General features: G+C 72.1%; 38 protein-coding genes, 2 pseudogenes and 1 riboswitch. Of the genes and pseudogenes, 27 read left to right on the top strand and 13 right to left on the bottom strand.

What is annotated here, in order from left to right:
- Positions 1-1,004 precede the first annotated feature (1,004 nt).
- Entirely contained in the window at positions 1,005-1,658 is a 654-nt protein-coding gene (locus ACIBQZ_RS20790; protein ID WP_396090368.1) for a helix-turn-helix domain-containing protein, read from the bottom strand.
- A gap of 1,075 nt (positions 1,659-2,733) precedes the next feature.
- On the opposite strand from ACIBQZ_RS20790, the gene ACIBQZ_RS20785 reads away from it, so the two are divergent.
- The 3 genes from ACIBQZ_RS20785 to ACIBQZ_RS20775 all read left to right on the top strand — a co-directional run bounded on the left by ACIBQZ_RS20785 (position 2,734) and on the right by ACIBQZ_RS20775 (position 6,440).
- Positions 2,734-3,708, top strand: coding sequence for a LacI family DNA-binding transcriptional regulator (locus ACIBQZ_RS20785; protein WP_396090367.1), 975 nt, complete (start codon positions 2,734-2,736; stop codon positions 3,706-3,708).
- A gap of 147 nt (positions 3,709-3,855) precedes the next feature.
- The gene (locus tag ACIBQZ_RS20780; protein ID WP_396090366.1) at positions 3,856-5,421 is read left to right on the top strand and encodes an alpha-amylase family glycosyl hydrolase; all 1,566 of its coding nucleotides are present in this window, start codon (positions 3,856-3,858) and stop codon (positions 5,419-5,421) included.
- Positions 5,418-6,440, top strand: coding sequence for a LacI family DNA-binding transcriptional regulator (locus ACIBQZ_RS20775; protein ID WP_396090365.1), 1,023 nt, complete (start codon positions 5,418-5,420; stop codon positions 6,438-6,440). The genes ACIBQZ_RS20780 and ACIBQZ_RS20775 overlap by 4 nt, the downstream gene beginning before the upstream one ends.
- Here ACIBQZ_RS20775 and ACIBQZ_RS20770 read toward each other — a convergent pair.
- Entirely contained in the window at positions 6,437-7,306 is an 870-nt protein-coding gene (locus ACIBQZ_RS20770; protein ID WP_396090364.1) for a hypothetical protein, read from the bottom strand. The genes ACIBQZ_RS20775 and ACIBQZ_RS20770 overlap by 4 nt on opposite strands.
- A gap of 122 nt (positions 7,307-7,428) precedes the next feature.
- Here ACIBQZ_RS20770 and ACIBQZ_RS20765 point away from each other — a divergent pair, with 122 nt between their 5' ends.
- From ACIBQZ_RS20765 to ACIBQZ_RS20745, 5 genes are read left to right on the top strand one after another with little or no spacing between them, the layout of a single operon-like run.
- The gene (locus tag ACIBQZ_RS20765; protein ID WP_396090363.1) at positions 7,429-8,889 is read left to right on the top strand and encodes a menaquinone biosynthesis decarboxylase; all 1,461 of its coding nucleotides are present in this window, start codon (positions 7,429-7,431) and stop codon (positions 8,887-8,889) included.
- A complete protein-coding gene (mqnP, locus tag ACIBQZ_RS20760) occupies positions 8,868-9,758 on the top strand; it encodes a menaquinone biosynthesis prenyltransferase MqnP (protein WP_396090362.1) in 891 nt (296 codons plus the stop codon). Before ACIBQZ_RS20765 ends, mqnP begins: the two co-directional genes overlap by 22 nt.
- Positions 9,759-9,789: 31 nt before the next feature.
- On the top strand, positions 9,790-10,317 hold the full coding sequence (locus tag ACIBQZ_RS20755) for a SigE family RNA polymerase sigma factor (RefSeq protein WP_396090361.1): 528 nt from the start codon (positions 9,790-9,792) through the stop codon (positions 10,315-10,317).
- Positions 10,298-11,293: a hypothetical protein gene (locus ACIBQZ_RS20750; protein WP_396090360.1), complete on the top strand. Its 996-nt coding sequence runs from the start codon at positions 10,298-10,300 to the stop codon at positions 11,291-11,293. The genes ACIBQZ_RS20755 and ACIBQZ_RS20750 overlap by 20 nt, the downstream gene beginning before the upstream one ends.
- A gap of 16 nt (positions 11,294-11,309) precedes the next feature.
- Entirely contained in the window at positions 11,310-11,930 is a 621-nt protein-coding gene (locus ACIBQZ_RS20745; RefSeq protein WP_396090359.1) for a UbiX family flavin prenyltransferase, read from the top strand.
- A 24-nt stretch (positions 11,931-11,954) separates the two neighbouring features.
- Here ACIBQZ_RS20745 and ACIBQZ_RS20740 read toward each other — a convergent pair whose 3' ends face one another.
- Positions 11,955-12,230, bottom strand: coding sequence for a BldC family transcriptional regulator (locus ACIBQZ_RS20740; protein WP_125808202.1), 276 nt, complete (start codon positions 12,228-12,230; stop codon positions 11,955-11,957).
- Between the two features lie 221 nt (positions 12,231-12,451).
- Between ACIBQZ_RS20740 and ACIBQZ_RS20735 the strand changes: the two genes are divergently transcribed.
- The 3 genes from ACIBQZ_RS20735 to ACIBQZ_RS20725 all read left to right on the top strand — a co-directional run bounded on the left by ACIBQZ_RS20735 (position 12,452) and on the right by ACIBQZ_RS20725 (position 15,600).
- Positions 12,452-12,913 carry an Lrp/AsnC family transcriptional regulator gene (locus ACIBQZ_RS20735; protein WP_396090358.1) on the top strand — a complete coding sequence of 154 codons (462 nt, stop codon included), beginning with the start codon at positions 12,452-12,454 and terminating at the stop codon, positions 12,911-12,913.
- Between the two features lie 3 nt (positions 12,914-12,916).
- Positions 12,917-14,011, top strand: coding sequence for a PLP-dependent cysteine synthase family protein (locus ACIBQZ_RS20730; protein ID WP_396090357.1), 1,095 nt, complete (start codon positions 12,917-12,919; stop codon positions 14,009-14,011).
- Positions 14,012-14,085: 74 nt separating this feature from the next.
- Positions 14,086-15,600, top strand: coding sequence for a hypothetical protein (locus tag ACIBQZ_RS20725; protein ID WP_396090356.1), 1,515 nt, complete (start codon positions 14,086-14,088; stop codon positions 15,598-15,600).
- Here the strand turns inward: ACIBQZ_RS20725 and ACIBQZ_RS20720 are convergent.
- The 3 genes from ACIBQZ_RS20720 to ACIBQZ_RS20710 form a co-directional block, all read right to left on the bottom strand.
- On the bottom strand, positions 15,597-16,217 hold the full coding sequence (locus ACIBQZ_RS20720) for a putative glycolipid-binding domain-containing protein (protein ID WP_396090355.1): 621 nt from the start codon (positions 16,215-16,217) through the stop codon (positions 15,597-15,599). The genes ACIBQZ_RS20725 and ACIBQZ_RS20720 overlap by 4 nt on opposite strands.
- 84 nt (positions 16,218-16,301) lie before the next feature.
- Positions 16,302-18,143 carry a DEAD/DEAH box helicase gene (locus tag ACIBQZ_RS20715; RefSeq protein WP_396090354.1) on the bottom strand — a complete coding sequence of 614 codons (1,842 nt, stop codon included), beginning with the start codon at positions 18,141-18,143 and terminating at the stop codon, positions 16,302-16,304.
- 239 nt (positions 18,144-18,382) lie between these two features.
- Entirely contained in the window at positions 18,383-18,883 is a 501-nt protein-coding gene (locus ACIBQZ_RS20710) for a hypothetical protein (RefSeq protein WP_396090353.1), read from the bottom strand.
- Between the two features lie 1,276 nt (positions 18,884-20,159).
- Here ACIBQZ_RS20710 and ACIBQZ_RS20705 point away from each other — a divergent pair.
- Complete coding sequence (locus ACIBQZ_RS20705; protein ID WP_396090352.1) at positions 20,160-20,483, top strand: hypothetical protein; 324 nt, start codon at positions 20,160-20,162, stop codon at positions 20,481-20,483.
- A gap of 352 nt (positions 20,484-20,835) precedes the next feature.
- On the opposite strand, the gene ACIBQZ_RS20700 is transcribed toward ACIBQZ_RS20705, so the two are convergent.
- Complete coding sequence (locus tag ACIBQZ_RS20700; protein ID WP_396090351.1) at positions 20,836-22,458, bottom strand: C40 family peptidase; 1,623 nt, start codon at positions 22,456-22,458, stop codon at positions 20,836-20,838.
- A gap of 232 nt (positions 22,459-22,690) precedes the next feature.
- Between ACIBQZ_RS20700 and mqnE the strand changes: the two genes are divergently transcribed.
- From mqnE to ACIBQZ_RS20650, 10 genes and pseudogenes are all read left to right on the top strand, one after another.
- Positions 22,691-23,860 (top strand): aminofutalosine synthase MqnE, encoded by a 1,170-nt coding sequence (mqnE, locus tag ACIBQZ_RS20695; protein WP_396090515.1) that lies wholly within the window; start codon positions 22,691-22,693, stop codon positions 23,858-23,860.
- A 27-nt stretch (positions 23,861-23,887) separates the two neighbouring features.
- Positions 23,888-24,316, top strand: coding sequence for a hypothetical protein (locus ACIBQZ_RS20690; RefSeq protein ID WP_396090350.1), 429 nt, complete (start codon positions 23,888-23,890; stop codon positions 24,314-24,316).
- 12 nt (positions 24,317-24,328) lie between these two features.
- Positions 24,329-24,637, top strand: a pseudogene (locus ACIBQZ_RS20685) (DUF4229 domain-containing protein); the annotation flags it as partial.
- Positions 24,638-24,981: 344 nt separating this feature from the next.
- A pseudogene (locus ACIBQZ_RS20680) lies at positions 24,982-26,280 on the top strand (M14 family metallopeptidase); the annotation flags it as partial.
- 60 nt (positions 26,281-26,340) lie between these two features.
- On the top strand, positions 26,341-26,907 hold the full coding sequence (locus ACIBQZ_RS20675) for a TetR/AcrR family transcriptional regulator (RefSeq protein WP_396090349.1): 567 nt from the start codon (positions 26,341-26,343) through the stop codon (positions 26,905-26,907).
- Between the two features lie 24 nt (positions 26,908-26,931).
- Complete coding sequence (locus ACIBQZ_RS20670; protein WP_396090348.1) at positions 26,932-27,252, top strand: PadR family transcriptional regulator; 321 nt, start codon at positions 26,932-26,934, stop codon at positions 27,250-27,252.
- Positions 27,252-27,938: a signal peptidase I gene (gene lepB / locus ACIBQZ_RS20665; protein ID WP_396090347.1), complete on the top strand. Its 687-nt coding sequence runs from the start codon at positions 27,252-27,254 to the stop codon at positions 27,936-27,938. Before ACIBQZ_RS20670 ends, lepB begins: the two co-directional genes overlap by 1 nt.
- 249 nt (positions 27,939-28,187) lie before the next feature.
- Positions 28,188-28,255, top strand: a riboswitch (cobalamin riboswitch).
- A gap of 110 nt (positions 28,256-28,365) precedes the next feature.
- Positions 28,366-29,280 (top strand): ABC transporter substrate-binding protein, encoded by a 915-nt coding sequence (locus ACIBQZ_RS20660; protein ID WP_396090346.1) that lies wholly within the window; start codon positions 28,366-28,368, stop codon positions 29,278-29,280.
- 299 nt (positions 29,281-29,579) lie between these two features.
- Positions 29,580-30,668 carry a FecCD family ABC transporter permease gene (locus ACIBQZ_RS20655; protein ID WP_396090514.1) on the top strand — a complete coding sequence of 363 codons (1,089 nt, stop codon included), beginning with the start codon at positions 29,580-29,582 and terminating at the stop codon, positions 30,666-30,668.
- On the top strand, positions 30,668-31,429 hold the full coding sequence (locus tag ACIBQZ_RS20650) for an ABC transporter ATP-binding protein (protein WP_396090513.1): 762 nt from the start codon (positions 30,668-30,670) through the stop codon (positions 31,427-31,429). Before ACIBQZ_RS20655 ends, ACIBQZ_RS20650 begins: the two co-directional genes overlap by 1 nt.
- Here the strand turns inward: ACIBQZ_RS20650 and ACIBQZ_RS20645 are convergent.
- The 5 genes from ACIBQZ_RS20645 to ACIBQZ_RS20625 all read right to left on the bottom strand — a co-directional run bounded on the left by ACIBQZ_RS20645 (position 31,419) and on the right by ACIBQZ_RS20625 (position 34,839).
- Complete coding sequence (locus ACIBQZ_RS20645; RefSeq protein ID WP_396090345.1) at positions 31,419-32,177, bottom strand: VOC family protein; 759 nt, start codon at positions 32,175-32,177, stop codon at positions 31,419-31,421. The genes ACIBQZ_RS20650 and ACIBQZ_RS20645 overlap by 11 nt on opposite strands.
- An 81-nt stretch (positions 32,178-32,258) precedes the next feature.
- A complete protein-coding gene (locus tag ACIBQZ_RS20640; RefSeq protein ID WP_396090344.1) occupies positions 32,259-32,999 on the bottom strand; it encodes an ABC transporter permease in 741 nt (246 codons plus the stop codon).
- A gap of 18 nt (positions 33,000-33,017) precedes the next feature.
- The gene (locus ACIBQZ_RS20635; protein ID WP_396090343.1) at positions 33,018-33,884 is read right to left on the bottom strand and encodes an ABC transporter ATP-binding protein; all 867 of its coding nucleotides are present in this window, start codon (positions 33,882-33,884) and stop codon (positions 33,018-33,020) included.
- Positions 33,881-34,207 (bottom strand): winged helix-turn-helix domain-containing protein, encoded by a 327-nt coding sequence (locus ACIBQZ_RS20630; protein WP_396090342.1) that lies wholly within the window; start codon positions 34,205-34,207, stop codon positions 33,881-33,883. Before ACIBQZ_RS20630 ends, ACIBQZ_RS20635 begins: the two co-directional genes overlap by 4 nt.
- Complete coding sequence (locus ACIBQZ_RS20625; protein ID WP_396090341.1) at positions 34,204-34,839, bottom strand: transporter; 636 nt, start codon at positions 34,837-34,839, stop codon at positions 34,204-34,206. The genes ACIBQZ_RS20630 and ACIBQZ_RS20625 overlap by 4 nt, the downstream gene beginning before the upstream one ends.
- An 85-nt stretch (positions 34,840-34,924) precedes the next feature.
- Here ACIBQZ_RS20625 and ACIBQZ_RS20620 point away from each other — a divergent pair, with 85 nt between their 5' ends.
- Positions 34,925-35,347: a GNAT family N-acetyltransferase gene (locus ACIBQZ_RS20620; RefSeq protein WP_396090340.1), complete on the top strand. Its 423-nt coding sequence runs from the start codon at positions 34,925-34,927 to the stop codon at positions 35,345-35,347.
- Here the strand turns inward: ACIBQZ_RS20620 and ACIBQZ_RS20615 are convergent.
- Positions 35,334-37,358: a HelD family protein gene (locus ACIBQZ_RS20615; RefSeq protein WP_396090339.1), complete on the bottom strand. Its 2,025-nt coding sequence runs from the start codon at positions 37,356-37,358 to the stop codon at positions 35,334-35,336. The two genes, ACIBQZ_RS20620 and ACIBQZ_RS20615, sit on opposite strands and share 14 nt — an antisense overlap.
- 720 nt (positions 37,359-38,078) lie before the next feature.
- Between ACIBQZ_RS20615 and ACIBQZ_RS20610 the strand changes: the two genes are divergently transcribed.
- Genes ACIBQZ_RS20610 through ACIBQZ_RS20595 form a run of 4 tightly spaced genes read left to right on the top strand, consistent with a single transcriptional unit; the run spans position 38,079 to position 42,363 of the window.
- Positions 38,079-38,651: an ArsR/SmtB family transcription factor gene (locus ACIBQZ_RS20610; protein ID WP_396090338.1), complete on the top strand. Its 573-nt coding sequence runs from the start codon at positions 38,079-38,081 to the stop codon at positions 38,649-38,651.
- A 39-nt stretch (positions 38,652-38,690) separates the two neighbouring features.
- Entirely contained in the window at positions 38,691-39,941 is a 1,251-nt protein-coding gene (locus tag ACIBQZ_RS20605) for an MFS transporter (protein WP_396090337.1), read from the top strand.
- Positions 39,938-40,789 (top strand): menaquinone biosynthetic enzyme MqnA/MqnD family protein, encoded by an 852-nt coding sequence (locus ACIBQZ_RS20600; protein ID WP_396090336.1) that lies wholly within the window; start codon positions 39,938-39,940, stop codon positions 40,787-40,789. The genes ACIBQZ_RS20605 and ACIBQZ_RS20600 overlap by 4 nt, the downstream gene beginning before the upstream one ends.
- A 56-nt stretch (positions 40,790-40,845) precedes the next feature.
- Positions 40,846-42,363, top strand: a complete 1,518-nt coding sequence (locus tag ACIBQZ_RS20595) for a hypothetical protein (RefSeq protein WP_396090335.1) — start codon at positions 40,846-40,848, stop codon at positions 42,361-42,363.
- Positions 42,364-42,454 lie beyond the last annotated feature (91 nt).

The raw sequence follows: 42,454 nt of genomic DNA, 5'->3' as shown, positions 1-42,454 counted from the left end.
GTGCCCGTCTCGCGCGTGCCCGTCTCGCGCGTGCCCGTCTCGCGCGTCCCCGTCTCGCGCGGCCTCGGGCCTCCCGTGCCCCCGCCACCCATAGTCCGGCGTCCTGGGGCCCCGCCTCCCGCGTTCGTTTTGTGGCAAAACTCCCGCGTTTGCACGTGGCCCGCCGCCTCCCGCGTTCGCGTCGTGATCTGCCTTCCGAGTGGGGATTTGTCTTATCGTTATGTATTTCTGGGGTTGTCTACTTCGGGGGTGGGGATCGATAGCTGCCGAATCGCGGGGTGTTTCGTTGCGGGCGAACATTGCTGCGCGGTCCGGTCGTCCGGCTCGTGCCTCGGGCCGGGTGCGCTCGCCGGCTTCCTCGTGTTTCTGCAGCTTGGGCGGGCCGTCGTGCCGACCGCTCGGGCGGTGTCGGCTGGCTGACTGCTGTGCTTGGCGCCGGTGGGCTTGACCGGTGGGCGTGGATTTCTGCGGGGCTGCTTGCTGGACTTTCTTGTGGATCAGTTGTTCTGGCGTGCTGTATCCGGCATGTCCGGGACCGGGCGGCGGTCACCGCAGCCGTAGACAGGGCCGGCGCGGCCGAGTTGCTGACCCGGCTGACCCGGCTGACCCGGCTGACCCGGCTGACCCGGCTGCCCGGCTGCCCGGCTGCCCGGGCTGACCCGGCTGCCCGGCGGGCTGGACGCTCAGCTCGGCGCGGCCTTCGGTGGGGTGGAGTCGTCGCTGGGCCAGTGGCAGCCGCCGGCCCTGGCGCGCTCGTTTGATGCGGGAGGTGACGGCGGAACGGCCACCTCTGTGCGTGTTGCTGGACGAGCCGACCGCGGCACTGGACCCGCCACTTCGTGTCCCAGGTGCGGCCAGCCACCCGGCAGGGCGCGGTGACGGTGCTGGGCTTCCACCGCTTCACCACCGTACGGATGGCCGACGGCAGGGGCACCGAGCAGGGCACCCACGCCGAGCTGTACGCCCTGAGATGTCCCCCGCCCGGCACGGGCGGGGGACCCTCCTCACCTGCCGAGCATCCGGTGGTCCAGGCTGATCGACCGGGCCTGCAGGGCCCACCCGCCGATCGGCCCGGCGGTGGGCCCGCCCGGGCCTGGCTCCCCGACCTGCCGGTGCCATCCGGTGTGCAGCGCCGGGTCGACCACCCAGGTGCCGCACTCCGGGCAGGTGTAGCCCGGCCCGGCGGCAGCCGCCTTCACGCTCGCGCCCGTGCCCGGCGCCGCCTGCACCGCGACTTGTTCCCGGCCCGTGCCCGGCCTGCGACGCAACGTGTTGGCCGCGGTCCAGAGGTGGAACCACTCCCGCACCACGGTCTCGGTCGGCACCCGCAGCTCGACGGCGAGCTTCTCGACCAGCGGCCAGGAGGGCATCATCTTGCCGGCGAACACCTTGGACAGAGTGCCCTTGCTGTAGTGGACGGCTTCGCTCAGCACGCTCAGCGCCGGCTTGCCCGCGTTCACGTGGGCGAAGGTCAGGCGCTCGGCCAGTTCCCGGACGGCGGTCTCCGGGTCCATCAGCTTGGCCCGCCGCCGGGCCACCTCGTGCTCCCGCGCGAGGGCCTCGCTGGTCGGCCGTCCGGCCGCGCCGGTGGGCTCCCCGAACACCGCGCGGTGCCGGCCCTCGTTCGGCCCATCCGATCCCTGCGTCGGAACGGTCATCACGCCCGTCCTCCGCGCCGATCGTTGTAACTAAGTGTCACTTCCATTGCTCCTAGGGTGATGTTGCGCTGAACGGAATGGTCTCGGGCCGGAGCTCAAGAGAAGGGACGCGACCCGTTCGTGGGCGGACCGCATCGCCGGGTTGATTGTGCACCAGCCAACGGCCGTATTCCACCACGCTGTGTCGTGCTTGTTCGGCCCGTGGAAAGGTCGTTGCCCGATGCAACTTGCGCGGCGGCACCAGTCGAGGGTTTGTTTACCGTCGGGTAGGGCGGGCCGATATGTGAAAAAGGGGCCGGGCCCGTGCCGCGTGGGCACCGAACCGACCCCTTGATCACTTCCGGAAGACTGCCACGACAGCCGCTTCCGGGTCTTGCTGAATCGACGCCGGCCCGAGACCAATCAGACGCAACATCGAGCGGAAATTCAACGACTTCCGCGATGCCCACCCTACCGTTCGGCGGGTCCGATCTCCAGGCCGGCTGACGAAGGTGCAGGCAAGGCCCGCGATGATCGTCGGGCGCGCACCCGGCGGCCCGGCCCGCGGGTGCCATTTAACAGGCCCACCAGGCGATTCATAAATATGATGATCGTCCGGTTGCGGGCGGCGAGGTGTGCCCGCCGGAAATGATCATACCCTCGGCGAGGGCCGTCCGGGTAAAACGATTGTCTTTTCGAAGGATCAAGACGGCCGATCGGCCGGGGTGCGCGAAAATCTCCGGGGAGCGCTCTCCGGTCCTCGATCGTTTTCTCGTTGTTATCGGTAATGGATCTCTGCCCGGTGTTTTATTCCGTGTCGGGTCAGGTTTCGAACCGGGTATTAGGCATTCGGTGCGGCTTCATTTGTGGGCGCTGCGGCCGGACCGATTCACGATTTCCGGGCCGCGGCGCTATGTCCGCTTGGTGGCATGACTCAGGACAAGTCGTACCAGAGGCTTATCGACCGATCCTCGATTACCGTCGGTGACATTCCCGGTTCGAGGTGAGACCGTTGCGGATTTTTTCCAGACGGCACGCATCCGCGTGTCGTTTGCACGACTTTTGCAGGCGTTTGCACGACGCGTAGCCTGATCGCGTGACGAGCAGGCTCCTGGCGGTGGCGCAGTACGCGGGTGTTTCCGAGGCGACCGTCAGCCGGGTGCTGCACGACCGGCCCGGGGTGGCGCAGGCGACCCGGGAGGCCGTGCTGACCGCGCTCGACGTCTTCGGCTATCCCCGTCCCCGGCCGGTCCGCGCCGAGCGGGCCCGGCTCATCGGCCTGGTGCTGCCCGACCTGGCCAACCCGATCTTCCCGGCCTTCGCCGACGTGCTCGGGGTCTCGCTGATCCGGCTCGGCCTGGTGCCGGTGCTGTGCACCCGCACCTCCGACGGGGTGTCCGAGGCGCACTACATCCAGATGCTGCTGGCCAACCAGGTCGGCGGCATCGTCTTCGTCGGCGGCAGCTTCGCCGACGCGGGCGCCGAGCAGGGCCGCCGGCTCACCGAGCGGCGGCTGCCGATGGTGCTGATCAACGCGGCCGACGAGAAGCTCGGGGTGCCACAGGTGAGCATCGACGACGCGGCCGCGGTCGAGCAGGCGACCGCGCACCTGACCGGGCTGGGGCACGAGCGGATCGGGCTCATCCTGGGTCCGGCCGGGCACGTGCCGTCGATGCGCAAGCTGGCCGGCTTCCGCGGCGACCGGGAGCTGGTGGAGCACACCGTGTTCGCGATGGAGGGCGGCCGGGCCGCGGCGAGCCGGCTGCTGGAGAAGGGCGCCACCGGGCTGGTCTGCGGCAGTGACGCGCTGGCGCTGGGCGCGATCCGGGGCGTGCGCAAGGCCGGGCTGGACGTGCCGGATGACGTGTCGGTGGTGGGCTTCGACGACTCGACGTTCATGGGCGTGACCGATCCGCCGCTCACCACGATGCGCCAGCCCGTCCGCGAGATGGCCGCCGCGGCGGTGTCCGCCCTGCTCGCCCAGCTCGAGGGCCGTCCGCCGGTGGGCGACGTGATCACCTTCGACCCGGAACTGGTGGTCCGGGGCACGACCGCGCCGCGGAAGTCGTGACTTTGCATCACAGTGCAAACGCGGGACCGCGAACACGGCCTGAAATTGCGCAATTCTATGGACTCCGCTCATCGGCAGTCGTATCCTCGGGCTACGCCGATGCCACCGCTCCCATGGAGGGACATCCAGCGGCTTCCAGGGGGATTCGTGTCTCACCAGTGGTGGCGTCAGGCCGCGATCTACCAGGTCTACCCGCGGTCGTTCGCGGATGCGGACGGCGACGGGATCGGCGACCTGGCGGGGGTCCGCGCCCGCCTCGGTCACCTGCGTGACCTGGGCATCGACGCCATCTGGTTCAGCCCGTGGTACCCGTCTCCGATGGCCGACGCCGGGTACGACGTGGCCGACTACCGCGACATCGACCCGACGTTCGGCACGCTCGACGAGGCGCGGGAACTCATCACCGAAGCGCACCAGCTCGGCATCCGTTCCATCGTGGATGTCGTGCCGAACCACTGCTCGGATCAGCACGAGTGGTTCAAAGAGGCCCTGGGTGCGCGCCCGGGGGACCCCGTCCGGGACCGGTTCTGGTTCCGGACGGGGCGGGGCCCGCTGCCGCCCAACGACTGGCAGTCCACCTTCGGTGGCCCGGCCTGGACGCAGGTGCCCGACGGCGAGTGGTATCTGCACCTGTTCGCCCCGGAACAACCCGACTTCAACTGGGACAATCCCGAGGTCCGGTCCGAGTTCGAGGACATTCTGCGGTTCTGGTTCGACCTCGGCGTGGACGGCATCCGGATCGACTCGGCGGCCATGTGCGTCAAGGACCCGGAGCTGGGCGAGATCCGCGAGGGCGAGCCGCACCCGTACGTCGACCGGGACGGCACCCACGAGATCTACCGGGCCTGGCGCCGGATCGCCGAGGAGTACGCCGAGCCGCGGGCGCTGATCGGCGAGGTGTGGCTGGCCGACGCCGAACGCTTCGCCCGCTACCTGCGGCCCGACGAGATGCACACCGCGTTCAACTTCGACTTCCTCGGCTGCCCCTGGGACGCCAAGGCGCTCCGGAAGGTCATCGATGACACCCTCGCCTCGCACGCCGTGGTCGGCGCGCCGAGCACCTGGGTGCTGTCCAATCACGACGTCACCCGGCACGTCACCCGGTACGGCCGCGCCGACACGGCGTTCGACTTCGCGCTGCGCGGCGCCCGGCACGGCAGGCCCACCGACCTCGCGCTCGGCACCCGCCGGGCCCGCGCGGCCGCGCTGCTGACCACGTCCCTGCCCGGCTCGGTCTACGTCTACCAGGGCGAGGAGCTGGGCCTGCCCGAGGTTGAGGACCTCAGCGACGAGGTACGCGACGACCCGATGTACACCCGCAGCGGCGGCGCGGACCCGGGCCGCGACGGCTGCCGCGTCCCGCTGCCCTGGTCGGCCGACCTCACCGGGCCCAGCTGGCTGCCGCAGCCGCCGTCCTGGGCCGCGCTGAGCGTGGCGGCCCAGCAGGACCACCCCGGCTCGATGCTCACCCTGTACCGGGCCGCGCTGGCCGGCCGCCGTGCCCTCGCCGGGCCGATGACGTGGCTGGAGGCGCCGGCGGACGTGCTCGCGTTCGCGCGGCCGGGCGGCTTCGTCTGCGTGATCAACCTGTCCGCGGCCGCCGTCCCGCTGCCACCGCACGAGCAGGTGCTGCTGAGCAGCGGTTCCCTGGCGGAGGGGCAGCTGCCGCCGGACACGGCCGTCTGGCTGCGGACCATAGACTCGCCCGCATGACCCGCCGACTCGCCGATGTGGCCCAGCACGTCGGGGTCAGTCAGGCCACCGTCTCCCGGGTGCTCAACGACAAGCCGGGCATCTCCCAGGCCACCCGCGACGCGGTGCTCACCGCGCTGGACGTGCTCGGCTACGAGCGGCCCAACAAGCTGCGCGGCGAACGGGCCCGGCTGGTCGGCATCATCCTGCCGGAGCTGACCAACCCGGTCTTCCCGGCGCTGGCCGAGGCGATGGCGGGCGCGCTGGCCAAGCGCGGCTTCAGCCCGGTGCTCTGCACCCGTACGGTCGACGGCGTCGCGGAGGCCGACTACGTCTCGATCCTGCTGGAGCAGCAGGTGTCCGGCGTGCTCTTCGGCGGCGGCCTCTACCAGCAGGCGGACGCCGACCACAGCCACTACGCGGCGCTGCGCGAGCGGTCGCTGCCCACGGTGCTGGTCAACGCGGCCGTCGAGGGGCTGGGCTTCCCGCAGGTCTGCACCGACGACGGCCACGGTGTCGACCAGGCGTACGGGCACCTGGCCGCGCTCGGGCACGACCGGATCGCGCTGCTGCTCGGCCCGGCCGACCACGTGCCGAGCGCGCGCAAGCTGGCGGCGTACCTGGCCGCCCGCGAGCGGCACGGGCACGACGGCCCGGCGCTGATCGGCCGGTCCCCGTTCGCGATGGCGGAGGCCCAGGTCGCGGCGTCCCGCCTGATCGGCGCGGGCGCGGGCGCGCTGATCTGCGCCGGCGACGTGACGGCGATCGGCGCCATCCGCGCGGCGCACAAGCTGGGCCGCTCGGTGCCGGGCGACGTCTCGATCATCGGATACGACGACTCACCCGTGATGGCCTGCACCGACCCGCCGCTGACCACGATCCGCCAGCCGGTGGACGCGATGGGCCACGCGGCGGTGTCCCTGCTGCTGCACCAGATCGACGGCCACCCGGGCCGCGGCGAGGAGTTCCTCTTCGAACCGGAACTGGTGGTCCGCAACACCACCGGCGCCGCCCGCCGCCCGGACCCGGCGCTCGCCTAGCGAGGGCAGTCGCCGGCGGTCCAGGTGTCGTAGCGGGTGACCCAGTTCAAGCAGAAGCCGCCGGCTCGCTGCTGGGCCAGGTCGCCGATCTGGGTGTCGACGTCGTCACGCCAGTAGCGGGCAGTGCCGCCGTCCGGGGGCCGCAGCCGCACGTTGTCCACGGTCACCGGCGGGACCACGAGCCGGGCCGGCTTGCTCGAGTCGACGTGGACCTCGACGTACTGCTCGACGTACGCGCGGGAGCCGACCGGCAGTTGCTGCGCGGTCAGCAGGTTCCACCGGTTGTTCCACCAGAGCCAGGCCTGCCAGACGTTGTCCGCGTCGGTGCGCAGGTCCAGCCAGACCTTGTCGCCCGGCTTGAGCTGGTACTGGTCGTAGAACTGCCAGGTCTTGGTGTTGGTGTTGAACGTGTAGATGTGCTGGCGGCCCGCCCCGGCCCAGCCGGTCTCCGCCCAGCCGGCCTCCAGCCAGGCGATGGAGCCGGCGCCCAGGTCGCGCTTGACCATGAAGCGGGCCGCCACGAAGTCGTACGTGTTGCGCCGGACCGCGCCGTCCACGATCGCGACCCGGCCGGAGACGCCGCCCCACTCGCCGCCGGTGCCCGCACCCAGGTGGTGGTAGCCGCTCGGGGTGGCGCGCTCGCGCATCCGGTCGAGCCGGACGCCGGATTCCAGCACCGGTCCGGCGGCCCGGCAGGCCCGGCGGCTGTACCGGCCGGCCGGTTCGGTCGGTGCTGTGACAGACGCCTCACCGCGGGGGCACTTGGGCAGCCGATCGCGGTGGTGCGAGACCGCCGGATCGGCCGGACCCAGCACCGTGACCAGGCCTGCCAGGGCACACCAACGCGCCACGGACCGGAACTTCAAGCCACCCACCTCGCCCCTGACCAGCGCGGAAACCACATCTCTGACCCAACGCGGCACGAGATCCCCCGGTGACGGTTCCCGCCCGCTGATCACCGGCCGTCCCGTGGTGCGAGACTGGGTGCATGGCTGCGAAGGGCTTCCCGTACCACGATCTGCAGAGCTTCATCTCGGCCCTGGAGGCAGCCGGTGAGCTGCGCCGGGTCCGGGTCCCCGTCGATCCCACGCTGGAGATCAGCGAGATCGTCACCCGGACCGTGCGGGCCGGCGGGCCGGCCCTGCTCTTCGAGCGGCCGACCCGCGGTGACATGCCGATCGTGGTCAACCTCTTCGGCACCGAGAAGCGGATGGCGATGGCGCTCGGGGTGGACACCCTGGACGAGGTCGGCAACCGGATCGGCTCGCTGATCCAGCCCGAGCTGCCGGTCGGCTGGTCCGGCATCCGCGAGGGCATCGGCAAGGTGCTGCAGCTCAAGTCGGTGCCGCCGAAGAAGGTCAAGAGCGCACCCTGCCAGGAGGTGGTGCTCAAGGGCGACGAGGTCGACCTGGGCAAGCTGCCCGGCCTGCAGGTCTGGCCCGGCGACGGCGGCATCTTCCACAACTACGGGCTGACCCACACCAAGCACCCGGAGACCGGCAAGCGCAACCTCGGCCTGTACCGGCTCCAGCAGCACTCGAAGAACACGCTGGGCATGCACTGGCAGATCCACAAGGACTCGACCGCGCACCACGCGGTCGCCGAGCGGCGCGGCGAGCGGCTGCCGGTGGCCGTCGCGATCGGCTGCGACCCGGTGGTCAGCTACGCGGCCAGCGCCCCGCTGCCCGGCGACATCGACGAGTACCTGTTCGCCGGCTTCCTGCGCGGCGAGCGGGTCGAGATGGTCGACTGCCTGACCGTGCCGCTCCAGGTGCCCGCGCAGGCGCAGATCATCCTCGAGGGCTACCTGGAGCCGGGGGAGCGGGCGCCCGAGGGGCCGTTCGGCGACCACACCGGCTTCTACACGCCGGTCGAGCCGTTCCCGGTGCTGCACATCGAGTGCATGACCATGCGCAAGCAGCCGGTCTACCAGTCGATCGTCACCAGCAAGCCGCCGCAGGAGGACCACGGCCTGGGCAAGGCCACCGAGCGGATCTTCCTGCCGCTGCTCAAGATGCTGATCCCGGACATCGTCGACTACGACATGCCGGCGGCGGGCGTCTTCCACAACTGCGTGATCGTGTCGATCCGCAAGCGCTACCCGAAGCACGCGCAGAAGATCATGAACGCGGTCTGGGGCGCGCACCTGATGTCGCTGTCCAAGCTCATCGTGGTCGTCGACGAGGACTGCGACGTGCACGACTACCACGAGGTGGCGTTCCGGGCGTTCGGCAACGTCGACTACAACCACGACCTGCTCATCACCCAGGGCCCGGTGGACCACCTCGACCACGCCTCCTACCAGCAGTTCTGGGGTGGCAAGGCGGGCCTCGACGCGACCCGTAAGCTGCCCGCCGAGGGCTACACCCGGGGCTGGCCGGAAGAGATGACCATGGCGGACGAGGTGGTCGCGCTGGTCGACAAGCGGTGGAAGGAGTACGGGCTGTGACGGTGGCCGCCCCGAGCCGGGTGCGTTCGTTCCTGCGCCTGGTGGCGATCGAGCACTCGGTCTTCGCGCTGCCGTTCGCGTACCTGTCGGCGTTTGTCGCGATGGACGGCGACTACCGGTGGCTGGACCTGCTGCTGATCACCATCGCCATGGTGGCGGGCCGGACCTTCGCCATGGCGGCCAACCGGATCCTGGACCGGAAGATCGACGCGCTGAACCCGCGCACCCAGAACCGCGAGCTGGTCACCGGCGCGGTGAGCGTGCGCACGGCCTGGACCGGCGCGGCCGTCTCCCTGGTGGTGCTCTTCCTGGCCGCCGGCCTGCTCAACCCGCTCTGCCTGCTGCTGTCACCGCTCGCGGTGGTCCCGCTCGTGATCTACCCGTACGCGAAGAGGTTCACGAACTTCCCGCACTACGTGTTGGCGCTGGCGCAGGCTGTCGCACCGGTCGGCGCGTGGCTGGCGATCACCGGCACGTTCGACGGCTCGGGCCCGGCCTGGGTGCTCGGCGTCGCGGTCGGGCTGTGGATCGGCGGCTTCGACATCATCTACGCGTGCCAGGACGTGGAGGTCGACCGGCGGATCGGGGTGCACTCCACGCCGGCCCGCTTCGGTGTCCGGACGGCGCTGCGCATCTCCACCGCCACGCACGTGCTGACCTTCGCGCTGTTCGTCTGGTTCGGCCAGCTCGTCGGCCTCGGCTGGCTGTGGTGGGTGGGCCTGGGGCTGACCGCGGTGGCGTTCGTCTACCAGCACATCGTGGTCACCGAGCACGACCTGTCGAAGGTCAACCGGGCGTTCTTCACCGCGAACGGCTTCGTGGGCATAGCCCTGTTCGTCTTCGCGCTCCTCGACCTGATCCTGCTGTAACCCCGCGGCGTACCGGCTCCGTCCAACAGTCGTGACCGACAGAGAGACGGAGTTCCGGGACTTCGTCGCCACGAGCCAGGAGCGCCTGCGCGGGCTCGCGTACCTGACCTGTGGCGACTGGCAGGCCGCGGAGGACGCCGTCCTCACCGTGCTGGCCAGGATGTACGTCAAGTGGCCGCGTATCGAGAACCCGGACAGGTACTCGCGGACCGCGGTGGTCCGGGCGGCGATCGACGAGACCCGCAGGCCGTGGTGGCGCCGGGAGCAGCCGCTCAGTCACGCCCTGCCCGAGCCGGCCCTGGCCGACGGCACCGCCGCGGTCGACGACCGCCTGCAGTTGCGCGCGGCGCTGCGGCACCTGCCGGTCAAGCAGCGGGCGGTGCTCGTGCTGCGCTTCCTGGAAGGGCTGAGCGTCCAGCAGACCGCGGAGATCGTCGGTAGCCCGGAGGGCACCGTCAAGGTCTACACGTCCCGGGGACTGGCAACCCTGCGGAAGGTCCTCGGCGCCGACCTCGCCGCGGACTGTGAGGAGGGGAACCGTGCAGCGAAGACTGTCTGACCTGCTGGAGGCCGCGAAGGCCGACGCCCCGGCGCCGCGGTACGGCGTCGAGGACGCGGTGCGGGCCGGCCGCCGCCTGCGCCGCCGCCGCGCCGCCTGGGCCACCGCAGCGGTGGCCGCGGTGGTCGCGGTGGCCGCGGTGATCGCCCTGCCCCGCCTGCTGCCGGGCCCCGACTTCGACTACGCCGGCGGCGATCTCACCGCCACCATCCAGAGCTACGAGGCCGGTCCGCTCACCGTCACCGAGGCGGTCCAGGTCTCACCCGGCTACCAGATCGCCCAGGTCATCGGCCCGACCACCAAGAAGGGGGCGAAGCCGGCCGTGCGCGGCACGGTCACCGTCTTCCGCCCCGGCGTCTTCGACCCGGCCGGTTTCGCCACCGGTACGGCCGTGCCCGTCGGTGGGGTCACCGGCCGGTCCCGGCCGGACGCGGTCGCCTGGGAGTACGCCGAGGATGCCTGGGCTGTCGTACGGACCTGGCAGGCCCGGCTCACCCGGGCGCAGCTGATCGCGGTCGCGGCCGGTCTGCGGTCCACCGCGCCGCGAACGCCGACGGTGGGGTTCAAGCTCACCACGGTGCCGGCCGGCTTCACCCTCGACAGCGGGGGACGGGCGAACGACGCGACGGGCCGCAGCGCCCTGCCCAACGGCTCCTACCTGCGCCTGGTGAAGGGCGACGTGTCGTACCGGAACCTGCCGGACGTCCTGGCCGACCCCGGACCGGGCGTCCAGGCCGTGGAGGTCCGGGTCTACCCCCGCGAGTACGGCCAGGAGGTCCCGCCCGCGGTGCAGCCCGCCGGTTACTGCCGGGGCGACCGCTGCTACCGCGACTCCGCCGACGGCAAGGTGCAGATCGAGGCGGCCGGCGGCCCCGGCACGTCCACCGCCGACCTGCTCGCGCTGGTCAAGGGCGCGACCTTCGCGGTCCCGGACGACCCCGGCACCTGGTACCCGCTGACCTCGGCGGCCGGCTGAGAGGCATGCTTGGGGAATGCGCAGGCCATGGATCGTCGGTGTCTCAGGAGCTTCCGGTACGCCCTACGCCCGGGCCGTGCTGACCGCACTGCTGGACGCCGGCGAGTCCGTGGACCTGGTGATCTCCCGGGCCGCCCGGCTCACCCTGCTGGACGAGACCGGGGCGACCGTACGGGACGCGCACTGGAAGGACGACGTGGCGACCTGGCTGGGCCGTGAGCTCGGCGACCTGAGCTACTGGCCCACGGGCGACCTGGCGGCCGGGCCGAGCAGTGGCTCGTACCCGGCCCAGGGGATGGCGGTCGTGCCGGCCAGCACGGCCGCCTGCGCGGGCATCGCGATCGGGCTGTCCAAGGACCTGCTCCAGCGGGCCGCCGAGGTCAACCTCAAGGAGCGCCGCCGTACGGTCGTGGTGCCCCGGGAGACGCCGGTGACCCGCAGTCACCTGGAGCACCTGATCGCCCTGCACGACGCCGGCGCGGTGGTCCTGCCCGCCAGCCCCGGCTTCTACGGTTCCGGCGCGCAGGCGACCGCGGCCCAACTGGTCGACTTCGTGGCGGGCAAGGTGCTGGACGCGCTCGGCGTACCCCATGAGCTCTTCACCCGGTGGGCCGGGGAATTGGGATCGGGGCGATAGCCGCGGAATGTCTTTTACGCGGGCTCAGCGCAATCCGTTGGGCGGGCCGTAACTCTGCCCCGGATTGGTCGGACCGCCGTTCCGCGGGCGATTGGCGGCATCGTCCTCGCGCATCTCCTCGACCACGCCGTCGCCCTCGAGCAACGCGCGCACCTCGGACTCGCGGAACCGGCGGTGGCCACCCGGAGTGCGGATACTGCCGATACGTCCGGCGGCCGCCCAGCGGGTGACCGTCTTCGGGTCCACCCGGAACAGCGCGGCCACCTCCCCGGGCGTCAGCAGTCGATCTCCTGTGTCCACGGCCCTCTCCTCGCGTCGTGTTGGAGCGCCGTTGGTCACAGTGAGTGTCGGCGTGCTCGATCGGGACGTAGTGCCATTAGAGCATCGCCAAAAACAGCAAGTCGCTGAAATGCGGAAAAAGCCCCGATTGCGACGTTGACCATTATCCTTGCTCCGTCTGGCGATCCGCGATCGCTACCGGGCGTGAGGTACCAGGATGTGTCGCACTAACCTCTGATGCCATGGACGCCATCGACCTGCGCCTGATCGACCTCCTGCGGGAGAACGCCCGCTCCTCGTACGCGGAACTCGCCCGGCAGGTGGGTCTCTCCGCGCCCGCGGTGCACGAGCGGGTGGGCAAGCTGGAAGCCGCCGGCACGATCCGGGCGTACCGCGCCGAGGTCGACCACGACGCCATCGGGCTGGGCGTGACCGCCCTGATCGGCATCGTGGAGGACTCCGGCGCCGACACCGACGACGTCCTGTCCGCGTTGCGGGTGATGCCGGAGATCGAATCCTGCTACTTCATGGCGGGCGTGGAGTCATACCAGCTCACCGTCCGGGTGGGCACGATCGCCGAGCTGGAGCAGCTGATCGTGCGGATCAACCGGACCCGGGGGGTCGCCTCCACCCGGACGGCCATCGCGCTGAGCACCAAATGGGAGAACCGCCCCCAGTCCGGGCTCGACCCGGCGGTAGGTTGAGCCATGGAGCAGCACAACCGCTGTGACGACGCCGCGCGCGACTGGGCGCGCGAGGCGATCAGGCTCGTGGAGGCCGACGCGAACCGTTCGGCCGACACCCACCTGCTGCCGTTCCCGCTGCCCCGCGCCTGGGGCATCGACCTCTACCTCAAGGACGAGTCCTCGCACCCGACCGGTTCGCTCAAGCACCGGCTCGCCCGCTCGCTCTTCCTGTACGCCCTCTGCAACGGCTGGATCGGCCCGCACACCCCGGTGGTCGAGGCGTCCTCCGGCTCGACCGCGGTCAGCGAGGCGTACTTCGCCCGGATGCTCGGGCTGGAGTTCATCGCGGTGATGCCGGCGAGCACGTCGCCGGAGAAGATCTCGCTCATCGAGTTCCAGGGCGGCAAGTGTCATCTGGTCGCCGACCCGACGGCGGTGGTCGCGGCGGCCCGGGCGCTGGCGGCCGACCTCGGCGGTCACTTCATGGACCAGTTCACCCACGCCGAGCGCGCCACCGACTGGCGGGGCAACAACAACATCGCCGAGTCGATCTACCTGCAGCTCGCGTTGGAGCGGCATCCCGTACCGGCGTGGGTCGTGGTCGGCGCCGGCACCGGCGGCACCAGCGCGACCATCGGCCGGTACGCCCGCTACCGGCAGCTGCGCACCAAGCTGTGCGTGGTCGACCCGGAGGGCTCGGCGTTCTGGCCGGCCTACGTCTCGGGCGACTGGACGGTGTCCACCGGCCGCGGCTCGCGCATCGAGGGCATCGGCCGACCTCGCGTCGAGGCGTCCTTCCAGCCGGCCGTGGTCGACCGGATGGTGCAGGTGCCGGACGCGGCGTCGCTGGCCGCGATGCGGGCCGGCTCGGCGGTGCTCGGCCGCCACGTCGGCGGCTCCACCGGTACGAACCTGTGCGGCGCCTTCGGGCTGATCGCGGAGATGCTGGCGGCCGGGCAGCAAGGCTCGGTGGTCACGCTGATCTGCGACGGCGGCGAGCGGTACGCGGACACGTACTACTCGGATGCCTGGGTCGAGGCGCAGGGCATCACGCTGGCACCACACCTGGCGGCGATTGACATGTTCCTGGCCACCGGGGTGTGGCAGCCTGCCTGAAACGGGGGCAGCGCCGCGGCCGCGGACCTGGGAGGATCTGAGTTCTGTCACGGGTTTCGGGTTCGAGGAGCGCAGTGCACGACGCCGAGGAAGTCCCCGCAGCACCGGATCCCCGAGCCGCGCCGCCCGTGCCACCCTCGATCCCGTCCCAGCGTGCCGTGCCACCCGGCCCGTGGTCCGCGCCACCCAATGCGTGGATCCCCGGCCAGCGGACGCCGCCGCCCGGTGAATACTTCCCGCCGACCTATCCGCTGCCCGTCGCGCCGCTGCCGCTGCCGCTGCCGCAGCCGTCCCGCCGGGGCCGTGGCCTGCTCATCGGCGGCGCGCTCACCCTGGTCGCGGCGCTCGCGGTCGGCGCCGGATTCGTGTACGTGAACCGGACGCCGCTGTCCCTCAACGACCGGGCCGCGGCGGCCGGGCCGGAGCCCACCGCCGCGCACAGCTCGCTGACGCCCTCCGACGCCGCCGACGCGGCGCTGGAGGCCCAGGCGACAGCGCTGCTGGCCGGTGACGAGAAGGGCTGGCTGGCCGCCGTCGACCCCGGGCAGGCCAAGCTCCGCTCGCGCTACCGCGCCATGTTCCGCTCGCTGCGCGGGCTGGGCGTCAGCCACTTCGTCTACCACACCTCCGTCGACCCGGTGGACGCCAAGCGCGGCACGGTCGACGTGACCACCGAGGTCGAATACTGCTTCGCCACCGACAAGTGCCCGGAGGAGAAGGACAACGCCTCGGACGGCCCGCCCACGATCACCCAGCAGCTGACCCTCAAGAAGGTCGGCAACCGCTACCTGATCGCCAAGCTGACCGCGCAGAAGGACCGCGACCGCCAGCAGCCCACCCCCTGGGAGACCGGCGACCTGGCCTTCCTGTCCGGCAAGCGGGTCACCGTGGCAGGCGCCCGCAGCGAGCGCAAATACTTCCGGCAGGTGCTCGCGGCGGCCGAGAAGGCCGCGGTCGTCAACGACCGCTTCGCCGGCCTGGTGGCCAACCCGCAGCAGAAATACCGGGTGTACGTGGCCGGCGCCAAGCAGTGGAAGACCTGGTACGGCGGCATCACCGACAAGTGGGTGATCGGCTACGCGATGCCGCTCAGCGACTCCGGCAGCGACGTCGTGCTCAACATCTCCGCGGTACGCACCGACAGCGAGGTGCTCGCCACCACCATGCAGCACGAGCTGGGCCACGTGGTGACCCTGGGCGGGGCGTACCGGACCAGCGGCGGCACCGGCGACATGTGGCTGGAGGAGGGCATCGCCGAGTACATCGGCTGGTATCCGCGCCCGGCCACGGCCAGCTGGCGACGCTCGGCGGTCCGTGCCCTGCTCAGCAGCAGCAAGCGCCCCAAGTCGATCGCCGCCCGCGCCCCCGGGGAGGACGCCGGCCCGGACGCGAGCGACGCGTTCTACGGCCTCGGCCACTTCACCGCCGACTGCCTGGCCCGCAAGTACGGCCAGGGCGCGCTCTTCACCTTCGTCCGGCTCTACCTGCGGGAGAACCGCGACCTCGACCCGGCCTCGCGGGAGGCGTTCGGCAAGCCCTTCGCGAGCGTCGACAAGACCTGCATGGCCTGGATCCGCGACCGGGTCTAGGCCCGCTCGGCCAGCCCCGGATATTCCACGACGAAGCCCTCGTCGTCCACGGTCAGGTCCGCGCTGAACGTCTCGCTGGCGAACCGCACCCGCCCGTCGCCCAGCGACGTGTAGATCTGGTCCGCCTGCACGACCTCCAGGCTGGGCAGCAGCACCCAGGCGACGCTGACCCGGTGGGCCACTCCCGGTTCGGCCTTGAGCAGCTTCAGCCGCCGGATCGGCAGCGTGTTGGTCAGCGGCGAGCCGGTCAGGTCGACGTCGAAGGCGCCGTACAGCAGGTCGGGGTCCGCGCTGCCGGGCAGGCCGGTGCCGGCGTGACCGGAGGCGGTCAGCGCCGCATCGAGATCACCCCGCTCGGCGGTGTGCAGCCGCCAGCGCCCGTCCTCGGACTCCAGCCGCAGCGTCCGGCTCCAGCCCGCGCCTTCGGTGCTCACCTCGAGCGTGGTGGTGACCCAGTCCGCGCCGGTGCGCAGCTCGTAGCGGGCGGTGTAGGGAATCGGGTCGACGGCGAGCGCGGTGCCGCGAGCGTGCAGGCCGGCATGCGCCTCCACCAGCGCATGCTCGGCGCCGGAGGTGTCGCGACGAACCCAGAACAGAGAACCCGGTAGTACGGCCATGTCCCATGTCTACCCGTTCCGCTGCCCCGACACGCCGAAGGCCCCGACGCGGAGCGCCGAGGCCTTCAGGGGAAGTGCGGTGGATCAGTGGGTGTGCGCCGGACGGCCGGTCGAGAGGCGGCCGTTGCCGGTCTCCCGCCGGTCGTTGCGGCTCGGCTCGCGCCGGAAGGCAGCGGGCCGCTCACCCAGGTTGCGCGCCGTGCGGTCGCCGTAGCCCCGCTGGCGGTCACCGAAGGTGCGGTCACCGGTCGGACGGTCGCCGGCAGCAGCCGGACGGTCGGTCGCCGGACGGTCGGCGTAGGTGCGCTCGCCCGCCGGGCGGTCGCCGTAGGTGCGCTGCTCGCCACGGGGGCGGTCACCGAACGAACGGTCCCGGTCGCCGAACGAGCGCTGCTCGCCACCGCGCGGGCGGTCGCCGTAGCTGCGCTCGCCGCCACCGGTGCCGCCGCTGAAGCTGCCCCGCGGGCGGTCGCCGAACGAACGGTCCCCGCCGGTGCGCGGCCGGTCGCCGTAGCTGCCGGTGCGCGGGCGGTCGCCGTAGCCGGCACGCTGCGGCCGGTCACCGAAGCGACGCGGCCGGTCGCCACGCTCGCGCGGCTCGGGCTCGAGCTTCACCGGCACGCCACTGGGCTCGCGGGCACCGGTGACCGTGGCCAGCTGGTCGTCGCCGAGGCGCACGCGCAGCTCGCCCGGCGTGACACCGGCCTTGAGCATCATCGACGCCGTGGTGCGGCGCTGCTTGGGCAGCACCAGCGTCACGACCGCGCCGGACTCACCGGCGCGCGCCGTGCGGCCCGCGCGGTGCAGGTAGTCCTTCGGGTCCTTCGGCGGGTCCACGTGCATGACCAGCGAGATGCCGTCGACGTGGATGCCGCGAGCCGCGACGTCCGTGGCGACCAGCACGTTGGTCCGGCCTTCCTTGAACTCGGCCAGCGTGCGGGTGCGGACCCGCTGGGTCTTGCCGCCGTGCAGCGCACCGGCGCGCACACCGACCGCCGCGAGCTGGTCGACCAGCCGGTCGACGCCCATCTGGGTGCGGGCGAAGACGATCGTCTTGCCCTCCCGGTTGGCGATCGAGGCGGTGATCGGGAACTTGTCGTGCGGCGGGATCAGGAGCATGTGGTGCTCCATCGTGGAGACGCTGGCCTCCGCCGGGTTGGTGGAGTGCGTCACCGGGTCGTTCATGAACCGCCGGACCAGCGCGTCGACGTCACCGTCGAGCGTCGCCGAGAAGAGCAGCCGCTGCGTGCCGGCCGGGGTCTTCGAGAGCAGCTCGGTGACCTCGGGCAGGAAGCCCATGTCGGCCATCTGGTCGGCCTCGTCCAGGACGGTGACCTCGATCGCGTCGAGCTTGCACGCGCCCCGCTCGATCAGGTCGCCGAGGCGGCCCGGGGTCGCCACGATGACCTCGACGCCGCGCCGCAGCGCGTCCATCTGCCGGTCGTACGGCACGCCGCCGACGGCGGTCTTGAGGAACACACCCACCGAGCGGCCCAGCGGGGTGAGCGCATCGGCCACCTGCATGGCCAGCTCGCGGGTCGGCACCAGGATCAGGGCCTTGGGGTGGTGCGGCAGCGCCCGGCCGCTCTTGGCCACGCGGGCCAGCAGCGGCAGGCCGAACGCCAGCGTCTTGCCGGAGCCCGTCTGACCCCGGCCCAGCACGTCCCGGCCGGCGAGGGCGTCGGGCATGGTGGCGGCCTGGATCTCGAACGGGGCGGTGATGCCCTCGCGGCTCAGCACCCGGACAAGCTCGGCGGGCACACCGAGCTCGGCGAAGGTGGGCACGGCGGGGGCAGCGATCAGCTCCACCTCGGCGTCAGGGGTGACCTGAGTGGCCTCGGGAGCGTCGGTGCTGAGGGTGTCGCCGGAGTCGGCGAGAACTTCTTCAACGGACGGGAACGTGCTGGGGTCAGCGAAAGTGGTCAAGAGAGCCTCTCTACGGGGGCGCATGCTCGCGAATGGCCCGCCGCGGCTACCAACAGCCGGCCGCTGAAATGACCGCAAGAACGCCCGTGGCGTGCTCGTTAAGGGCACGCCAGGTTAATTACTTCCTTCAGTGTACGGGTCAACGTGTTGGACACTGCCCGCATTCCGCACCGGTAGTGGGCAGACTCACCCTCCGGCGCAACCTCGCCAGCTTAGGGGCGAAAACCGCCGGCGACAACTCACTGCTGGAAGACGCCACCGATCATGTCGCTGAACGCGTCGCCGACGGTGAACAGGAACAGCACGCTCACCCCCACCAGCACGAGCAGCACCACGAGCATCGCAACGACCACCTTGACGTTGCTGCGCCGCTGGTTGTCCGGCCCGTCCCGCCAGCCCTGGGCCAGGATGTGGCCGGTCAGCGAGCCGGAATTCTCCAGCGGGTTGATATTGACCGGCATCGTCATGTCCGCGGGGGCGTAGTCGGCGAGGCCGCCGTACACGGTGCCCTGGCCGCGCTGCTGCGGCACGGCGGTGGACTGTCCGGATCCCGACGCGGCCGTACCGGTGCCGTAGGTCGTCGGCCGGGCGGGCGGGGTGCTCACCTGAGCCGCCGGTCCGCCGAACGGCTGCCGGGCACCGCCCGATGCGCCTACCCCGGAGGGGGGCGAGCCGGCGGACGGCATCGTGTAGGCCGGCAGGGCGCCGGGCGTGTGCGGGCCGGGGGCGTTCGAGGTCATCGGCGGTCCTGGGAACGGGGCCGGCGGCGGGCCGGGCACGGGTGAGGGACCCGGGCCGGGCGGCACGGGCGAGGGTCCGGGACCCGGGGGTACGGGATAAGGGCCGGGGCCGGGCGGCACCGGGCTGGGACCGGGTCCCGGCGGGATGGGGCTGGGGCCGGGGCCGGGCGGGATGGGGCTGGGCGGCATCGGGCTGGGATCCGGGCCCGGTGCGGGGCTCGGCGCCGGGGCCGGGGTGGGAGCCGGTGCCGGTGTCGGGTGTGGAATCGGCAGGGGCGCGGGTTCCGGGCGGGTGGGCTCGGGTTTCGGCGGGGCCGGCTTGGGCGGTTCGGGGGTGGAAGGCTCCGGGAGGCCGGGGTCCGCGGGTTCCTCGGGGGCTGCGGTCGGCGCGGTGCCGGGGCGTTCGCCGACGCTCATCCAGCTGACGGCGGCCGGCTTGTCGGCGGCGGGTTGCCCGGTTTCGGCTGGGTCGTCGGTGGCCGGCTTGTTCGCGGTGCGGCCGTAGATCTTGGCTTGGCCGCTCGGCCAGGTGGTCGCCCGGAAGCCGGCCGGGTCGATCGAGCCGGGGACGGTGGCGCGGGCCGCGTTGGCGCTGGGCGCGGCCGAGACCGGCCGGGTAGCTCCGCCCAGGCCGTCGACTGAGCTGGTCGGCTTGGCAGGGGTGGCGGCAGGGGCCGCGGCCTGACCGGCGGATCCGGCCGGGCTGCCAGCGGATCCGGCCGGGCTGCCGTAGGAACCGGCCGAGCTGCTGGCGGAACCGGCCGAGCTGCTGGGAGATCCGGTCGAGCTGCCGGGCACGGACGCAGATCCGGCCGAGCTGCCGGGCACGGATGCGGGGCCGGTTGAGCTGCCGGGCACGGATGCGGATCCGGCCGAGCTGCTGGCGGATCCGGTCGAGCTGCTGGCGGAACCGGTCGAGCTGCTGGCGGAACCGGTCGAGCTGCCGGGCACGGATGCGGATCCGGACGGGTTGCTGGATGCGGGCGGGCTGGTGGGTGTCGCGGGGGTGCCGAAAGTCGTCGGGCGGGGGGAACCGGTGGCTGCGGCCGAGCCGGAAACCACGGCGCGGCCGCTGGTCACACCGCCCACCGGGGTGGCGCTGACGGGGTTTGCGCCCACAGGGCTTGCGCTGACAGGGCTTGCGCTGACAGGGCTTGCGCTGACAGGGCTTGCGCTGACCGGGCTGGCGGCATCTCGGCTGGCAGCGCCACCGATCGGAGCGGTGCTTGCCGGAGTCCCGCTGACGGGGGCTGCGCTGACGGGGGCAGAGCCGAGTGTGCCGGCAGAGGTCGCGCTGACCGGCGCCGCGCTGACCGGCGCCGCGCTGACCGGGGTCGCGCTGACCGGGGTCGCGCTGACCGGGGTCGCGCTGTCCCGGGTCGGGCTGTCCCGGGTCGGGCTGACCGGGGTCGCGCTGTCCTGGGTCGGGCTGACCGCGGGCTGGTCAGCCGACGTCGATCCAGCCCGATCCGCGCCGGTCTCGGCCGCGGGTGTGGATGCCGGGACCGATGCGGTGCCCGGGGGAGTGGGCTTGACCGTCTCCCCGGCCGGTGCCCACAGGGCGCCCGGTGCCGGCGGGGGCGGCAGCTCGTACCCCTGATCGTTTTTCGGCCCGGCGCTGCTTGCGGGCGGCCGCGCAGCGGGCGGCGTCCTGCCGTCGCTGTCCGGTTTCGCCTGCTGCTCGTCCATGGGTCCTCCCGATCGCCGTCACCCCGCGCGGGCCGACGCCGCGTGCCGGACGCCGGGCAGACCGATTTGCCGGGCGCTTGGAACTACCGTGCCACATCAGCGCATATGAGCGCACCCGGCGTCGGCCGGTTACCGCCTGAAGATCATGACTGGCCGGGGGTCGGCGCGCCAGAAGCCGTTTGATCAAGAAGCTGCTGCCTGAGTACCCCGTTGCCTTGGTTTTTCATGCCAAGGCGTTGCGCCGACTGCCACCTCGGGCCGACTCAGGAGCCGGCCGACTTCGCGGCTGCGGCGGCCGATGCCGAGGCCGACACCGAGCTGGTCGTTTCCGCGGTCTTCGTCGCCGAGCTGGTGCTTTCCGTCTTTGTCGCGGAGCCGGTCGACGAGGGGGAGTCGTCCTTGCTCGGCGAGTTCACCGCCGAGCCGTCCGGCGAGGCCGTGGCTGTCGGCGCGGCTGTGGTCGGCGGCGTCGTGGTCGGCGAGGTGCTGGGGCTCGGCGAGGTGCTCGGGCTGGTCGACGGTGACGTGGTCGGCTTCGTGGTGGTCGGCTTCGTCGTGGGCTTGGTCGTTGGCTTGGTGGTGGGCGTCGTCGGCGGCTTGGTCGTCGGTTTCGGCGTGTTGTGGTCGCTCGGCCGGTCCGGGTCCGGCGAGCCGAGATCCGGGCCCTCGACGGTGCCCTCGATCGAGCCGTAGATGCGGGTGGCGCCGAAGAGCCGGGTCCAGCGGACCGGGACCAGGCGCACGTTGAGGCCGGTGCGGGGCGCCTCGACCATCATGCCGTCGCCCGCATACATCGCGACGTGGTGGATGCTCTGCCAGCTGGTCGACGAGGCGAAGAAGAGCAGGTCGCCCGGGAGCAGCGAGTAGCGGTCCACGGCCCGCTTGCTGGTCTGGCGGTACTGGTCACGGGACACCCGGGTGAGCTTGAAGTCGCCGGCGCCGGGAGCACGGTAGGCCGCCCACATCAGGCCGGAGCAGTCGTACTCGTCCGGGCCCTCCTCGGACCACACGTACGGGTCGCCGCGCTGGGCCAGCGCGAACCGCAGCGCCGCCATGGCCCGCGGGTCGGCGCCGCGGCCGGCGTTCTCGCCCGCCAGGTAGCCGGCGCCGGCCTGGGCGTCGCGGGCGGCCTGGGCGCTGTCCGACGCGGCGATCGCGGCGGCGTTGTCGCGCTCCAGCTTCTGCTGGGCCGCCGACTTCTTGTCGACGGCCTTCTGCAGCTTGTCGCGCTCGGCGGTGAACGTGGCGAGCAGCGCCTGCGCGGCCTGCTGCTCGGCGAGGGCGCCCGTGTAGAAATCCTGGGCGATGGTGAGCTGGCGGCTGGCCGCCTGCTGGGTCGCCGAGTCACCCCGGTTGATCCGGGCGAGCGAGTCGAGATCCGACAGCCCGGAGCCGAGCATGCCGGGTGGCAGGGCGGCCTCGTCGCGGACTGCCGCGGCGGCCGCGCTCGCCACCTCGGCCTTGGCCTGGGTGACGGCCGTGGACGCCTGGGTGACCTTCTGCTGCGCGGCGGCGACCTGGCCGGTGACGAGGTCGACTTCTTCCTTCGTCTTGGTCAGCTGCTCGCCGAGGGTGGTGAGCTGGGCGCGACCCTTTTCGATCTTCGCCATCACCGGCGTCAGCGTGACGCCCGGGGTCACGATCGGGGCGGTCGTGGCGGGCGTCGTGGCAGCCTGCTGGCCGGGCAGCACGAGCGCGCCCTGCGCCAGCGGCCGGGAGCCGACGTCGGGAACCGCGGGCGCCGGCGGCGCGGCCGGTGGGGCGGCGGCGGCAGGCAGGGGGTTGAACAGGGTCGCGATGGCGGCGGCGGTCGCGGCGGAGCAGGCCAGGGGTCGCCACCATGGGCGTATCCGTAGCCTAAGTCCGCCTTCGTCCTGCCACTTCATCGACATGCGCTCCCCGTCCGCGATGGTCGCCCTCCACCGCTTGCCGTCCTACCTAAAGGTCTTACCCCAACCGGTGCACCGATGTCGATTGATTGGACATGAAAGGACGCTGTGAATCGTATGCCCGCCGACGTGATCCGCGCCGCCCCACGGCCGCCGGGACGTCGATCTGTCAGAGCCAGGACGTAGGCTCGTCCCCGAGTGAAGGTGAGAGGGGCGCACGATGACGCAGATGGACGTCGGGCTGAAGCGTGAGCTGGAGGCCAAGGTCTATGCAGGCGAGCGGCTGAGCCGTGCGGACGGCGTCGCGCTCTACGAGTCCGACGATCTCGCCTGGCTCGGCCGGCTGGCGCACCACAAGCGCACCGAGCTGAACGGCGACCGGGTGATGTTCAACGTCAACCGGCACCTCAACCTCACCAACGTCTGCTCCGCCAGCTGCGCATACTGCTCTTTCCAGCGCAAGCCGGGCGAGAAAGACGCGTACACGATGCGCATCGACGAGGCCGTGCGCAAGGCCAAGGAGATGGAGAACGAGCAGCTGACCGAGCTGCACATCGTCAACGGCCTGCACCCGACGCTGCCCTGGCGTTACTACCCCAAGGTGCTGCGCGAGCTGAAGGCGGCGCTGCCCGACGTCAAGCTCAAGTGCTTCACGGCCACCGAGGTGCAGTGGTTCGAGAAGATCAGCGGCCTGCCGGCCAGCGAGATCCTCGACGAGCTGATGGACGCCGGGCTGGAGTCGCTCACCGGCGGCGGTGCGGAGATCTTCGACTGGGAGGTCCGCCAGCACATCGTCGACCACAACTGCCACTGGGAAGACTGGTCCCGGATCCACCGGCTCGCCCACGAAAAGGGCATGAAGACCCCGGCCACGATGCTGTACGGCCACATCGAGGAGCCGCGGCACCGGGTCGACCACGTCATGCGCCTGCGTGAGCTGCAGGACGAGACGGGCGGCTTCGCGGTCTTCATCCCGCTGCGCTATCAGCACGACTTCGTCGACTCGGCGGACGGCAAGATCCGCAACCGGATCCAGGCGCGCACCACGATGGCGGCGCCGGCCGAGTCGCTGCGCACGTTCGCGGTGTCCCGGCTGATGTTCGACAACGTGCCGCACCTGAAGAACTTCTGGGTCATGCACGGGCTGTCGGTGGCCCAGCTCTCGCTGAACTTCGGCGCCGACGACCTGGACGGCTCGGTGGTCGAATACAAGATCACTCACGACGCCGACTCGTACGGCACGCCGACCACGATGCACCGTGACGACCTGCTCAACATCATCTGGGACGCGGGCTTCCAGCCGGTCGAGCGCAACACCCGCTACGAGATCGTCCGGGAGTACGACAAGCCGGTCTCGCTGGCCGAGCGCCGCAGCGAGCCCCAGCAGGTCTGGGCCTAGCAAGTCGGGGCGTACCCTCGTCTTGTCATGACTGAGACCAAGAGTGAGCGTCGCCCGCGCCGGGACGCCGACGGCCGTCTGGTGACCGTCGGCGATCTGCTGGGCGTCGCGCTCGCCGGCCTGGTCACCGGCATCGTGGTGCTGCTCGTCTTCGAGGGCATCATGGCGCTGGCCCGCGCGTTCGACTTCGGCTCCTCCAGCGGCTGGCTTGCCCTGATCCTGCCGGTGTGGCTGTTCACCGAGGAGTTCCGCGCGGCCGGCTACGGCGCATACCGGATCGTGGTGGCTGCCCTGGCCGCGGGCTTCGGCGTCGCGGTCGGCATGACCCTCGCCGGCCTGGCCGCCGCGACCTTCCCTCCACTGGTCAGCGGCGCGGCTGGTGCACTCGGCCTGACGGTCGTCTACTGCCTGGTCTGGTTCTACGGCCTGCGGTGGCTCAGCCACCGTGCGGGCTGACAGGAGTTCGTCATGAGTCCCGCCGTCAAATACACGCTCGGCCGACTGGGCCTGTTCGTGGTCGCCCTGGTCCTGCTCCTGCCGGTGCCGCTGGCGTTCCTGGTCAAGGCGATGATCGCGGTGATCGCGTCGGCGGTGTTCTCCTACTTCCTGCTGGCGAAGTGGCGCAACGAGATGGCCGAGCAGCTCGGCTCGGTGGCGGAACGCCGCCGGGCGGAGAAGGCCCGGCTGCGCGCGGCCCTGGCCGGCGACGAGGCCGCAGCCGCCGCCGGCGACCGCGCGACCAGCACCACCCCGCAGGCCGGCACCACCCCGCAGGCCGGGTCCACCCCGCAGGCCGGGTCCACCCCGCAGGCCGGGTCCACCCCGCCCCCGACGAGCGAGCCCGCGCCGTCCACAGCGGAGATCGGCGAAGTGCCCGCGACCGGCGGCGACCGCGCGCCGGCCAACGCCGACAAGGGCGACCGCAGGGCCTCCTGAGCCGCGGTCAGCCACGCGCCGGCCCCCTGCGGTGGAGGCCTTGAGCTGTTGTCCGGCGGTCATCATGTTGACGTAGGGGGCACTTTGGCATGGCCGTCCACGGCCGGATTTCATTGCCAAATGTCGATGCCGGGTGGTGCAGTGACGGGGCCCGAACCCCCTCTGACACCCCCCGGAGGTCGTTCATGAGACGACGACGCGCCATCGGTCTGGTTGCCGCTGCCACAGCCGGCCTGGCCATGATCGCCGCATCCGCCGTTACCGCGCCCGCCGCCACCGCGGTGCCGCGTGCGGCCGACGCCGCGGCCCAGTACGAGGTCTACGACGTGCGGACGCTCGCCCAGCGCAACGTCATCGCGAGCACCGGCGCCGCGATCGACGGCGTCGAGCACGCGGTTGTCGAGATCACCGCGACCGGCAGTGAGGTCAAGGCCCTGCGTGCGCTCGGCTTCACGGTCAAGCCCGCCGCGGTCGCGCTGCCCAGCGACGGCGTGTCCACCTTCGACTTCCCCTCGCGCGACGCGGCGTACCACAACTACGCCGAGATGGTCGCCGACGTGAACGCGCTCGTGGCGAAGTATCCCGCGATCACCAGCAAGCGGGTGCTCGGCCAGACGTACCAGGGCCGGGACATCGTGGCCGTCAAGATCTCCGACAACGTCGGCACCGACGAGGCCGAGCCCGAGGTGCTCTACGACGCCAACCACCACGCTCGCGAGCACCTCACCGTGGAGATGGCGCTCTACGTGCTGCACCTGTACGCGGACAACTACGCCACCGACACCCGGATCCGCAACGTGGTGAACAGCCGCGAGATCTGGGTCGTCCCGTCGGTGAACCCGGACGGCGCCGAGTACGACGTCGCCACCGGCAGCTACCGCTCGTGGCGCAAGAACCGCCAGCCCAACACGGGTTCGTCGTACATCGGCACGGACCTGAACCGCAACTACGGCTACCGCTGGGGCTGCTGCGGCGGCTCGTCCGGCAGCACCTCCTCGGACACGTACCGGGGGCCGTCGGCCTTCTCGGCGCCCGAGACCCGGGTCATCCGTGACTTCGTCAACAGCCGGGTCGTCGGCGGCGTGCAGCAGATCAAGGCCGCGATGGACTTCCACACGTACTCGGAGCTGGTGCTGTGGCCGTTCGGGCACACCACGGCGAACACCGGCACCGGCATGACCGCGGACCAGAACAACACGTTCGCCACGCTGGGCCGGCAGATGGCCGCGACCAACGGCTACACGCCGGAGCAGTCCAGCGACCTCTACATCACCGACGGCGACTCGCTCGACTGGCTGTGGGGCACCCACAAGATCTTCGCCTACACCTTCGAGCTGTACCCGACCAGCTCGTCGGCCGGCGGCTTCTACCCGCCCGCCAGCGTGATCACCCGGGAGACCAGCCGCAACAAGGAGGCCACGCTGATGCTGGCCGAGGCGGCCGACTGCCCGTACAAGGTGATCGGCAAGCAGTCCACGTACTGCTGATCCGCTTGCGCCACCTGGCTACCTGTCATAGCTTTAGGGCTATGACAGGTAGTTTTTATGCCTAGGGCCGGCCTCTCGCCGGACCTGGTGGTCGAGGTGGCCCTGGCCCTGGTCGACGAGAAGGGCGTGGAGGCGCTGAGCCTCGCGGCGGTCGCCGACCGGGCCGGCGTGGCGGCGCCCTCCCTCTACAAACATGTCGGCAGCCTCGCCGAGCTGCGCGACCTCATGGCGCTGCGGGTCCTGCGCGAGACGACCGCCATCTTCGCCGAGGTGGTGATGGGCCGCAGCCGGGACGAGGCGGTCGCCGCCCTGATGCGCGCCTACCGCGGCTACGTCGTGGCCCATCCCGGCCGGTACGCGCTGGTCCCGCTCGACCCGATGCACCGCGACGACCTGACCGTCGCGGCCCGGGAGCTGCTGGACGTGTTCTTCGCGGTGCTGCGCGGCTACGGCCTGACCGAGTCGGCGGCCGTCCACGCGACCCGCCGCATCCGGGTGGCCGCGCACGGCTTCGCCACGCTCGAGGCGGGCGGCGGATTCGGTCTCGCGGAGCACCTCGACACCACCTTCGAGCAGATCATCACCATGGTGCTGGCGAGCCTGCCGCGGGGGTCGACGAGGTAAGTCGACTTATGTAGAGTTTCCGCCATGCCCCGACCTCCGCACGCCTCGCCGCAGACCGTGCGGCTCTTCGAGGCACTGCTCGCCGATCCGGCCCGCTGGCGCTACGGCTACGACCTGAGCCGCGAGACCGGGCTCGCCTCCGGCACCCTCTACCCGATCCTGATGCGGCTCTCCGCGCAGCAACTGCTGGACACCGGCTGGGAGGCGTCCGACGAGCCCGGCCGGCCGCCGCGGCACACGTACCGGCTCACCGCCGACGGGGTCGCGCTGGCCCGGGAGCGCACCGCGGCCGCGGCCCGCAAGCAGCGCGGCCGGGCCGCGGCCTTCATCCCGAGGAAGGCGTGATGCGCCGGGCGGCGCGGGCGGTCCTGGTCGCGGCGGTACGGGGGCGCCGCGACCGGGGTGGGCCGTGGGGCGAGGCGGCGCTGGCCGAGTTCGACCAGACCACCGGCCGCTGGGAGGCGGTGCGCTGGGCCGCGGGCGGTCTGCGCGCGGTCTGGCACGAGCGCCGGGCAAAGATCAAAACCATGCCGACCCGGGTACGCGTCCAGCGCGCGGCGATCGGCGCGGCGCTGCTCGCGCTCCCGGCAGCGGTGGTCGTCAACCAGTTCGTGCTCACCCCGCGCTACATCCCGAGCGGCTCGATGGAGCCGACGGTGCAGGTGCAGGACCGGATCCTGATCGACCGGGTGAGCTTCCGGCTGACCGGCATCCGGTACGGCGACATCGTGGAGTTCACCACCCCGCAGGTCCCCGGCCGTCACGTGCTCAAGCGGGTCATCGGCCTGCCGGGCGACACCATCGAGTGCCGCGGCGGCGCGGTCTTCCGGGACGGCGCCGCCCTGCCCGAGCCATACCTGGAGAGCGTGGGCGACACCACCGACTGCGGCGCGCCGGTGACCGTGCCGGCGGGCGCGCTGTTCGTGCTGGGCGACCACCGGCTGGTCTCCCAGGACTCCCGGCAGTGGGGCACGATCCCGCAGGACGCGGTCGACGGCCGGCTGCTGACCCGGATCTGGCCCCTGCCCTAGTGCCTTGACCGCGGGCGTTGATCTCGCCGGCAGCCCTCGACGGCACGCCGTGGATCGTGAGCAGGCATGGGAGCTGCACCGGCTTGGGCTGATTTCGCCCGGGCCGGTGTTCCGCCTCGGGACGTCTCCGACGGCTGGCGTTGGTGGTCACGGCACCAGAGTCCTGGCGTGATCAAGAACTCAGCGAGGCACCCTGCGGATGGGAGCGCCGGGTCTGGGCTAGTTTCTGGGGGACCGCGTCGCAGCGAAGCCGGTGGGATTCCGGCGCTGTCCCGCAACTGTGAGCCCGTCCGCCAGGTGGCGCGGGCCAAGCCAGGTCGCCTGGGCGTCGGTCGCGATTCAGCGCTCCCGGGGAGGGGCGCCTCGCGGACCGGGCCGTTGCTCCGGTCGGCGAAGCACCGCAGCCTCGGCCGACAGGAGGACCAGAATGAAACGGGTTTTGACAGCCGCGCTCGCGGCCACCGCGATGCTGCTCAGCGGGTGCGGCGGTGGTTCCGGCGCCGAGGAGCCGGCCGTCGCGGGCTCCGCCTATCCGGTCACGGTCGGCTCGGCGACGCTGACCGAACGGCCGGACCGGATCGTCTCGCTGGCGCCCACCGCGACCGAGATGCTCTTCGCCATCGGGGCCGGCCCGCAGGTGGTGGCCGTCGACGACCAGTCGACGTATCCGGCGGAGGCCCCGCGCACCAAGCTGTCCGGCTTCAAGCCGAACGCCGAGGCCATCGCCGCGCAGAACCCCGACCTGGTGGTGATCTCCGACGACCTCGACAAGATCATCGAGCAGCTCGGGGCGCTGAAGATCCCGGTGCTGTTCGCGCCGGCCGCCAAGGTGCTCGACGACTCCTACCGGCAGCTCGACCAGCTCGGCACGCTGACCGGCCACCGCGCCGAGTCGGCCGCGCTGGCGGAACGGATGCGCACGCAGATCGACAAGATCGTCAAGGCGGTGCCGCCCCGCGCGACCGCACTGTCGTACTACTACGAGATCGACCAGACTCTGTACTCCGCGACCTCGAAGACCTTCATCGGGTCGATCTTCGCGCTGTTCGGGCTCACCAACGTCGCGGACCCCGCCGACCCCGACGGCAGCAAGAACGGCTATCCCCAGCTCTCCCAGGAGGCGCTGGTCGCGGCCAACCCGGACCTGATCTTCCTGGCCGACAGCAAGTGCTGCGGGCAGTCGCCGGCCACGGTCAAGGCGCGAAAGGGCTGGTCGTCGATCGCCGCCGTCGAGCAGAACCGGATCGTGGCCCTGGACGACGACATCGCCTCGCGCTGGGGCCCGCGAATCGTCGACCTGGTGCAGTCCGTCGCCGATGCGGTGGCCAAGGTACCGGCGTGACCGACCGGCCGCGCCCGGCCAACCCGGGCCCGGCAGAGACGGCCCCGGCCCCGGCGGACGCAGCCGGAGGCCCGGCAAGCGCGGCCGCGGCCTGGGCGGACGCAGCCGGAGGCCCGGCGAGCGCGGCCCCGGCCCCGGCCCCGGCAAGCGCGGCCCCGGCCCCGGCAAGCGCGGCCCCGGCCCCGGCGAACGCGGCCCCGGTCCCGGCAAGCGCGGCCGCGGGCCTGGCCGACCCGGGCCCGGCGAACGCCGTCCCGGGAGTAGCGGCAGCCTCGGCCCCGGCCGAGGAAGCCTCCGGAATAACGGGCTCGGCCGAGTCGGGCGCGGGTAAGGGGCGGTCGCCCACCGCCGGCCCGGCCGGGTTGCGGATCGGCTGGCTCGTCGGCGGCGTGCTGGCCGTGCTCGTCACCCTCGTCGCCGGCGTCGCCTTCGGGCCGGTCTCGCTGCCGCCGGCCGGGGTCGCCGCAGTGCTCCTCGACCTCCTTCCTGGAGTCCACCTCGACAGCGGCCTCACCGAGCGCGAAGTCGCCATCATCACCGAGCTCCGCCTCCCCCGGGTCGTCCTCGGCCTGCTCGTCGGTGCACTCCTGGCCATGGCCGGCGCCGCCTACCAGGGCGTCTTCCGCAACCCCCTGGCCGACCCGCACCTGCTCGGCGTCGCGGCCGGCGCCGGACTCGGCGTGACCGCCGTCATCGCGTTCCGGTCGACCAGCGGCGACGCTACCGCCGAGCTGCCGATCGGCGTGCCGCTCGCAGCCTTCGTCGGTGCCGTGGGCGCCGTCGCGCTGACCTGGCTGCTCGGCGGCGCCGGTGGCCGGGCCCGGACCCCCGCCACGCTGATCCTGTCCGGGGTGGCGGTCTCCGCGTTCCTGGCCGCCGCGCAGACCTTCGTGCTGCAACGGCACATCGAGTCGCTGCGTGAGGTGTACTCCTGGCTGCTCGGCCGGCTCGCCACCGCGGGCTGGCACGACGTGCTCCTGGTGCTGCCGTACGCGGCGGTGACCGCGGCGATCGTGCTCTCGCATCGTCGCGAGCTGGACGTGCTCACCGTCGGCGACGAGGAGGCGACCAGCCTCGGCCTGCATCCGCAGCGCAGCCGCTACCTGCTCATCGCGGCGGCCTCACTCGGTACCGCCGCGGCGGTCTCCGTGTCCGGCCTGATCGGCTTTGTCGGCATCATCGTGCCGCACACCCTGCGGCTGCTCGCCGGCCCGAGCTACCGGTCGATCCTGCCGCTGTCCGTGCTGTTCGGCGGCGCGTTCCTGGCCCTGACCGACCTGCTGGCCCGTACGGTGGCGAGCCCGGCCGAGATCCCGATCGGCGTGGTGACCGCCTTCCTGGGCGCGCCCTTCTTCGCCCTGGTGCTGCGCCGGAGCGGGGTCTCGTGATCGGCGTACGGGGATTGCGGGTGCGGCTCGGCGGCTCGGTCATCGTCGACGGGGTGGATCTCGACGTGGCCGCCGGGGAGTGGGTCACGATCATCGGGCCCAACGGGGCGGGCAAGTCCACGGTGCTGCGCGCGGTCGGCGGGCTGCTGCCGTTCAGTGGCGCGGTGAGCCTGGGTGGCACCCCGCTGGAGCGGCTGCCCCGCCGCGAGCGGGCCCGCACCGTCGCCACCGTCGCGCAGTCGCCCGTGGTGCCGCCGGGCATGCTCGTGCTCGACTACGTGCTGCTGGGCCGCACGCCCTACATCCCGCCGCTCGGCCGGGAGTCCGCCTCCGACCTGGCCGTCGTCGACGAGGTGCTGGACGCCCTGGACCTGGACGGCATGCGCGCCCGGCGGCTCGACACGCTCTCCGGCGGCGAACGGCAGCGGGCGTTCCTGGCCCGCGCGCTCGCCCAGGGCGCCCGCATCCTGCTCCTGGACGAGCCGACCAGCGCGCTGGACATCGGCCACCAGCAGGAGGTGCTGGAGCTGGTCGACCGGCTGCGCGCCGAGCGGGGCCTGACCGTGCTGGCCACGATGCACGACCTGACGATCGCCGGCGAGTACGCGGACCGGATGGTGCTGCTGGCCGGCGGCCGGGTCGTGGCGGCCGGCGCCGCCTGGGAGGTGCTGACCGAGGAACTGCTGGCCCGGCACTACCGGGTGCGCGTCAAGGTGATCGACGGCGGTCAGGGCCCGCTGGTCGTGCCCGTCAGGAACTAGGCTGCAGGATCGAGAAGGTGCCGCCCTGCGGGTCGTCCAGCACCGCGTACCGGCCGATCGGCAGCGTGGTCGGCGGCTGCACGATCCGCCCGCCGAGCGACTGCGCGTACGCCGCCGAGTCGTCGCAGTCGGCCACCGCGAAGTAGATCATCCAATGTGGTGGCAGGTCGTCCGGCCACTCGCCGTCCATCGCCTGCATGCCCGCGATCGGCCGGCCCTCGTGCTCCCAGACGATGTAGTCCATGCCGTTCATCGAGCTCTCCCGGGCCACCCAGCCGAACACCGCCCCGTAGAACGCCGCCGAGCCCTCGACGTCCCGGGTGGTCAGCTCGTTCCAGGTCAGCGCGCCCGGCACGTCGAAGATGTCGGCGCCGCGCATGGTGCCGGCCTGCCACACGCTGAACGGCGCGCCGGCCTGGTCCAGGAACGCGGCCATCCGGCCCTGGTACATGACGTCGAACGGGGCCACCAGCACCTTGCCGCCGGCCGCCTCGACCCGGGCGGCGATCTCGTCCGCGTCGTCGGTGGCCACGTACGTGCTCCAGGCGGTCGGCTGGCCCTCGCCGTACAGCGGGCCGGCGCCGGCGGTGGCCCGGCCGTCCAGCCGGAAGGTGGTGTAGCCGCCGTACTCCTCGCCGGAGACCTCGGCCTCCCAGCCGAAGAGCGCGGTGTAGAAGCGGATCGCGTCCCCGAGGTCGGCGGTACCCAGGTCCACCCAGTTCGGTACACCGGGCGTCGGTGGGTTCATGACCTGCTCCTCGAGGTTACGGCGGACGACAGATGGATCGTTACACCGCGATGCGAGGTACGGGGCTGCTCAGTCGGAAGTTCAACTGAACCGCCGACCTTCGTCGCGTCGATAGGCCCATACGGCCACCCCACCTAGCGCGAACGTCCACCCGACCAAGGCGGCTATCGATGCCGGCTGCACCGGGAAGTCCCCGACCGCCGCCCACATGAGCCGCACCGCGCCCCCGGTGGGCAGGTAGGGGGCGATCGTCTCGACGAAGCCCGGCGCGGCGCCCGGCCCGGTCATCAGCCCGCCGCCGAACGCCAGCGGGAAGAACAGGATCTGGGCCAGCACGATCGCGCCCTTGGCCGGCAGCGAGTAGCCGATCGCCAGCCCCATCAGCGTGAACGGCACCGCGATCAGCACCACTACGGCGAGCGCCGCGAGGAAGCCGGCCGGCGTGATCGTCGCCTCGGTCGCAACCGCCGCGATCACCACGACCGGCACCAGCGAGACGCCCATCAACGCCAGCCCGGCCAGGATGCGGCCGGCGAAGCGCGGTGCGGCGCCGGCCGGCAGCGTCCGGGCGTACGGATCCCAGGGCTGCGCGCGGTCCTCGGCGACGCCGATGCCGTACTGGAAGAGGTTGCTGGTCATCACGACGAAGGTGACCATCGACGCGGTCGCGAAGGTGGCGTAGGTCTGGTCGTGGCCGACGAACGGCACCACGAAGAAGATCATCGAGGCGGCCGGGAAGGAGGCGCTGCCGATCAGCGCCATCGGGATCCGGAAGGTCTCGATCAGCTGGAACCGGGCGTGGGTCAGGGCGAGGGATGACATCCGTTCCTCCGGGAGGGGTCAGGCCGCGGTGAGGGTGAGGAACGCTTCCTCCAGCGAGGTGGGCCGGACCTCGAGGCCCGTGAAGGGCACGTCGCGGGCAACCAGGTCGCGGACCAGCCGGTCCGCGTCGCCGGTGAGCAGATGGGTGCGGTCACCGGCGCGTTCGATGCCGACCACCCCGGGCAGCTCCGGCAGGGGCACCGGCGTCGTCAGGCTGACCCGGCGGATGCTGACCAGGCCGCGTACCGCCGCGACCGTGTCGTCGGCGAGCACCCGGCCACCCCCGATCACCACCACCCGCCGGGCCAGGGCCTCGATCTCCTCCAGGTAGTGGCTGGTCAGCACGACCGTGCCACCGTCGGCGTGGAACTGCCGGATGGCGTCCCACAGGGCGTGCCGGGCCGTCACGTCCAGCCCGGTGGTCGGCTCGTCCAGGAAGACGATGCGCGGCCGGCCGGCGAAGGCCAGAGCCACCGCGACCCGCCGCTTCTGCCCGCCGGACAGGCTGCCGGTCTGCCGCTTGACCAGGTCGGCGAGCCCGAACCGGGCGAGCAGCTCGTCCCGGCCCAGCGGGTCGGGGAAGTGTGCGCGGACGAAGTCGACCACCTCGCCGACCCGCAGCGCGCCGGGCAGCCCGGTCTCCTGCGGGGTCACGCCCAGCGTGCGCCGGCTGGCCGGGTCGCGGGGATCGCCGCCGCACAGCTCCACCGTGCCGGAGCTCGGGCGGCGCACCCCGGTGAGCAGGTTGACCAGGGTGCTCTTGCCGGCGCCGTTGGGCCCGAGCAGGCCGACCAGCTCGCCGGCGTGGACGTCGAGGTTGAGCCGGTCGAGGGCGAGCACGGTGCCGTACCGGCGGGTGGCGTCGAGGGCGCGGGCGAGGATCACGGCTCCTCCCGGCGGGTGGCGGTGCCGTTGAGCAGGGCGTGCAGCGCGGCGGTGTAGTCCTCGAAGGCGACCCGGCCGCGCCCGGTGAGCCGGACCAGCGTCGCGGGGGTGCGGCCCTGGTGGGTCTTGACGACCTCGACGTAGCCGGCGTCCTCGAGCTTGCGCAGGTGCACGGAGAGGTTGCCCGCGGTCATCCGCAGGATCTCCTGCAGCTGGGGGAAGACGATCCGGTCGCCGTCGGCCAGAGTGGACAGTGCGGAGACGACGCGGAGCCGGGCCTGGGCGTGGATCACCGGGTCGAGGTCGGGCAGACCGCCGTTCATCGGGCCATCCGCAGCCAGGAGACCAGCCCCGCGACGAGCATCCCGCCGCCACCGAACACGGCGACGATCAGGGCGTGCCAGCCGGGCCCGGCCAGGATGCCGACCATGTTGACGATGCTGATCGAGAGGCCGAGGACGTAGAGGATCCGGTCGTTCCAGATGGCGCCGCCGGCCATGTGCAGCACGCCGGTGAGGGCGACCATCGCGCCGGCCCAGAGCAGGTTGGCGTCGGGGACCGGCAGCAGGTCGCTGATCCGGCTCAGCAGCACGGCCATGCCGATGAAGGCGACGGACCAGGTGAAGCCGTACATCGCGCCCTGGCGCGAGGACGGCCCGCTGATCTGGCGGCTGGCCCGGGCGCCGACGACGCCGGTGACGACGCCCGCCAGCGTGATCAGGCCGAGCAGGACGTTCAGCGGGACGAACCCCGGCATCGCCACGAAGACCCGGCCGTCGGGACCGAAACGCAGGAAGTAGACGCCGAAGCCGATCAGCCAGGCGAGACCCCACGGCCAGAGCAGCAGCCGGGGGTCGGGGGTGAGCCGGCGCCCGGCGGCGGCCCGCTCCCGGGCGATCAGGCGCAGTGACTCGGCGGGGTCGGCCGGGGGCAGTTCGTCATCGGCGGTGTTCATGCAAAGAACTCTACCGCGCAAAGTCAAAGAAGTTTGTGCCATAAAGTTGATGGCCGGGTGCCGGCGCCCGGCTTAGCATCGCGCGGTGACCGAACTCGTGCTGCGTCCCGCCGACTCCCGCGAACTGAGCGCGGTGCTGACGTTCTGGGCCAGGGCGGCCGAGAACGCCGGCCGTCCGCCGGACACCCCGGCGGCGCTGGCGGCGCTGCACCTGCGGGACCCGTTCGCGCTGATCGTGGCCGTCGAGGGGGACCGCATCGTCGGCACGATCATCGCCGGCTGGGACGGCTGGCGCTGCCACCTGTACCGCCTCGCGGTCGACCCGCAACGACGCCGCGGCGGCATCGGCGCGGCGCTGATCGCGGCGGCCGAGGACCGCATCCGGTCGCTGGGCGGCACCCGGATCGACGCGATGGTGCTCGACGACAACCCGCGGGCGCACGGGATCTGGGCGGTGCACGGGTACCACCGGCAGCAGGACTGGTCGCGCTGGGTCAAGCCGCTCTGAGCGGTTCGGGGAGCGGCTCGGCGTGCACGACCGACAGCCGGGACACCGCGCGGGTCAGGACCACGTACAGCCGGTGCAGGCCGCGGGGCTCGGCGGCCACGATCTCCGCCGGCTCGATGACGATGACATGGTCGTACTCCAGGCCCTTGACGATCGTGGCCGGCACAACCGTGACCCGCGCCTCGGTCTCGACGTCGTCGGGGGTCGCGGTCCGCAGGCCGGCGGCCGCGAGGTGCGCGGTCAGCCGGCCGACCGCGGCGTCGGCCGCGATGACCGCGACCGAACCCTCGTGCTCCAGCGCCGCGGTCACCTCGACCAGCATCGCGGCGTCCACATCGGACGCCGTCGGCACGCCGACGATCGCCAGGTCGCCGTCGCGACGCAGCGACACCGCCTCCGGCACGTCCACGCCGAGCGCCGGCAGCAGGCGGTTGGCCAGGGCCACAACCACCGCCGGTACGCGGAAACCGACCGTCAACGGCACCACCGCGGCATCGGGCTTGCCGAGATGGCCCAACGTGTCACGCCAGTTCGCGGCGGCCCACGGCGCGGTGCCCTGGGCCAGGTCACCGAGCAGTGTGATCGAGCCGTGCTCGCTGCGCCGGGCGATCGCACGCGCCTGCATCGGGGACAGGTCCTGGGCCTCGTCCACCACCACGTGCCCGAAGCTCTGCTCGCGCTCCAGCAGGCCCGCGGCCTCGTCGAGGAGCACCAGGTCGGCCGCGCTGAACCTGGCCGCCTTGACCGTGCGCGGCGGCTTCGCCCAGCGCAGGGCGGCCTGCTCGGCCTCGGTCAGGATGCCCTCGGCGGCGGCGGCCAGCAGCTCGGCATCGGTGAGCACGGCGACGACCAGCCCTTCCGGCGTCAGCGCGGGCCAGGCGTTGTCCAGGAAGTCGCGAACCTGAGGCACCCGGCTCATCCGGCGCAGCCAGCTCTCGCCGGGCGAGTTGCCCGTGCGGTACTCCGACTGCCGCTGCAACAGCGCGACAACCCGCGCCAGGACGCGCTCCCGGCCCACCGCGTACGGCAGACCCTCCCGCCGGGCCTCGTCCACGATCCACCGCAGCGGCTCCGGGTCGATCCGCCACCGGTACGAGCCATCCGACACCATGATCGGCTCAACCGGCTTGCCGAGCCGCCCCCACAGCGCCTTACGCAGCACCGCCGCCATCCGCGGATCGTGCTTGAGCAGCGTGGCGGCCTCGTCGTCGCGCCCCCGCACCGGCGCCCGCGCGATCAACTCGTCAACCGTGGCCTGCTGCACCTCGACCTCACCGAGCGCCGGCAGCACGGCCGAGATGTAGGACAGGAACGCGGTGTTCGGGCCGACGATGAGCACGCCCGAGCGTCGCAGCCGTTCCCGATGCAGATAGAGCAGGTACGCGGCCCGGTGCAGCCCGACCGCGGTCTTGCCGGTGCCGGGCGCGCCCTGCACGCAGATCGAATCCTCGAGATCGGCGCGTACCAGCTCGTCCTGCTCGGGCTGGATGGTGGCGACGATGTCCCGCATCGGCCCGACCCGGGGCCGCTCGATCTCGGCGGTCAGGATCCGGCTCTTGGTGCCCAGCTCCTCGCCGCGGTCCAGATGCTCGTCCTCGAAGCTGGTCAGCTCCCCCTTGACGAAGCCGAACCGGCGCCGCGTCGACACCCCCTGCGGGTCCCGCACGCTGGCCCGGTAGAACGACTGCGAGAGCGGCGCCCGCCAGTCCAGCACCATCGGCTCACCGGCATCATCGGTGACGTGCCGGCGCCCGATGTGGTACGCCGTCTCGTCGATGTCCAGCTTGCCGAAGAACAACGGCGTACCGGGATCGTCGGCCAGCTCGGCAACCCGGCGCGACAGCGTCCGGCCGAGCGTCTCGGCGCTGTAGGCATCCCCGGCGATGTCGGCACCGGAGGAGAAGAGCGACTCGGCCCGCCCCCGCATCCGGGCCAGCGCGGCCCGCGACTCGGCGAGATGGGTACGTTCGGCGACAAGTTCAAGATCGAGATCGAGTTCGGAGGCGGGCACGCTGATTCCTATCGCGGTAGCTCGCTGCTCGCTCGCGTATCCGGCGACGGGTGGCCGTCATCCGGCGCGGGGACGTCCGCTGCGGTGTCATCTCAACCGCGGCCGTCAAGCGGCCCCGTACGATACGCGCCCCTCCCACCCGGTGCCACCGATTTACCGCGAAGCCGACCGCCACCCTTTCGCTTTTTCGATTAGAGGTGGCCTGGGGTCATGACGAGCGTCCTGCGCGAACGCACCGTGCTTCCCCCGGACGACCCCGCTGACCGGGCCAGATTCGCCCGAGGTCCGGCGGCGTGACGGCACCGACGAGGGCGCGGCTGGTCGGACCGGACGGCACGGAGATCGAGATCCCGGACGACCTGTACGGCATCCTGCGCGACGTGGTGGCCGCACTCTCACAGGGCACGGCGAGCGCACGCGTTCCGAACGCCGGCAGGCGCTGGACCAGATGGCGGCAGAGGGGGAGGACGCCGGACTGTACGAGTCCACCGCCACCCCGAAGCCCACCAGGTGAGGGTCTGTCGCCGTGCCGTTCCCTGCCTTCCTCGACACGTGTGTCCGCTATCCGGCCTACCTGGCTGACACGCTCCCCCGCCTCGCCGAAGCTGTTGGGAGCGCGCCGGAGTGCCGCGCTTCGCGGCGGAGGTTCGTCGGCATCTCTGATTGCGCGCTCCGTGAGCCCGGGTCCGCACCCCGCGTTCCAGGCGGGATCATGGGGGTATGGCTGACCGGCACCCCACCGCGCGGATCACCGACCCCCAGGTGATGCGGGCGCTCGCGCACCCCGCGCGGATCGCGATCATTGAGCATCTCGGCAGCACCGGTGCGGTTGTCACCGCCACCGAGTGCGCCGGGCTGGTCGGGCTGTCGCCGAGCGCGACCAGCTATCACCTCCGCGAGCTCGCCAAGAACGGCCTGGTCGAGCAGGCGCCGAGCCGCGGTGACGCCCGGGAACGGGTGTGGCGCAGCACCACCTCCGGTTTCAACATCGATGGTGATCTGGCCGAGCCGGAGACCCGGGCGAGTCAGCAGGCGCTGGTCGAGGTTTATCTGACCCGGGATTTCGCGCGGTTGCGGGAGTCGATGGCCCGGCTGCACGAGGAGCCGAAGGAGTGGCAGGACGCGAGCGCGTTGATGGGGCCGATGCTGCTGCTCACCGCCGAGGAGTTGATTGAGGTCAATCGGCAGGTCAAGGAGCTGCTGGACCGGTACCGGCGGCGGGAGCGGATGGCGGATGCCCCGGCCGGCGCCCGGGCGGTCGCGGTGCACTATGCCGCCTTCCCAGTGGAGTAGGTCTTGCGCTGAGGAGATGTGAAGGATTATTTTCGAAGTATGTCCTTCACGTCTGACGGTTCGCGCTGGGCCGACGTTTATCTCGCGGCCGGCGCGCGGGGCGTCTCCGCCTGTGGTGACTTCCTCGCGGCCACCGCTCTGGCGCTCGCGTTTCAGCAGGCCGGGGCCGGTGGCGTCGCCGTCTCGGGGTTGCTGCTCGCCGCCGCGTTGCCGCTGGCGGTGCTCGCGCCGATCACCGGCCGGATCGCCGACCGGGTCGACAGTCGCACGCTGCTGATCGCGGCCGGGTTCGGTCAGGCCGCGGTGTGCGTCGCGCTCGCCTTCGTGGAGCAGCCCGCGGTGATCATCGCGCTGGTCGCGGTGCTGGCGAGCGGGCTCGCGGTCACCCAGCCGACCCTCGCCGCGCTGCTGCCCGCGATGGTCCGGCGCGCCGATCTGGCCAAGGCCAGCGGGATCAACCAGACCGCCGGGCTGGTCGGCATGCTGATCGCGCCCGCCCTGGCCGGCGTCCTGGTGGGGCAGTTCGGGGTACGGGTGCCCCTGCTGCTCGACGCCGCCTCGTACCTGTCGCTCGTGGTGGCCGGGCTGCTCATCCGTACCCGGAGATCGTCGGCGGCCCAGCCCGCCGCGGCCGTGACCGTCCCCTGGCGGCTGCGGGACGACCGGTTGGTGGCCGTGATGGTCGGCGCGATCGCGGCGGGCGTCGCCGGGGTCGGCGCCATCAACGTCATCGAGGTGTTCTTCGTGCGCGCGACGCTCGGCGCCTCGACGACCGTGTTCGGCCTGATCAGCGCGGCCTGGACCGGGGGGATGCTGGCCGGCGCGGTGCTGTTCGGGCGGCTCGGCCGGCGCTGGACCCACGCCGGCAAGCTGGTCCAGCTCTCGCTGCTGCTGGCGGCTGCCACCTGCGCCGTGGTGCTGGCCGGCGCCGGGGTCTGGCACGCGCTGCTGCTCGTGCCGCTCTGGTTCCTCGGCGGCATCTGCAACGGCGGCATCAACGTCTTCACCACCGTCGTCATGGCCGAACGGGTGCCGGCCGCCGCCCGGGGCCGCGCCTTCGCCGCGATGGGCGCCGCGATCCAGGGCGCCGGGATGGTGGGCTATCTGATCGGCGGGCCGCTCGTCGATCAGTTCGCGCCGCGGCCCCTGGTCGCCGCCGCCGGCCTCGCCGGGCTGGTCGCGGTCGGCGCCTGTTTGCCGGTTGTGCGCCGGGCCGGACGTGAGATAGGTCCCTTGCCGCAGGCGGAGCCCCGGCGTCCGCAACCCGCCGGGGATAGCGTCGGTGCATGAGCGACGTCGTCCAGCGGCCCCGGGTCGGGCACATCCAGTTCCTCAACTGCCTCCCGATCTACTGGGGCCTGATGCGCTCGGGCGCCCTGCTCGACGTCGATCTGTACAAGGACACCCCGGACCGGCTCAACGCCGCCCTGGTCGCCGGCGACCTCGACATCGGCCCGATCTCCCTGGTCGAGTATCTGCGCCACGCCGACGACCTGTTGCTGCTGCCCAACCTCGCGGTCGGCAGCGACGGCCCGGTGCTGTCGGTCAACCTGGTCTCCACCCGGCCGCTGGCCGAGCTCGACGGCCGCCCGGTCGCGCTCGGCTCGACCTCGCGGACCGGCGTGCTGCTGGCCCAGATGCTGCTGGCCGAGAAGTACGGCGCCGAGCCCGAATACTTCCGCTGCCCGCCGGAGCTCAACGAGATGCTGCTCGAGGCCGACGCCGCGGTGCTGATCGGCGACCCGGCCCTGCGCGCCATGTACGAGGCGCCGGAGCTCGGCCTCGAGGTCATCGACCTGGCACAGGCGTGGAAGGAGTGGACCGGGCTGCCGATGGTGTTCGCCGTCTGGGCCGTCCGCAAGGAGTTCGCCGCGGCCCAGCCGGGCATGGTGAAAGAGGTGCACGAGGCGTTCCAGCGTTCGCGCGACCTGTGCCTCGGTGAGCTGGACGAGGTCGCCGAGGCGGCGGCGCGCTGGGAGCCGTTCGACGCCGCGACGCTGGCCACGTACTTCCGGGCGCTCGACTTCTCGCTGGGGGAGCGGCAGGTCGCCGGGGTGCGCGAGTTCGCCCGCCGGGCCGCCGCGCGCGGCGAGGCGCCGCCCCTGCCGGCCGACGGGCCGATCTTCGCCCAGGTATAGACCACTTTGCGCCGCACGGGGTAGCGCCGGCTCCGTCCATACCGGACCATGGGCCGGTGGCCCCTCGATGGAACAGCCTGACGATCCGCCTCGCCCTGCCCGTCGCCCTGGTCGGGCTGACCGCGCTCGGCGCGGCCACCCCGGCGCACGCCGCGCCCGAGGCCGAGCGCCCCACGGTGGAGCTCTCCGTGCCCGACCGCGTGGTCACCACTCCGGGCGGCAGCAAGACCGTGCAGTTCGAGGTCCAGAACACCGGCAAGGTCCCCGCGATCGGCCTGGTCCTGGAGTTCGCCTCGGCCGGCGGCGCCGTTGATCCGCGGCTCGGCTTCCAGCCGCCGGCGGGCTGCACCGCCACCGGCTGCACCGTCGGTGATCTCGCGCCCGGCGTCCGCAAGCCCTACACGTTCACGGTGAAGCCCACGGCCGAGCTGCCCGCGACCGGCGCTGCCCTCCGCCTGGCAGTGCATGACGCCGCCGCCGAGTGGCAGGTGGAGACCACCGTCACGGTGCTGCCCGCCGCCGCCCCGGGCATCGACCTGGAGACGGCCCGCATCCCGGACATCAAGCTGGCTCCGGGCACGTCCGCGGTGCTGCCGATCTCGGTGCGCAACAACGGCAACAAGGCCACCGAGGGTGTCGCCGTCGCACTGGCCGTCCAGCCCGGCGTGCACTACCCGAACAAGTACAGCAACTGTGTCGACGCCGCCGACCTGCCGGGCATCATCTGCGCCTTCGACCTGACCCTGGAGCCGGGCGCGGTCTTCACCGTCTCGCCGGCCACCCCGCTCACCGTCGAGGCCGGCAAGGACACCCCCGGCCCCGCGAGTTACTACGCAGGGCTGCACGCGTACGGCATCGAGGACGACGCGGACGTCGCCGGACTGGCCGCCGCCAAGCGGGCGATGCAGCAGCCCGGCACCAAGCTCCAGCTGGTCCCGGCCGTGCAGAGCCTGGCCGTGGACCAGCGCGAGCTGAACGAGTGGGACAACACGACCTCGTTCTTCGTCAAGGTCCCGCTGAACCAGGCGGACAGCGCGGCGATCGGCGACAACTTCGAGGGCAAGGTCGGCGACACCCGCACCATCAAGGTCGGCATCCGGAACAACGGCCCGGCGACCGTGCTCCCCCGCACCAAGGAGTGGTGGCACGCGGCGAGGGTGCGCATCCCGTCCGGCCTGAAACTGACCAAGGTGGACAAGAACTGCGTCCCGAACGGCGACGGCGAGCCGAGCTGGAACCTGCCGGGCCAGGTGAGCGGCCACGACTACCTGTGCGTGACCTCCGAGCCGCTGGCCGCCGGCAAGACCGAGCTCTTCGCCTTCACCGCCAAGATCCAGGACGGCCGGAACGAGGACGAGGGCTCGATCACCGTCCTCGGCGGCGTGCAGGACAGCAAGCCCGGCAACAACGTCGCGAAGATCGAGGTCAAGCTCACCAACGGCAACACCGGCGGTGCCGGCGGCGGCCTCCCGATCACCGGCGGAGCCACCGGCCAGGTCGCCGCGACGGGTCTGCTGCTGGTGCTGCTGGGCGCGTTCACGCTGCTGCTGACCCGGCGCCGCCCGACCGCCTAACTCGAAAATCGACGGTGACCAGACGCGCGGCAGCATCCCGCGTCGCGCAGCGGCGTGGGATGGGTCTTGGTTGAAGCGGTGGTTATGCGGC

Origin of the sequence: Actinoplanes sp. NPDC049599 (genome assembly GCF_044465625.1) — a bacterium.
Classification (GTDB): domain Bacteria; phylum Actinomycetota; class Actinomycetes; order Mycobacteriales; family Micromonosporaceae; genus Actinoplanes.
The sequence above is the reverse complement of the archived record's forward strand: the minus strand, read 5'-3'. Positions and strand labels throughout refer to the sequence as shown.

Coding starts and splice junctions, on each gene's coding strand:
- ACIBQZ_RS20790 (WP_396090368.1), bottom strand. CDS start 1,658: ATGACCGTTCCGACGCAGGGATCGGATGGGCCGAACGAGGGCCGGCAC.
- ACIBQZ_RS20775 (WP_396090365.1), top strand. CDS start 5,418: ATGACCCGCCGACTCGCCGATGTGGCCCAGCACGTCGGGGTCAGTCAG.
- ACIBQZ_RS20765 (WP_396090363.1), top strand. CDS start 7,429: ATGGCTGCGAAGGGCTTCCCGTACCACGATCTGCAGAGCTTCATCTCG.
- ACIBQZ_RS20745 (WP_396090359.1), top strand. CDS start 11,310: ATGCGCAGGCCATGGATCGTCGGTGTCTCAGGAGCTTCCGGTACGCCC.
- ACIBQZ_RS20735 (WP_396090358.1), top strand. CDS start 12,452: ATGGACGCCATCGACCTGCGCCTGATCGACCTCCTGCGGGAGAACGCC.
- ACIBQZ_RS20730 (WP_396090357.1), top strand. CDS start 12,917: ATGGAGCAGCACAACCGCTGTGACGACGCCGCGCGCGACTGGGCGCGC.
- ACIBQZ_RS20720 (WP_396090355.1), bottom strand. CDS start 16,217: ATGGCCGTACTACCGGGTTCTCTGTTCTGGGTTCGTCGCGACACCTCC.
- ACIBQZ_RS20710 (WP_396090353.1), bottom strand. CDS start 18,883: ATGACCTCGAACGCCCCCGGCCCGCACACGCCCGGCGCCCTGCCGGCC.
- ACIBQZ_RS20700 (WP_396090351.1), bottom strand. CDS start 22,458: ATGAAGTGGCAGGACGAAGGCGGACTTAGGCTACGGATACGCCCATGG.
- mqnE (WP_396090515.1), top strand. CDS start 22,691: ATGGACGTCGGGCTGAAGCGTGAGCTGGAGGCCAAGGTCTATGCAGGC.
- ACIBQZ_RS20690 (WP_396090350.1), top strand. CDS start 23,888: ATGACTGAGACCAAGAGTGAGCGTCGCCCGCGCCGGGACGCCGACGGC.
- ACIBQZ_RS20675 (WP_396090349.1), top strand. CDS start 26,341: ATGCCTAGGGCCGGCCTCTCGCCGGACCTGGTGGTCGAGGTGGCCCTG.
- ACIBQZ_RS20670 (WP_396090348.1), top strand. CDS start 26,932: ATGCCCCGACCTCCGCACGCCTCGCCGCAGACCGTGCGGCTCTTCGAG.
- lepB (WP_396090347.1), top strand. CDS start 27,252: ATGCGCCGGGCGGCGCGGGCGGTCCTGGTCGCGGCGGTACGGGGGCGC.
- ACIBQZ_RS20660 (WP_396090346.1), top strand. CDS start 28,366: ATGAAACGGGTTTTGACAGCCGCGCTCGCGGCCACCGCGATGCTGCTC.
- ACIBQZ_RS20645 (WP_396090345.1), bottom strand. CDS start 32,177: ATGAACCCACCGACGCCCGGTGTACCGAACTGGGTGGACCTGGGTACC.
- ACIBQZ_RS20640 (WP_396090344.1), bottom strand. CDS start 32,999: ATGTCATCCCTCGCCCTGACCCACGCCCGGTTCCAGCTGATCGAGACC.
- ACIBQZ_RS20630 (WP_396090342.1), bottom strand. CDS start 34,207: ATGAACGGCGGTCTGCCCGACCTCGACCCGGTGATCCACGCCCAGGCC.
- ACIBQZ_RS20625 (WP_396090341.1), bottom strand. CDS start 34,839: ATGAACACCGCCGATGACGAACTGCCCCCGGCCGACCCCGCCGAGTCA.
- ACIBQZ_RS20610 (WP_396090338.1), top strand. CDS start 38,079: ATGGCTGACCGGCACCCCACCGCGCGGATCACCGACCCCCAGGTGATG.
- ACIBQZ_RS20605 (WP_396090337.1), top strand. CDS start 38,691: ATGTCCTTCACGTCTGACGGTTCGCGCTGGGCCGACGTTTATCTCGCG.
- ACIBQZ_RS20600 (WP_396090336.1), top strand. CDS start 39,938: ATGAGCGACGTCGTCCAGCGGCCCCGGGTCGGGCACATCCAGTTCCTC.